A 52905-nucleotide genomic window follows, 5' to 3' on the forward strand; every position below is an offset into this window, starting at 1 on the left:
GGCCTGGCCACGCGCTACGACCGCCGCCCTGACAATTACCTTGCTGCACTGAAACTCGTTGCGACACGAATTTGGATCAATTCAGTTTGCGAGTCCACGTCCTAGTTCAAGGTATCGGTCCTTCAGCTTCGAAATCGATAAGAATACCCACCGGGCGGGCGCCGAGCGATCCGGGCGAAGCCCCTTCGGAACCCTCCGGATCTGCAAAATCGGCCCGCCAGGCGGGCGATCTGATCCGCGCTCAGCAGTCTACTCAATGTGCCAGACAGGCTTCGCAGATCAGGCATCCATCGTAGGTCAAGACCCAATCCTACCCTTCGTCGGAATTCCGCATCTGCTCCGCCTAATTTTCTTCCCGCCATGTTGCATTCTCGCACTCGACTCTTGAGCGAAAGCATTGTTGTGTCTGCCTAGACAGGAGATGCTAATGTACTATGAGTGGAATGAAATACGGTTTCGTCGTCAGTATCTCATCAAGTTTGTGTCAGTGTGGGCTGTCGCTATAACATTGGCTTTCCTACCGGTCTGGTGGCTGGTGCAAGAAGCGACGTTTCCCTGATCGAACCGCTTCCAGCATCGCGTTGATTGCTGACGCCTCGGGATCGGATGTATGCGTCATTTGACGGCATACTTTTTCGCAAAACGCGGCGTCCCGACGTATCGAGCTCGCTTGTTATTCCAGATAAGGTCTGCTTCTAAGCCATTAGACGCCTTACGGTGGTCATTCCATGGACGGCGGATCGAGCACAACGTTTTTCGCCGGCACCTCCTCCGAGTTTGGTCGCCACTGGTAGGGGACCTTGGTCTGACATCAGGAACGAGCCCTTGGTTCGTGCATTTCCTTTTAGGAAGAGCATGAGCGAGGAACTGAAATGACCGACTGCCTATGGGACAAGCCAGTTGAACTCATGATCGGCAATTCCGATCACTTTCGGTGTGTCGGTAGCAGCCGTGAGGCAATGGCTTTTTTGATGACCTCGTGGCCTACGAAAGGCGGCCGGTCCTTTTCCGCAGCCAGACGCGCATGCCTGGCAGCGCTCGAAGGAAAGATTACCGACGCCAAAGCGAAGCACGTTTTCGTACACGCCGCCGATAAGGCAGGCATTCTCAAACGGTGACACGGGAACTTCGGAAGCTCGTTCCAGCTACAAGCCACCGCATACCACCGAAATGTAGTACCAGAGTGCGAACCGTACGATAGCGTACTAACCGAGCCGTCGTCTATCGTCGCCCTATATCTCTGAAACTATGTCATCATATCAAAACCGACTTTTGAATGTGCTGTCGTCCGATGTTCAACAGTCGATACAGCCCTTTTTGATGCGACGTCATTTTCACCGCGGAGAGATGATTGAACGCCCTTCGCACATCGTGCAAAGCGCGCTCTTCGTTGAAGTCGGCGTGATCTCCGTGATCTTCTCGTTGCCCCCCGCGGTCAACGTCGAGGTTGGGATGATTGGACGTGAGGGAATGACCGGTATCAACCTCTTGACGGGCACGTCACCCGGGTTTTTCCTCGCCGAAGCACGAACAGACGGCTGGGGATACGAAATCCAGCCAGATGCGTTGATGGCCCTTGCCCGGCGAGACGAGGAGTTCGGCGCCCGGCTTGAACGCTATCGCGGATGGCGCTCAGTTCAATCTGCCATGATGGCTGCCAGCGGTCGCGCCGGAAACATCGAGCAAAACCTTGCCCGTGAACTGCTGATGCTCCATGATCGGATCGACGGTGACATTATTGTCGCAACGCATGATGAACTCGCTGCCTACATCAATGCAAGACGCGCGAGTATCACCGATTGTCTCCACATATTCGAAGGTGAGCACTGGATCCGATCAAGGCGAGGTTATGTCGAGATCACTGATCGACCTGGACTTGAAGGTGCCGCGGGAGAATTTTATGGAACCGCCGAAAACGCGTGGTTCGATATGTTGGCAAAGCTACCTCCCGATGCTTTGGCAGCGCAGTAGGGTTGCGATAGGAATTGGAGCGTAAAACAATCTTCATTCTTCAAGCGAGCATGCAGCGAAATGGTGGTTTGCAAAGTCGCCCACGTGATTAGTATTTTACGCCCCGCTTTAAACGAAGCAGATAACCGATTGATCAATGTGAGTTGCGGGGCTCGACCGGACGCCACCTCAGAAAACATAAGCTCACTGATTTGCGGCACTTGTGTGCCCGCCGACGCTGAAATGCTAAAGCGTGTCGCATCTATTCAGCCTCATATCCTGCTGCCTTGAAGAAGTTTCGGCATTCGGTGACGGAGAAGAGGGTGATGATGTCGCCGAGCGCTTTGGTGATTGTATCGAAGCTTCGAGCGGCCCGCTTTCGCAGGAGTGACTTGAGTTTCGAGAATGCCATTTCGATGGGGTTCAGGTCCGGCGAATAGGGGGCAGGAAGAGAAGCCTTGCGCCTTTTGTCTTGAGCAACTGTTCTGCCCTTTCGCTTTTGTGGAAGCCAACATTGTCGAGGATGACGACATCGCCGGGCGATAGTGTCGGCACAAGTTGTGTCTCGATCCTGGTTTCGAAGATGCGACTGTTCATTGGAGCATCGACGATCCATGGTGCGGTCAGGCCATGGCAGCGCAGACCGGCAATGAAGGTCTGCGTCTTCCATTTCCCGAAGGGAGCATAGGCGGCAAAGCGACTGCCTTTGGCAGACCACCCGGTGCGTTTTGTCAGGCGCGTGTTGGTCGACGTCTCATCGATAAAGATGAGCCGCGACAAGGCTTTGTTGAAGAACCGCTTTCGGCGGTTGATCCAAAGGTCACGAGCCTTGGCGATCTCCGGCCTGCGCTGCTCGCTTGCCTTAAGGCTTTTTTTTATTGCTTAGCCCGAGCCGGTGCAAAAACCTCCCGACCGTAGCGCGATGGATTTCAATGCCGCGCTCCGCGAGTGCAACGCACAGCTCATCCAAAGTCGTTTCGCCATGCGCGGACATCCGCTCGCGAACCCAATCAGCATGAGCCATAAGCTTCGCGCCACCAAGCGGGTGGCCCTGCTTGGCGGCGGCGAGAGAACCGGATGACCGATGCAGGATCATCATGTTATTGACGAACCGAGGCGAAACCCGGAAATGCCGAGCGGCTTCACGGTTGCTATGCCCTTCATTTACAAACGCAACGACACGCTCACGCAACTCGATCGGATGCGGCTTGCCCATGGTGTGGCTCCTTCCATGGGCAAAAAGAATCACGGATCAACTGATTTGGAAATCCCGAATCTGGTTGGCGCGACATGCTTTAGTACCGGATAGAGCGGAGTTCGCCAGCACCGTAACCGCTCGGATTTTTTGCCAAGCGCTTGTACAGCAATCGTCCGGATCTTCGGATGATAAAAAAAGGTTGCGGTCACTAGGAACCTAGGCTGGGATCGCTCGTTCTTAGTCGGAGCCGCGTCAATGCCTTTCCTTCGTGGCTCTCTTCCCCATTTGCCCCTGGCTTTCGCCGGGGGTTCTTTTTTCACGTGTACCTTTTGAAATCTTGCCCACCACCCGGTCGCGGCGGGTTCTGAGCCGAAAGCAAGCGATGAGCGCGGGAACTCTTGGCAAGTGATGGCTCGCCTCAAGGCAAGGCGCCTGACGCTTCCAACAAGACCCGCGCTGATGGGCAGCCTGAGCTACACGGTGATATCGGTCTCTTGGGCCAGCGAGCGCCACGCCGATGGCCGTGGCACTGAAATCGCCTTTTTGCCACAGCAAGAACCGCGATCACTGTTGTATTTCAATGGACTGCTCAGCTTTCTTAATGCTTCAGGATGTTGCAACTGAGCCACCGGCCGTCCCTAGCTCACAAATCCGTGCTTAGGCGCGATCGGATGTCACCACAGCAGAGTCCTGGATACCCTACGGGAAAACGGCCGCGACTCCGCGGAAGCCTTTGGATCGCTCGCCGTTATAGGCGCGAGCAACAGTTGGCCCCTCCTCGAACGAAAACAATTTCGCTTTTTTGGAACCAAACGCGCAAGGCGGCGTTTAATGCGCACTCTGGATCAGCGCCATTGCCCCGCCCTCGTGCGGGGCACTTTTTTTCATGAGAGAGCGCTAGCGCTCGATCTCCTCAACAATTTAACCCTATAGCTTATCCCCATTTTGGGGGAAGTTCGCCGAAGCTTGTGGCCGGCGGACCCAAGCGTGGTGCGCAACCTCGCGCGAAACCAAAATACTTCTATCTCCGGCAACCATGGAGGAGATGGACGGCTTGTCGCACAAGCTTGAGCAGGAATGCCAGAAAATAGAACATCTAACGCTGACGTTCCACGTAGGAGAACGTCGAGCGTCGCGCTCGATCTGCAACCGCTGGACGCTTGCTCTGCGTCTTGGCTTTGCGGGATGACCGTTCAGTAAGTGTCGCACCGTCAACCTCACTTGTTGTCCATAGTTATCGCCAGGGGATGTTTTCTTCTGGTGCTATCGAATTCTCCGTCGCGGATCGGGATCAATCGAAGCGTCGCCCACGCCGCCTCCCGGCTATACTTCAAGCCCGAAATTTCTGTAAGAGCCTGGGAACAAGGTGACGAAGCCGTTGTTAAGATCCCGTCAACAACACAACATCTTGAGGATCAGAAACAATGCGCATGAAGATCATTGCGACAGCACTCCTTGTAGCCGGTATGTCAACTCCTGCCTTTGCTCAGTCCAACCCAGCCCCGGCCGGTTCCACAATCGACAAAAACCACGGCGATACCGGCGGTGGCGCGAACACCGATATGAAGAAACCTCAGGTCGTTGATACGGAATCTACCGGCAGCACAATGAAGATGGACAAAACGAAGTGCGCGGATCCGGCGAGCAGCGCGGGCACCGGCAAGCTGCAGACCCAGGGCGGAAAGAGCAACGCCACGCCGGAAGACGAAGCGTGCGCAGCCCACAACAACTAAGCCGTTGCGCAACAGAAGGCCGCTCTCGATGAGAACAGGGCGGCCTTCAATCGCCTCGATTATTGTTCCGGGCTCGGAGATCGACCGTTCAAGCAATCTATAGCGCTCATCTCCCCAGGTGTGAGTAATTTTTGACACTTTACCTCTCTGCGGCCTGGCTTGTCCGCCGGGTACTTTGCCACCGGTCTCCGAATGTAGCCTACGATCATTGCGAGGAAACCGAGCAGATAGTCCTGGAGGTGTACGCACCGAACGATCACTGAGGTTCGGTGTATAGATTTCTGGACCGTGAACGAAAGCCGCCGTGGTCAGTAACGGTCGCCTTGCATTTCAGCCCTCGTTGATACAGTAGCCTCAATCTCTACCGACTGTTGCATACCCGCTACAGACTGCTCGATCAGAATACTTTAAGTAGAGTGCAGTGTTCAGTTTAGGGAAGCGTCATGAAGAAGTTCCTTGTTGCAGCAATGATCACTCTCACCTCCAGCCCTGCGGTTTTTGCTGCAGATTTGGTTGAACAGCCCGTTGCGGCAGCCCCGGTCTTCACCTGGAGTGGCCCGTATTTCGGTATCGACGGCGGTGCTGGCTGGCTGAATGGGGATTTCTCCGGCGGCGGCATATCGGATTCGGAGGACTTCAACGGCGGCCTGTTCGGCGGGTTCGTTGGCTACAACTGGCAGCTTGATAACAACATCGTTCTGGGCGTCGAGGGCAACGTCGAATATAACTGGAATGACAAGGACTTCCTTGGCGCCAACGTGGGCTCCGACTGGTCCGGGGCCGTGCGCGCTCGCGTAGGCTACGCGTTCGACAATGCATTGCTTTACGGTGCGGCCGGCTGGACCGCCGCACGCGGGTTCGTGGACGTTCCTGGCCTTGACAAGGAAACCAAGACCTTCAACGGCTACACGGTCGGTGCCGGTGTTGACTACGCTTTCACTAACAACGTCTTTGGTCGCGTCGAGTACCGATTCAATGACTATGGCAGCAAGGATGTGCTCGGTATTGACGTCGATGCCGATCAGCATGTGGTCAAGATAGGCCTTGGCGTGAAGTTCTAGAACTGCCTGTACGAAACGACAAAGTCCCGCTCCTGCGGGGCTTTTTTTGTTTTACGCTCTCCATGACACAAGACCTCAGTTCATTTCGAGGCTGCCAGAGGCGGATATCGTAGGCTGGCTTGCCGTAGAGCTCAACGCGCACTTCGCGAACTGGGCCTGCTAGTCCGCTTGGGGAAGAACAACCTTTTTTCGCTCAGCCATTCGATCAACCAACAGCGAATACGCGACGTAGTACTTGTAGATATTGCTGACGTACTGCACGGTCTCACGCCCGACAATCGCTGCCGCTCCGTTTTCGACATTCCCGAACCAGACGTCGGGATCGAGCCCCATCGTTTTTGCCTTCTGTCGAAACTTTCTTAGATTTCCGGGTCCGGCATTGTACGCCGCGAAGGCAAAAAGCTGCCGGTCCTTCGCCGTGAGCGCCTCATCATCGATGTAGGTCTTTACGAGATGACGAAGGTATTTCGCACCCGCCTTGACGTTTCGGTCGGGATCCTTGTCGATACCGCTGATCCCAACTACTTCGTCCTTGGCGGTGGATGGGAGCATCTGCATGATGCCGACGGCACCTCGAGGAGATCGACGGGATTGGTCGAGTTGAGATTCCTGATACCCCTGCGCCATCAGCATGAGATAGTCGAAGGAATAGCTGTCGCCGTATTTGCGAAAGATTTCGACAAGCTTCTGGAAGCGATCGACGTCTGATGGCGAATAGGCCCGTTTTACGATTTTATCCTGCTTGAAATAGCTGTTGCGGAGAATATTACCGAAAGTGGTGCCAACTTTATGCGTTGCCACGAAGGCGTTAAGCTCCGCCGCTAGCTCCGGACTGCTCTTGCGGATGGCCCAGGCAATCTTCCCCTGAGAAGACAGCACGGCATCATGGAGCACCTTTATGTCGGGAAAGACATGCGACCAGATGTCGGCCTTATAGGCATCGACGATCGTGAAGGGCAGCAGGTTGGCGTTGACCATCTCCATCAAGTCTTCATCCTCCAGGCTCTCGTCCATGGGATCGATGACGATCTGCGGCTTGCCGGAGGCCGCCAGTTCCTTGTTCTTCGTTAGAAGATGCTCGTGATAACTGCTCGATAGCCTGACAGCAACGTGCTTGCCGGCGAGATCGTCGACAGTCTGGACGCCTGGACTGCCCGGTGCTGCGACGACAACTTCCTGCGCGTCGCTGTAGAGCGGATCAGTGAAATCGACATCCTTTGAACGATCATCAGTCACGGTCAGGTTCGCCATGACGATGTCACCGAGGCCTTCGTTGAGCGCGGGCAGTAACCTGTCACGCGGCATGGGTACAAAGACGATCGTAATATGGTCGATCTGCTTCTTGCGATCCTTGTTCAAGACCTTTTCCAGCTCGCGCCCAAACTCCACCGCCGTACCGAACTGGCGGCCCTTGTCGATGAAATAGACCGTCTTGCTGAACGGCACGAGGATGCGAATGATGCGACGTTCCTTCATCGCCTTAAGGTCGATGACGTGCTTTTCGATCAGGGGCGGCTTTGCGGTGGGTATGGGCGTTTCCGCCCTTCCAATCGCAGGAAGGCAGGACGAAACCAGCGCACCGAGCAGAAGCCACCAGCCACGATGTATTTCCATCATTCGCCTCCAGCGCGGATCAGGATTCTCTATCAGAATTTCATTCGAACAATCAGATCGGAGTATGGCAGAGTGTCCGAGCCAGTCCCCTTCCCGCACCTTGGCCGGGTGTCGACTGCTCAGATAAGCAGAAGCTTTTTCAGGACAGAAAACACCTCCTTATAAGGCAGTTTGGATACGCCGGCGATTGCGAATGGGATCAGGGCCGCCGCAGCGACTGGCAGCAGCGTCTTGCGGTTGACGAGCATCGAGGACAGCTTGCAGGTCTGCTCGTACTGCTTGGAAAGATCGACGGGATCCATTGCCTGCTCGGCTTCCTTTGCATCCGGGGCGACAACATTCTCGCCGATCGCTTTGCGTTCGAAAGCTCGCTGTTGCGTTGTCGCCCGCGCCGACATGGTCAACAGGGTTTGGTCCTTCATCTGACTCAGCGGCCTCGAAAACGCCGACAGAGGATAGGCAAAGAATGCGAGCACGATCAACAACCACACGCCCATGATCGTCGTGAGCGTCGCTGCTGATAGATCGGCCTGCATCTGGTGTTTCGCGACGGCCGCTGCCATGCCGCAGCTCACACCGAAAACAAAGAGAACGTAGGCGTTCGGATACTCCCCGACGAAGGCAAGGCCGCCTTTGCCATCCGGGTGCGTGGAAACCAGCCTCAAGTCGAGACGCGCAATGCTTCTGAGCAGATCGGCCCACACCAGATGGCGCCACACACCGCGAGTGAACAGGAAGATGAACAATGGAATGCTGATGAAGACGCACCACCAACCCGCAAACGTGAGATGACGGACGTCACCTGTCACCGTGGCGGCCCAGCTCGTCGACGGCGCCTGCTTGAAGGTCAGAAAGGCCAGAAATGCGGAGATGACGGCAAGCGCAAGACACGCGGCCTCCGCAAGTGCTGAGTTGCGGCGTGCCATAGCCTTACCGAGCGCGATCATAGCCAAGCCCTGTGACGCAGCAGGGATCAACGGCGCACGGAGGAATTGACCTAATTTGCGTCGCAATCCCGCTTCGACGGCTTGCTCGGCAGCCAAAAACGCTGCGATGCCCACGAAGAAGCGGGCCCATGGACCGGGATCTGTGAGGTACGCGTGAAGGGTCGGCGTATCAGAAAACAAAGTTGGAAGTGTGAGAAGCAATGGAACGACCCAGGCGGCGGCCACGAACAGGATGATGCGGCGACCCGTGTGAAGGTTTCGTTCGTGAACAAGATTGAGCCGCCGTTGAAGTACGAAGAACGGCCCGCCGTGCGACGCCAGATATTCCAGCCGGTCCTGCTGCAGGGCAACATCGCTCGCCGATCGTGCCACAAGCTTCGCCTTAACCATCGGTTCAATCCTCGGTTACTGACCAGCGGTCACCCGGATTGAACTGCTTCATGGCGCGCGCGATCTTGTCGGTGTCTACCCCGAGATCGGCCTGGTAGACGATGCCATTACGGTTGACCACGAAGGTGTTGACGCCCGTTTCCCCATACCTCACCGGCCACGCGACCAGGGCGAAACCGGCGATCATGTTGCCGTTGATCACGTAGTCATATGGGCCGCCGGCGATATTGCCGCCCTGTCGGGTCAGGACCTTGTACCGGTAGCCGAAGTATCCATTGTTGTCCTTGGATTTGTCGAACTGGACGTAGTCGAGATAGGGCGCCGCGGGGCTCTCGCCGAGGCCATCGCTTTCCGGCCAATAAAGGCCGTCAGCCCTTCCGGGACTGCTTACGAGCCTCTGCGCGTATTCCAGCACGCCGTCGCCGTCGTGATCGGCGGTCGCATATTGCTGCTGGGCATCGACATAGCCGCGCACGGTCTCGATCGTCTGGATTTCGTTCTCGCCGATACGACGATTGATGATCTCCTCGATGCCGTTGACAGGATCGAAGGCGAACTTGCCACTCTCCGCTCTTACGATCGGGAACGGGAACGGCCACATGATGTCACCGACATCGACGATGCTTTGGCCATTCCTCTCCTCAAGACCAATCCGCTTTCCGATCCCTTCCTTGATTGCCGCCAACGTCTCCGTCACGCCATCGGTCGTCTTCAGATGTGCTGAGTCGACACCGAGAATGGTGGCCAGCTTATCCAGGTCGGAGGCAATAACTGCTTCCTTGAACGCTGCCAGTGCGGCGTCGGCACTATCATATTCGGTCGGCAACTGCTTCGACACGAGATCGACGAGGTCTTTTTCTGCCGCAGACATGCTCGTTGTCGACAACAGGAGAGACACTGCTGCTGCAGCGATCAAACGAAATCCTATGCGAGGGTGATGAACACTCATGATAGTTACTCCGTTCGGTTCGATTAGCGTCGACGTCCGCCATGGGGCATGCGGGCATGGCCGCCGCCACCACGGCCGCCGCCGCTTAAGTGCGCACCGCCGCCTCTGCCCCCACCGCTGAAGTGAGCGCCTCCCCCACCGCCGCGATGTGCCGCAAACTCCGGACGGCCGGCGTGGTGCCCGCCACCCATGGCGCGGCCGCCGAGCTGCGAGTGAAGATTGGCAGCACTCCGCGAACGCACCTCACCCAGTCCCGAAGGGCGCTGCGGACGCGCATCCCGTTTGCCAGCCATGGCGTGGTGTCCGATGTCACGGTTTGCGCGCTCGCCGATCTCGCCGCGATGGTCGCCGGCGGGCCGATTGGCGACACGGTCCCGCAACTCGCCGCCGCCGCCGGCAATCTTGTTCGTCCTGATGTCCTTGATGGCGGACGGCGTTACCCTGGCGTGTTCGGCGTTGGCTGCTCTTGCCTTGACGGACTTGGCCTTCGTGCGAATGTCGTTATTGCCGCCCGCTTCCAGCCGGTTGCGAATGTTGGTCTTGTCGATGTTGGCGAACTGGTTGTGATCGAACTTGATCTTGCTGCGATCGACATTCTTCCAGTCGACATCGTTGAAGTTGACCTTGCCGTTGCGATCGAACCGGTTGAAGCAGTGGTCGCAATCGATGTCGATATCGTTGCCGTCGAACCGGCCGCCCCAGACACCCCATCGGTCCCAGTCGACCACGGCGCCGAAAATCGCGCCGGTCACAAAGCCCGCGAAATAGGTGGCCGTGGGATAATAGTAGTTCGGATAGGGGTCGGGGTAATAGCCGATCGGCGCCGGCGCGTAGGCGTCATCGTAGAGCATTTGCGGCTCGTACTGCGGCACGTAGATCTTCTCGGGATTGGCGGCTTGGATGACCACATTGTCGTTCTGCTGGACAACCTTCACCTTGTCGTCGGTCTTGATGATGCCGTCCGCGACCGCCTTGTCGCGCAGTGTCTGGATGGCGATCAGCATGTCCTTCTGCTGGTCGGCGACCGCATCGCCGAGTTGCTGCGTCCAGTCGAGGTCGTCGCTCATCATCTTGACGATGTCGGGGTAATTGAGAAGCGAGACGACGCTGCCATCCCAATCGTCCTTGGGCTTCAGCGCAGCGTTGTTCTTGACCTCGCCGAGGAACCGGGAGGCCTCGACAATCTGCAGCGGATACAGCGAGGCGGAGGTTACAAGCGCAACAAGCTCGTCAGGATAGAGCGCGATGCGCGCGACAAGCACCTGCATCTCCTCGTCGGTCAACGCGTCGGTCGCCTGGACCGGGGCTGATGCCGGCGTTGGTGCGGCCGACGGCGCCGGGGTTGGCTGCTCCTGAGCGTAAAGAGCGCCCCCACCGACAGCGAGAAACGTCGACGCAAGGACCAGGATCGCCCAACGTCCGGGGGAAGCGAGAGAACACAACGCCATCGACACGTCTCCTTCGAGCATGAAGCCACAACCGCCAAGCGGCGGGCGACGCAACGGGATCGAAGAAGCAGGGGAACAGATAATTCAGCGCGCTGTAAGTACGTTACCGTAAAGCGCAATGTTACAGGGACCTCTGTTACCACCGACGACGTAGAAGAACTGCCGGCCTGGGCGGTCTAAAATCACTTGGGGAAGAGGAATGTAATCCCGGCGCGAACGCCCCAGCCGTTCGGACCACCTTCTGGCGACGTCGCCCAGTAGCGTGCGCGAGCTGGAAGCTCACGGGTTGCTTATCGAAGGTGACGAGCTTGGAGATCGAGAAGTTGATCGGGACGCTCCACTGGTTGCTTTCCTAATCATAGGTGCTCTCGGTGTTCAGCGCGAAAGTCCAGGCGTCGTGCGTGGTGTAGGAGATGAAGGGCTACAGGAAGGTCGAGCTGATATCCGACCGCCCTCCGTCACCCGCCACGGACCAGATGTGGTTGGCGAGCGCGCCGTAGGTCCACGGCCCGTCCTGTTTAAGAACGACGCCTGTCGGGCCAAGACCGAGCTTCTCGCTACCAAGCAAAGGTTCCGTCGCCGTGGGGATCAGGATGGCTGGACCCAGCCCCAAAGAGCGCGGCCGTAGCGAGACAGGAGATCGTTGCTTCCCCTGCCAAGCGGATCGCGGCCAGTCGAGGCGTGATCAACTCGATCGAACTTGATGCCAGTCAGGATTCCATCGGTAACGACTGCGCCGTTCGAGCGGAGTACGCGCTCGAAGTTCGGGGCAGCGTTGAGGCGGCAGCCAATTGCCTCGAACACACGGTGCGGCTCATGCCACACGATCCCGACGCCAACGCAACTCTGGCTCGCATTCTTCTTGCTCCGGCCGGAATAGCGACTCCGTCTGAGGTCGCAGATCGTGCGCTTCGGCATGCTCAGGATGCCGTTGCCAGAGCCCCATTTTCCGACCGGGCGCAGCTTGCTTTGATGGCGGCTCAAGCAGCAGGCGGAAGGTTGCAAGCTGCGATCGAGGCAGGCAACAGGGCCGTCGCGTTGAATCCGAGCAATCCAGATTCGCTCGCGGCCTTGGGTGGTTTACTTTATTCCGCGTGATATCTTTCCGCCGGATTGGCAATGGCGAAAGAGGCAAGCGCAGAAACCGACATAGTGCCACGATGCGCCATAATTGTGCTTGCGCTGGACGCCTTCCGTGACGCCCGTTATTCAGAGGCCCTCCTCTGGACCGAGCGAGTGAACGACCGCAGTTCGCTGACGAGTGTAGTCCGCGCTGCCGCATTGGGGGAGCTTGGATCGGAGCAGGCACCGAGCAGCATTGGGGACGGCGGCATCAATGCGGTCGTATTCAAACGGACCGTTAATGCTGCAGGTCTCCCGCCGGACCTGGTTTCAATGCTCGAGCGCGGGGTGACCAAGGCAGGCGTCGATTTGGACCCAGTGGGCAGCATTCGAGGTAGTTCCGAGCTGGATAAAAATTACGGCTCGCGCGCTTCTGTATTCGAAGACCCGGACGCCAATCAGATCAATGTGGCCAAGTGATAAAAGGCCTTCCAGGGGGCTCGATTAGAGAAAAGGGGATAAGACCGGCACAGATTGAAGACAGATTGAAGAATGTGTGGGCGGCGCTCCTGCAAAGAAGGCCGCGGGAGCGCCAGCGCCATCACTTCATTGCATCGCAGTGCTTCATCATATTGGCCTTCTTCATGCTGTCCTTTTCCATGCCAGCCTTGTGCACGCAGTCAGCCTTCGTGCTGCCCATCTTCATGCTGTCGGCCTTCATGGATCCGGACATCATAGTGTCGGTCTTGGTCATATTCGATTTCATACCGTTGGGTTTGGTCATCGAATCCATGCTCGACTGTGCACTGGCGCCGCCAGCTGCCAACGAGATTCCAATAAACGCGACACTGGCGATTGTGGTGAAAAGACGCGTAATCATGGTGGGTCTCCCAAATGCTGCCCGCCGCATCATGCGACCGGTCACATGCCTTCGTTCGCAGCCTCCAGGTGAAATGTTACAGGAATCACGCTCCTGTGATCGGCGAATGCCGAAACCGGCGGGCTTTCCTGACGAGCCAGATGCAGAGGTGAAGCGCAATGGGCGTGTCCCTCGAGCCTTGAGATCAGAGCCTTCAGGCCTTGCTCCGGCCAATCGGGAATTGCGACCTCCGATGGGAACCCCTTCTGTTTTCGCGCTCCCCTCTCATGTTTTACGCGAACGTTTACCGTTACGTACTTCCGCACGATCCAACAAAGAGCAAGTCTCTCCTTTCTTGGAGGACGAGATGGCAGACAATACGCCCAGGAAGCCTTTTGGGGCGGCCATCATGGTCGCAATCACGCTTTTCTCCTCGACCGCTTCCTGGGCGAGCGAGCATAAAGAACACTTCGACCAACGCTCTCCCAGCCGGCGCAACGCGAGCAATCCAAACGACGTAGGCGCCTGTATTGATAAAGCATCGCCCGGTCGGTCAGCCATTGCGGCTTCAAGACGTAAGCATAGTGGCTTTAGTGGCGTCCGCTTTCTTCGGACCCTCAATCATCCCCGATCCACATTCATTTCTGCGACGGTGTTTCCATGACAGCACGCGACGACATTCTTTCACTGGGAAAGCGCATCGGCCAATCGATTATCGGCCAGGAAGCGATGGTCGAGCGCCTGCTGCTGGGCCTCCTTGCCAATGGCCATCTTCTTGTCGAAGGCCTTCCAGGTCTTGCCAAGACACGCGCGATCAAGAGCCTGGCAAAAAACCTCAACTCCGAGCTTTCCCGCGTGCAGTTCACGCCAGACCTGCTTCCGGCCGACATCACCGGATCCGAGATCTATTTCGCGGAAGGCGGCAAAGGTGAGTTCAAGTTTCAGCAGGGGCCAATATTCGCCAATCTGATCCTCGCCGACGAAATCAACCGCGCGCCGGCCAAGGTGCAATCGGCTCTCTTGGAAGCCATGGAGGAGCGGCAAGTAACCGTGGGCGGCAAGAGCTACCCCCTCCCCGACCTCTTCATGGTGATGGCCACACAGAACCCGATCGAACAGGAAGGTACCTATCCGTTGCCGGAGGCACAGCTCGACCGCTTCTTGATGCACGTCGAGGTCGGCTATCCCGACGAGAAGTCCGAGGCGGCGATCATGCGGCTCAATCGGGACGAGGAAAACACCGAAGGTAGAAACGGTGCGCATACGCCGCCGGACCGGCTCGATCCGAAGGCGGTGTTCGATGCCCGTAAGGAGATCGGCACGGTGACTGTGTCCGATCCTGTCGAAAAATACATGGTCGCTTTGGTCTTTGCGACGCGATATCCGGACCGCTACGACAAAGACCTCGCAAAGCTGCTGCAAGTTGGGGTCAGCCCACGCGGCGTGATTGGCCTCGACAAGGTGTCACGATCCTACGCTTGGCTCAAAGGACGCGACTACGTCACCCCTGATGACGTGAAGGCTGTGGTGAACGACGTGTTCCGCCATCGCCTCATCCTTTCCTATGACGCTCACGCTGCCAACACGACCGCCGACCAAGTGATCCGCAGGATCACGGAACTGGTGGCAGTCTCATGATGACACGCGGCGCAGCGAGCGATGGTGTTCATGTGACGACTGACCAGCTCGTCGCTCTTGAAGCTCGCGCCCGCGACTTGTCTTTCGTCCAGAAGGCAAGGAGCCATCAGCAGCTTGCAGGCCGCATGCAATCGTCACTGCGTGGTCGCGGACTGATCTTCGAGGAGCTGCGCGACTATCTTCCAGGTGACGACATCCGCTCCATCGACTGGCGGGTGACGGCAAGAACCCAAAAGACCGTCGTCCGCGTCTATGACGAGGAAAAAGAAAGACCGGCACTCTTGTTGGTCGATCAGCGCATAAATATGTTTTTTGGCAGCCGCAGAGCCATGAAATCGGTGACGGCCGCAGAGGCCACCATGCTTTGCGCATGGCGCATCCTCGGATCTGGCGACCGCGTGGGCGGCCTGGTGTTTGGTGACGATGGTATCGACGAAGTCCGACCTCATCGAAGCCGAAATGCAGTCATTGCACTTGCCGACCGGGTATCTGCCTGGAATGCCAAGCTGTCGGCCTCATATTCTGGACCAGCGTCGGCGCAGACACTCAACGAGACCCTCAGGCGAGCGAGCGCCCTGGCTCATCACGACCACCTCGTCATTCTGATCACCGATCTAAACGGGCACGACGATGTCACACGCAGCCTTCTTCTTCATCTCGCACAAAGCAACGACGTGATCTGCTTGCTGGTCTACGACCCGTTCCTATTGGAATTGCCGAAAGCTGGCGAAATTGTCGTGAGCGGCGGTGAACTACAGGCCGAACTTGCTCTGGCTCAGCGATCGGTGCGGGAAGCCGTCGACAGCTTCGCAAGGGAAAGGGGCCGCGCGTTGCGCCGTTGGCAGCGCGAGCTGGGATTGCCCATGCTGCCAATATCGTCTGCGGAAGAGACTGCGCCGCAGATAAGACGACTGCTGGAACAGGCCGCTTGGCGACAAAGGAGGCGTTGATGGAAAACGCATCGACACTCGACCCCATGGCGGAGACCGCGCTTCGCTCGATGCGTGACATCGTAACGCCAACGCCGGTCTCCTGGCTGCCCCAAACCTGGGGATGGGGCATGCTCGCGGGCGTTATCCTGGCATTGCTTGCAACCTGGGTGTTCATTGCACTGCGTCGCTATCGACGAAACGCCTACCGCCGGGAGGCTCTGAGGATCCTGGAGACGATACAAACCGACATGGCGGCGCCCGAGCGCCGAAGCGACGGCGTGAGGAGGATTTCGGAGCTTTTGAAGCGGACGGCTCTCGCGGCGTGGCCGCGCCAAAGTGTTGCGCCAATCACCGGGGATCGATGGACAGCGTTTCTACGAGGATCTGTGGACGATGAACAGGAGCAAAACCTAACGTCGGCGCTGGCCCTGGAGTACCGAGCCTCGGGAGAAGCAATGTCGGATGAGACTTGCGATGAAGTTGTCGCGAATGCCCGCCACTGGATCGAGAAGCATCATGTATCAGCTTGATCATCCCTGGCTGCTTTTTTTGTTGCCGCTTCCTCTTCTCGTCTGGTGGCTGCTCCCGCCACGACTGGAAACATCGGCTTCGATCCGACTGCCGTTCTTTGCCGAGGTGGCGCAGGCGGCCGGCGTGAAGCCATCCGAAGGTTCGGTCGTGACCCGCCGATCCTGGCCTCAGCTCGTGGCTGAGGGCATTGCATGGTGTCTGATCGTACTTGCGCTGGCACGACCGCAGTTTGTCGAGCCCCCCATAGAAAAGCACGAGCCGCAGCGCGACATCCTGCTGGCGCTTGATCTGTCGCAATCCATGGAGGTTAAGGATTTTCGTTCACCTGAAGGCGCAAACGAAGCGCGTGTGGACGCCGTAAGAGAGGTCGTGGCCGACTTCGTGGCAAAGCGGACCGGCGACAGGATCGGCCTCATCGCATTCGGAGATGCCCCATACCCTTTGGCGCCGTTCACCATGGATCACAGGCTTGTCCAGACGATGATCAAAGGCCTCCTGCCAGGCATTGCTGGACCGCGCACCTCGCTCGGGGACACGCTCGGGCTCGCTATCCGGATGTTCGACAAGACCAATGTGCCGGAGAAGGTCATGATCGTTCTGACCGACGGCAACGACACGGCGAGCAAGATGCCTCCGCTGAAGGCGGCGGAGATCGCCAAGGACAAGAAGATCGTGATCCACGCTGTCGGCATCGGCGATCCGGCGGCCACTGGAGAGGACAAGCTCGATATATCGACGCTTCAAAAGATCGCTTCCGACACAGGAGGCCGTTATTTCTTCGGCGGTGACCAATCGGAACTAGCGGAAATCTACTCGGTTCTTGATCAGATCACACCAGAAGATCAGAAGGAATTATCCTGGCGGCCTCGCATCGAGCTCTTCCACTGGCCGCTGGCAGCCGCTGTCGTAACTCTGGGCGGTTGGTACGGTGTCGTGGGACTAGTCGGCTTGATCCGCCGTCGGAGGATTGCCGTATGATTGCCGACTTTCATTTCCTCCGGCCCTGGTGGCTTGTCGCACTCGTTTTGCCACCCATTCTCGTCTGGATGGCCTCGCGCGCCGGCGACATCCGCGACCGGTGGAAGGCAATGATCGCGCCACACCTGCTTGACAGCCTGGTGATCGAACCAGACAGGGGGAACCGACTTGCCCCCGCATTTGCGCTTGCTGTCGTCTTGGCGCTATCTGTCGTCGGCGTGGCGGGCCCAACATGGAGGCGCGAGCCTCCGCCGTTCGTCTCCGATACGGCCTCCCTCGTCATCGCCGTCGATCTGTCGCCGACGATGGATGCGAAGGACGTCAGTCCCAGCCGCATCGAGCGCGCGAAACTCAAGATCCATGACATTCTGACGGCCCGCAGCGGCGCCCGCACCGCGGTGATCGCCTATGCAGGCACGGCCCATCTCCTCGTACCGCTCACCGACGACGCCGAACTGATCTTGTCCTACACCGATGCGCTTGCGACACGCCTGATGCCGCTGCCTGGAAAGGACACGGCCGCAGCGCTGCGGCTCGCGGACCAGCTTTTAGAAGAGGATGGCGGTTCTGGAACGGTCCTCCTTTTGACAGACGGGATCGAAAAGGGCGCCACCGACGCCGCCAAGGGGATGGAAGGCGGCTTGGTCGTGCTCGGCGTGGGAACGCCTGAAGGCGGCGCGGTCGAGGGCGGAGCCTTTGCCAAGGTCGATCTGGAGGCGCTGAAAGCGTTCGGTAGCAATGCCGGGGCTTCGGTCGCGACGATCACAGACGATGACGCCGACGTTCGCTGGATCGTTCAGAAGGTCGCCACGAACTTCAAACGTCAGACCGCCTCCACCGGCGACCGATGGCACGATCTCGGCTGGTGGCTCCTGATACCAGTCGTGCTCTTATTCGGGCTGTCGTTCAGGCGTGGCTGGGTCACCCGAACGGCAGCCATCCTGCTCGCGTTCAAACTGTTCGTCCCCCAATCAGCTCAGGCTGGCACCTTCGCGGACATGTGGATGACGGCTGACCAGCAGGGGAGGATCGCCTTTGAGCGGGGCGATTTTGAAGCCGCGGCGACCCACTTCAAGGAGCCGCTTTGGAAAGGCACCGCGCTTTACCGGGCAGGCAAGTTCCAGGAGGCAGTTGATGCGTTTGGGTTGTCCGATACCGCGGAAGCATGGTTCGACAAGGGCAACGCTCTGCTACATCTGGGCAGTTTTGAAGAAGGCGTCACGGCCTACCAAAAAGCGCTCGAGAAGCGGAATGGCTGGGCAGATGCGGAAGCTAATCTTGCTCTCGCCAAGCTTCTTTTGAAGCAGCAGGAGGATAACGCGGAGCCAGACCAGCCCAATGAGAAGCCGGACAGCATTCAATTTGACGACAAGGGAAAGAAAGGCAAGACGGGAACTGTGCAGGCGGCGGCGCAGACGTCGGAGATGTGGATCAAGAACATTCAGGCAAGCCCGGCCGACCTCATGGCCCGCAAGTTTGCCATAGAAGCGGAACAGGAGAAAGGACCTTGAGGACGGTTCTTACATGCCTCTTTGCTCTTTTCGCCCTGCGTGCTTCTGCAGAAGAACCGTTCGTGCGTAGCGCCATCGAGGCCGACGACACCATCGTTGCAGGCGAACAGATACGGCTGACGGTCGATGTATTTGCGCCCGGTTTCTTCACCTCGCCGCCGGATTTTCCGCTCTTCGAGGTTCCCGATGCGCTCGTCACCTTGCCCGAGGAGCGTGCGCAAAACCTCTCACAGACTGTGGCCGGTGTTCAGTACTCGGGCATCAGGAAACAATACGCCATCGTCCCTGAGAAATCGGGAGCGTTCAATGTTCCTCCCATCAGCATAAACTTCAATTACTCCATCGACGGCAAGCCCACCAAGGCGACGGTCGCAACACAAGCCGTAAGCTTCGAGGTTGCGCCGCCCACAAGTTCATCGGTGCTGTTTGCCGCCCATGACGTGGAGATCACGCAGTCTTTCGATGGCGATCCGGCGAAGCTCAAGGTCGGCGACGCCCTCGTCAGGACGATCGTCGTCACGGCCAAGGAGACGCAGGCCATGCTTCTTCCGCCGGTAGACGTGGGCGACGCAATGGGTCTTAGGCAGTATTCCCAGCCGCCAAAGCTGGAAGACGTCTCTGCGGGGCGTGGAGACATTCAAAGCAGACGAACTGAAACCATCTCCTACACAGCCGAGGTTGAAGGCACATTCGCGCTTCCCGCTATACACTACGCATGGTTCGACCTCGATAAATCGGGCCAAGCTTTTGCCGACCTTCCGTCGATCAAGGTTTCTGTCGCCCCAGCTCTATCCCACAGCGCGATAGCGCCCGAACCGGAAAGGCCGGAGCGGAGCGCTTTCGAGTATCGGCGTGAGGTAATGATGTGGATCCTCATCGCACTGCTCGTGATCGGCTCTCTGTGGTCGGCGCGGGGGCTGCCGGGCGCTATAAGGCGACGCCTGGAGCTTGCCCGGGCAGCGATCGAGCAGTCGGAAAAGTACCGCCTGCGACAACTGCGCAGAACAATATTGGAGGCTGATCCGCTGCAGGTGTACGCTGCCTTGCAGCGATGGGCGGCTGCCGATGGCTTCCGCACGCTTGCCGATCGAGTGGCAGGCCTGCCCGACCTAGAGAAAGAGATCCTAAAGCTTGAGCGATTGCTTTTTTCCGGGAGAAGCGACGACTTCGACCGTCGGAGCGTCGCAGACGCGCTCGTGCGCACGTCGTCGCAGTCATCACAAACCGTGGCGACCCTGCCCCCGCTCAATCCCTCCGGATAGACACGCAAACGTCGCCTCGGACGGTGACCACGAGATGCCGCGCCTGTGTCACGGCATGCAAGCGCCAGGTTTCGCGTTGACCTCGCAACGTCCGGACACGCGCCGTGAGTATGAGCAGGACCGCGAAACGTCGTTCGACAGGGTGGTCAAAGCGATGGAGGAGGCAGAGCGCCGGAACGGTTTGCTGGTCTACATGAAACGAATGGAAAACTTCGATCTCAACGAGTAACGACGACCAGGGTGATCTCCCAATACAGAAGCACACTCGATCTGCCAGTTGTGGCGACCCGGGCCTGTAAATGTTACCGTTGCGTACTTGTTTAACGTTAGTTTTTGAGGGCCAATCCCCGCGGAAGTTTCATCCAAAGGAGAAGGCCGATGAACGATATCGAGACTGGAAAACTGGAAGAAGCCCATCACACCGTAAGCCGGCGCAGCGTTCTTCTCGGCGGAAGTTCGCTCGCTTTAACGGCGCTAGCAACTGCCTCGGCCGCAAGCAAGGCGGTTGCCCAAACGCAACAGCCAGCTCAACCGTCGACCGCATCGCCATCTGGCAAAAAGCCGAATATTCTCGTCATTTTTGGCGACGATATCGGCATCCCACAGATAAGTGCGTACACTATGGGCCTCATGGGATATCGCACGCCCAATATCGACCGTATCGCCAAGGAAGGTGCGATCTTCACTGATTCCTACGGCCAGCAGAGCTGCACGGCGGGTCGAGCCTCCTTTATTCTCGGTCAGGAACCGTTCCGTACCGGTCTGCTGACGATCGGAATGCCAGGCGATCCCCATGGTATCCAGGATTGGATGCCAACGATTGCCGACGTCATGAAGACGCAGGGATATGCGACTGGCCAGTTCGGCAAGAACCATTTGGGCGACCAGGACCAGCACCTGCCGACGAAGCACGGCTTCGACGAGTTCTTCGGCAATCTTTATCACCTCAACGCTGAGGAAGAGCCAGAGGGTTACTTCTATCCGAAGGATCCTGCCTTCCGTAGGCAGTTTGGTCCCCGTGGCGTAATCAAAGCAAGCTCTGATGGAAAGATCGAAGACACCGGCGCTCTCACGTCCAAGCGCATGGAAACGGTCGATGACGAGTTTTTGGCCGCGGCCAAGAATTTCATAGATCGCCAGGCAAAGGCGGAAAAACCCTTCTTCTGCTGGTTCAACTCGACCCGCATGCATATCTTCACACACTTGAAGCCGGACTCGGTCGGAAAGTCTGGAAAGGGCATTCATGCAGACGGGATGGTCGAGCACGATGGTCATGTCGGGCAGTTGCTCGATCAACTGGATCAGCTCGGGATCGCTGACAATACTATCGTCCTCTACACCACCGACAACGGCGCCGAGCTTGCGCTGTGGCCCGACGGCGCGCAAACGATGTTCCACGGCGAAAAGGGGACGACGTGGGAGGGCGGCTTCCGGATTCCGATGATGGTTCGCTGGCCCGGCGTCGTAAAACCGGGAACCGAGGTCAATGACATCGTCACGCTTATGGACTGGATGCCGACCTTTGCAGCCGCGGCGGGCATATCCGACGTCAAGGAGCAGATGAAATCAGGCTTCAAATCCGGGACAAAGGAATTCAAGGTTCACCTGGATGGTTACGATCTTTCGCCGCTGCTGAAAGGCGAAGTGGAAACCGGCCCGCGAGATTCCGTCTATTACTTCGACCAGGGCGGGAACCTCAACGCGATCCGGTGGAATGACTGGAAGCTGGCATTCGCGGTGAACAGCGAAGGCAACATCGCCACGGCCACGCGTGAAACCCCAAGTTGGGCCAACATTTTCAACCTTCGCATGGATCCTTACGAGAGGGGCCTCAAGGAAGGCGGAGGCGCAACGGACTTCCTTGCTCGCAACATGTGGCTTCTCGTTCCCGTGCAAGGGAAAATCAAGGACTTCTTCGCAGACTTTGATCAATTCCCCTATCAGGAAGGGAGTACGCTCAACGCCAGCAACATCAATTACGGCCTGCTTCGTCAACAGGCAGCCCTTAAGCGTCTCAATGAGCTGGAGCGTCTTGCGCCACAATAGTATGTCGGAAGCGGCGGCGGGGGGCGAGCTCACTTCCCGCCCAGTGCGATCTCGCAGATGGGTTCGCGCCGGGCGATTGCGTTGCAGTACCGATTACCCTACTCCACGGCGACCATTAAATTGGTCATTGCATTGAATGCCCGTGCGCTCGCCGTGGAGACACACTTAGCGTGAGAGCGGGGTCGACTGTCACACAGGTTTGAGAAGTCCTTGAAAGTCTTCCCCTAGAAGCGACGAGGGCCACGAAAACACTCTCCCTTCAACGATGGCCTCGATCAAACAGCGCTCGACCACCGCATCACCTTCGTGAACGTACGCTCCCCAGCTCCCGCTTGTCGATGATGCCTCGCCTGCGAAGGATCACATACTGTCAGACCTTCCAGTTCCAGGCGGCAATGTTCAGCGGTTAGTCCAGCCCGCCCAAAGGTGCGTATCTGAGCATCAAGAATGCGTCGCCACAGGCGATAATCGAGGCTGCATATCCCGCGGCCCGCCGCAGCAATGCCATTTGGGAAGACCGATGTAGTTATCGATACAAAATACATATATTTCAATCTATTATTGAGTAAATTTAAATTAGAATATTAATTCAAACCAAGCTCGACTTGCTTAACCGAAGCTGAACCGCGACGTTCAGGCCTGCTCGAACCGTGCTCGCCTATTGTCATGGGGTCCTACAAAACGGAGACCCCTAATGTCGATCGAACAAGACCCCGGCCATACACCCGCATCTCCGACGCCTCGGAAAGAAGCGAAAGCCAGATCTGGCACTCATCTGGCCGCGTCTGGCATCGCAGCCTTTGCGGTCCTTGCCATTGGGGCAGTCGGTGGCGCGGCAGCGATGAAATTCACGCTTCCAAGCGTTGAGCTTGCGCCATTAACGGCGACGTCGATTTCCAGCCTGAGAGATGGCCGGAGCACAGTGACGATCAAGGGGAAAGTAGCCGAGATTTTCGGCAACAAGTTCATCGTTCAGGATGAAACAGGACGCGCGCTGATTGAAACGGGACCGGGAGGCGACGATGGCAAGCTCGTTGTCCTTGACGAACCAATTAATATCCAGGGCCGCTTCGACGAAGGGTTCCTGCACGCCAGCTACCTCGTTCACCAAGATGGCAGGCACCAAGATGGCAGGACTGACGCACTGCGTCCACCGCCCGGCCCGCCGCGACACGGCGAAGCTGTCGATGATGTGCTGCGTGACTTGCATCGTTGAATACTGGTCTAAAGGGGTAGCGCGTGCCATTGAAACTAAAATCAATGGCGCGCGTTACCCGGCGACTTTCACGGAGTGGCGGGCATGATAAAACATCTGGTTCAACCGCTTGCCGCGCCGGGCAAGCTCATTTCCACGCTGGTGTCTGCCAGCATCTTTCTCATCCTGCCCGGGCCGTTGATGGCCGACGAAACGCCAGCGATCCCTGTCACGGCCATCGCAGCGCGCACCGCTACGCTCGATCGCGTAATCAACGGGATTGGGACGGTCGCGCCGCTTCAATCCGTCACGGTCAGGCCACGCATTGACGGCCAGGTCGTCCAGGTAGCTTTCGAAGAGGGTCAGGTGGTCAAGAAAGGAAGCGTTCTCCTCAAGCTCGATGACCGCGAGCTGTTGTCATCTCTTGCCTCCGCAAAGGCTAAGAAGGCACAAGATGAAGCGCAGCTCTACAGCGCACGCACGGACGCGCAACGTTATGCGGCGCTTGCCGAAAAGGGCGTTGCGTCTGCCTCGACGCTGGAGCAAAAGACCGCCTCAGCAGAGCAGTCGGCCGCCGCCGTTGAATATGATGAAGCACTCATAAAAAGTGCGGAGACGCAGCTCGGCTTTGCCACCCTTACCGCACCGCTTTCAGGTCGCGCCGGCTTCCGTCAGGTAGACGTCGGCTCCGTGGTAAGTGCGGCGTCGACCGAAGGCGTCGTCACCATTACCCAGATGGATCCCATCGGTGTTTCCTTTGTTGCTCCAGGTGACCGATTTGGCGAAATTCGCAAAGCGCTCAGTGACGGTATCGCTGCCGTCAGACTGACCAGCACGGATGGGAACACGATCCTGGCTGATGGGAGGCTTACAACGCTTGATAACTCCGTCGATGCCTCCAATGGGTCCATTCACCTCAAAGCCACCTTTGATAACGCGACGAGCATTCTGTGGCCCGGCCTGCCGGTCGCAACGAGGCTGACGGTCGAAAGGCGCAAGGGTGTCGTGGTTCCAGACAAAGCGCTCGCTCGTGGTCGCGGGGGTCTTTATGCCTATATTGTCGGAGCGGATGGAAAGGTCGCACGCCGCCCGGTCAAGACGGCATTTGTCACCGACGCCATGGCCCTTGTGAGCGAAGGGATTAGCGACGGCGAGCAGGTCGTGATGGACGGACAATCGCGCATCGGGGATGGCGCGTTGGTCAAGGTAACGCCTTGGAGCGGGTCGCCCGCTGGTGCGCTCGCTGGAGGGCCGACCCCATGAGCATGGACAAGGACGTCGGGGAAAGGCGCGCGGGCAACTTATCCGATTTCTTCATCGTTCATCCGGTCGCGACCGGATTGATCATGAGCGGCATCTTTCTTCTAGGCGCCATCTGCTACCCTTTCATGCCGGTCTCAGCCCTTCCGCAGATCGATTTTCCGACCATACAGATTGAGGCAAATCTTCCTGGCGCTTCGCCTGAGACGATGGCTGCTAGTGTCGCGCAGCCGGCTGAGAATGCCTTGTCGAGGGTTTCGGGCATTAGCGAAATGACTTCCAACAGCTCGCTTGGTACGAGCTCGATCACAGTTCAATTTGGGCTAGACCAAGATATTCAGACAGCGGCAAGCGATGTGCAGACAGCAATTAGCGAAGCGGCCGGACAACTGCCCAAGGACATGACGTCCCTACCGACGGTTCACAAGGCAAATCCCGCTGACGCCCCCGTTCTACAGCTCTCGGCAAGTTCTGACGTACTCACGCTGCCTGAACTCGACGAGTATATCGAGCGCAATGTCGCTTCGAAAATTGGCCAGGTGTCCGGTGTCGCCTTCGTCAATATCGGCGGCAAGCAGAAGCCGGCAATTCGCATTGCGGTTGATCCTGGAAGGCTGGCTCAGGCAGACGTCACCCTTGAAGACGTTCGAACAGCAATCGGTGACCTCAGCCTCAGCGCGCCTAAAGGTAATATCGACGATCCGACGCGAACCTTTCCGATCTACACAAACGACCAGATCGCCACCAGCGCCGAATGGAACGATGCTGTCATTGCCTACAGGAACGGCGGGCCGGTCCGCATTCGTGATATCGGACAGGCCGTCGATGGTGCGGAAGACAATAAGATGGCGCATTGGACAAATGGCGAGCGAGGCATCGCGCTCGATGTCTTTCGCCAGCCAGGCGCCAACGTCATTGCCGTTGTGAACGCCGTCAAGAAACAGTTGCCTTCACTGCAAGCCTCATTGCCGAAGTCGATAAAACTGGAGCTGGTAACCGACCGCACGACAACCATTCGTGCTTCGGTGGACGATGTTCAATTCACCTTGATGCTGACCATTGGTCTCGTCGTTGTCGTCATTTTCCTGTTTCTGAGGAGCATTAGGGCAACGATCATACCTGCAATGACCTTGCCGATTGCGCTTGTCGGCTCCCTGGCGCCGATGTGGGCTTTGGGCTTTAGCCTGGACAACCTGTCGCTAATGGCACTGGTCGTCGCTGTCGGGTTTGTCGTCGACGACGCGATCGTCATGCTGGAAAACATAACGCGTCATATAGAGGACGGCGTCGAGCCGGATGTCGCCGCCAGGCAGGGAGCACGCGAGATCGGCTTCACCATCATTTCGATCAGCCTGTCTTTGATTGCGGTGCTGATCCCGATCCTATTGATGGGTGGCATAGTCGGACGACTGTTTCGCGAATTCGCATTGACGCTGACGATCGCCATCATCATATCCGCGCTTGTTTCGCTTACGCTGACGCCGATGCTGGCTTCGAAATTCATCCGCCCTATCGAGCGATCTCAGCAAGGATGGTTCTATCGCGCGGGGGAGGTGTTTTTTGACAGACTAACCGCAGCCTATATCAGGTCACTAAAGCCCTTCATCCGTCACCGCCTGTTGACGCTTGCTTTGTTCATTGCGACACTTGCTGCGACAGCTTATCTTTTCGTCATCGTTCCCAAGGGCTTCTTCCCAGAGCAGGATACCGGTTTCATCGGTGGATTGTCTCAAGCCTCGCCCGACATCTCCTTTTCCGAAATGGCAAAGCTGCAGGAGCGGGTCAGTGCCATTATCATGAAAGATCCGGCGGTTTACTCGGTTTTCATGGATATCGGCGGCGGCAATGGCGGCAACGCTCTCAACCAAGGCCATGTCAACATAACACTGAAACCGCTTGAAGATCGCGATGCCAGCGCCAAGCAAGTTATTGACCGGCTTGGTACCGCGCTCAACGCTCAGCAGGGCATCAAGCTCTTCATGCAATCTGCCCAGGATATCAATATCGGCGCGCGGCCGGCCAAGACCCAATACCAGTTTACCCTGCAGGACGCCGATATTGCAGAGCTTGGCGAATGGGCAACGAAGGTGACGAGCCGGCTTCAAAGCCTTGAAGAATTGCGCGACGTCGGCAGCGATCAGCAGGCGGAGGCTCCGAACCTCTCGGTCAAGATCGACCGAGCGGCTGCTACCCTTTACGGTGTGCTTCCCTCTTCAATTGACGACACACTGTATGATGCTTTCGGGCAGCGTCAGGTGGCGTCCTATTCGACCCAGACCGACACGTTCCGGGTCATTCTCGAGGTCCTTCCGAACTTACAGCGCGACATCGCAACATTGGATCGGCTCTCGGTACGGGCAAGCAATGGCACACTCGTGCCGCTCTCCGTCGTCGCCAAATGGTCGACAGAAGGCGTTTCCCCTGTCTCCATTTCTCACCAGGGCCAATCCCCCTCCGTGACGATTTCGTTCAACCTTGCTCCCAATGTCGCGCTGGGCGAGGCCACAAAGGCAATCGAAACCGCAGTGGCGGAAATGCATCCGCCGGCATCATTACAGACGAGTTTTTCAGGAAGTGCCAAGGCATTCAAGGATTCTCTTGGAACCGTGCCGCTCTTGATCCTTGCATCCCTCATCGTCGTCTACATCATCCTGGGCGTTCTCTATGAAAGCCTGATCCACCCACTGACGATCCTGTCCACCCTCCCATCTGCTGGTCTTGGCGCGCTGCTTGCTCTTTATCTGGCTGGGTTTGATTTTGGGCTGGTCGCAATGATTGGCGTCATTTTGCTGATCGGGATCGTCAAGAAGAACGGCATCATGCTCGTCGATTTTGCCATACAGGGAGAGCGGGATGGGCTAATGAGCGAGGAAGCAATCGTGCAGGCGGCTCAAATGCGCTTCCGACCGATCCTGATGACGACGATGGCTGCTTTGCTTGGAGGTCTGCCACTTGCCATCGGACATGGAGCAGGGTCTGAACTGAGGCAACCGCTCGGCTACGCAATTGTCGGCGGCCTGCTGGTCAGCCAGTTGCTTACCCTTTATACGACCCCGGTTATTTACCTCTTGCTCGACGGGCTTCGCCGGCCCAGGAGACCTGAACCCGACCAAATGACCGCCCAGCAAGCGGCCTGAGATCCAACCGGACATGAAATGAACCCATCGGTCTATACGTTTGCAATCGCTGCCGCCACGGCAGCTGGTGTCGTCGTGCGCCCATTCCGGCTTCCTGAAGCCGTATGGGCGGTTGCAGGTGCAGCCTTGATCCTGGCACTTGGCATCCTCGAACCTGGCGAGGTCTGGATCGGTGTCACGAAGGGGACCGACGTCTACCTGTTTCTGATAGGCATGATGTTGCTGTCTGAACTTGCGCGCAAGGAGGGCCTGTTCGATTGGGTCGCGGCGATTGCCACGTCCTATGCAAAAGGGTCACCCAAAAAGCTTTTCTTTCTCGTCTATGTGGTCGGCATCGTCGTTACAGCGCTTTTGTCCAATGACGCGACGGCGGTTGTGCTGACGCCCGCCGTATATGCCGCCTGCCGAGCCGCCAAGGTCAACAATCCCCTTCCCTATCTACTGATCTGCGCCTTCATCGCCAATGCCGCAAGCTTTGTCCTGCCGATCTCCAATCCGGCGAACCTCGTCATTTTCGCCGGCGGCGAAATGCCGTCGCTCGGACGCTGGATGACAATCTTCCTCGCGCCTTCGATCGGTGCGATCATCATGACATTCGTGGCACTTTACCTGACGCAGCGTAAGGCGATCTCTGCCGAGACGCTGGCCGTCGATGTTCCCCGCCCCGATCTGTCACTCCCGGCTCGCCTCGCCGGAGCCGGACTGGTCATCACTGCCATCGTTCTTCTTGGGGCGTCGGCGGCTCATCTCGATCTGGGCATGCCTACCTTCATTGCGGGCACAGTCACAACGTTGATTGTTCTTTCCGTTGTCCGGCAAAGTCCGCTCGGTATCGTGCACGAGATCAGTTGGAGCGTTATCCCGCTGGTCGCGGGTCTTTTTGTTGTCGTCGAGGCGATCAATCAGACTGGCGCAACAGCAATGCTCGCAGGGGTACTGCAATCGCTGAGCGCTCATTCCGAAGCACGTGCGATTGCGTCCGCAGGGATCGGGGTGGCGTTCTTGTCGAATGTCGTCAACAACCTTCCCGCCGGACTGTTCGCGGGCAGCGCAGTCGGCCTGGCGCAGGTTTCCGATCGGGTGGCAGGTGCGGTACTGATCGGCGTTGATCTGGGCCCCAACCTTTCGGTGACAGGATCTCTAGCAACGATATTGTGGCTGGCAGCTCTTAGGCGCGAAGGGATCCATGTGAGTGCCCTTTCATTCCTGAAAATCGGGATCGTTGTGATGGTGCCGGCCCTTATCGTTGCGCTGGCTCTACTCTAGAGAAGACGTTTCCGACACGATGCTTGGATCGGGACACATGCACACTGCCGCGCGATCACGGAAGCGAGAAATAAGAATTGAGATGCCTTGAGCGTCATCCGACAACAAACCATGACCTTGATCGGACCGTCCGATGGAGGAAGACCTTCAGCGACAAGCTGTCAATGATTGCCATTTCCTGCACGCGAACTATTTCGTTGGGACTGTCGGCGGCGCTGGCAGGATAAGACGAAATCCTCTTTTCGGTTGGTGGGAGAACAATCTTGCAAAAGCGCAAACTTGGCAGATCCGGTCCAGAGGTCTCGGCGATCGGCTTTGGCTGCATGGGGCTGAACCATCATCGCGGACCTGCCTTGCGCAGCGAGGACGCAATTGCTCTTCTGCGCGCAGCCTTCAACCGCGGCATAACGTTTTTCGACACTGCCGAGATCTATGGGCCGTTCACGAACGAAGCGATCGTTGGAGAAGGTCTTGCACCCATTCGCGACGACGTCGTGATCGCAACGAAGTTTGGCTTTAAGGATGGTCGTCCCAATACCGGTCTCGATAGTCGCCCAGAAAGCATTCGCCGGATGGTCGAGGCATCGCTGTTCAGGCTGAAGACGGACAGGATCGACCTTCTTTATCAGCACCGCATTGATCCCGAAGTGCCAATGGCTGACGTCGCTGGAACGGTTCGTGACCTGATTGGGGAGGGAAAGGTTTTGCACTTTGGCCTTTCGGAGGCCGACGATCAGTCCATTCGGCTCGCGCATGCGGTACAGCCGGTCGCGGCACTTCAAAGTGAATATTCGCTGTGGTGGCGACAGCCGGAGAAAACCGTTCTTTCGACCGTGGAGCAACTGGGGATCGGCTTCGTGTCCTACAGCCCGCTTGGGCGCGGCTTTCTTTCGGGAACGATGGGTGAGAATACGAGCTTCGACGCCGATAACGATCAACGCAAGACCAATCCCTACCTCGCGCCAGAAAATCGCGCGGCAAACCAGCCTATCATCGACGCAATTCAGTCAGTCGCCAAAAAGAAGAACGCGACGGCCGCACAGATCGCAATTGCATGGCTTCTTGCTCGCAGGCCATGGATCGTTCCTATTCCTGGAACAACAAAGATCCACCGCCTTGAGGAAAACATCGCCGCGGCATCTGTCGAATTTTCCGACGAGGAGATGGACAAGATCGACGCGGAGTTCGCGAAAATTACCCCTCACGGCGACCGCTACGCCACTGCACCTCGATCGCAAGTGCAAAAGTAACGGCTGCGAAGACGCGCTATGGGCTTTGATTGGGCCATTGCTTTCGACTGCCCGGCCCAGTCGTAAGCAAAGGCAGTCACAGCTACCGGTTCATCGAAGCGATCGGTCTAGTCAAAGAACTCGGCGTCTTCTTCCGCGAGATATTTCCTTGCCGCTTGCGCATCGATGTCGAGGCCGAGCCCTGGCGCTTCGAGGACGTCGACCATGCTGTCTTTGACGATCTGCTTGGGTAACCCTATAACCAGATCCTCCCACCAGGGATCGGATGCCGATGGGTATTCGAAGGCCACGTAATTTGCGGGCAGCGTGGCACAGACATTGATCAGTGCGCCGAGACCCAGCAGGCCGTTTGCCGTGCCGTGCGGCGCCATCAGGATCGAATGCATGTAGGCGTGTTCGGCGACCCACTTTAGCTCTGCGATACCGCCGATATCGGCGGGATCCGGCCCGATAACGCGGACTGCCTGGGTTTCGATCAACTCTTTGAAGTTGTGGCGCAGATAGATTTGTTCCCCGGTGTGGATGGGGGTGGAGGTGGAGGTCGTCAGTTCGCGGTAGGCCTGGGGGTTGACCCAAGGCACGTAGTCGCCCGTCAACATGTCCTCGAGCCACATCAGATTGTACTTTTCGACCGCACGAGCGAATTTGATCGCGTCGGGCAACATCCATCCCGGTCCGCAATCGAGCGCAAGGCTAACCCTGTCGCCGAGAACCTCCTTCATGGCGATGACGCAGTCGAGCATATGGTTGAAGCCGCGCTCGCTAATCACGCCTTGATCCATGGCGCCGTGGTAGCCTGCCTTTTTCTGCGTAACGCCATAATGAAAGTCGTCGATCGTATCCTTCATGTTCGAGTGAAAGGAAATCCCCTGTTTGACCATGAAGAAGTTCTGTGGCTGCTCCATCATCCACTTGACGTCGGCTGCGTAGTCTTCCGGCCGGTCGCCTGTCCGTTTGCGTCGGATCGAACCGTTATAGACCCGCACCTTATCTCGCACCTTGCCGCCAAGCAGCTTGTAAACCGGCACGCCGGCGGCCTTGCCGGCGATGTCCCATAGCGCGTGCTCGATCGCGCTGACGGCTGCCCCATAGGGCTTGAAGGAGCCACGCTGCCGGATTTTGAGCATGACGCGCTCGACATCGGTCGGATCTTCACCGATGAGCGCATCGCGGAAATGCAGCACCCACGGCTTGAGATAGGACTTGGTGAATTCGACTTCGCCCAGTCCATAGAGACCTTCGTCGGTGACGATGCGCACGATTGGATGTCTGCCGATAACGGCACAGCGTAGATCGGTGATCTTCATGTTTTTTCCCTCCTGCTTCAGCTCCAGGTACGATCCCAGGAATACTCGTCATCCCAACGGTCGGTGGGCTGCCAGATGCCGGAGACACCCGGCTGCAAATGCTGCGATATGACCTCGTCGACGACATCGTCTATTCCGAGGCCCGGCTTGTCTGTCACCGTAATGAAGCCATCCTTCACCAGGGGCTTGGGGAGCCCGGTGACGATATCGTCCCACCAGTCAACGTCGGCGGAGTGGTATTCAAGCGCCATGAAATTCTCGGTCGCTGTCGCAACATGTGCGGCGGCCATCGCGGCGATCGGGCTTTCGGCCATGTGGATTGCCATCGCAACACCTTGATCTTGCGCCATGTCGCCGATTTTCTTGGTCTCAAGTATCCCTCCGCTGGTGAGGAGGTCTGGATGGATCACCGAAACCCCACCACTTTTCAGAAGAGGCTCGAAGCCCTCCTTGAGATAGATGTCCTCGCCCGTGCAGATTGGCACCGTGGTCGCATCCTGCAACTGTCGATATTGCTGGGTAAACTGCCATGGGATGACGTCCTCCAACCAGGCCGGCACGTATTTCTCGATGCGCCGTGCGAGGCGAATGCCATTTTGCATCGAGATGTGGCCGATGTGGTCAATCGCCAGCGGCACGTCCATCCCGATCACCTCGCGCACCTCGGCAATATACTGCTCAAGAAGATCGAGGCCCTTGTCGGTGAAATGAAGCCCGGTGAACGGATGCTGGACATTGTGGAGATCGTAGGATGCATTGCGCATGCGCCGCTCGTCGATCGTTTTCAGCGGACCGCGGGTCGGATCGCTGCGGTATCCTTCAAGCGATCCTGCGGGAAACACCACCGCTCCTGGCACATCTGCGATCTGCATCAGGCCCAGGTCCATTTTCAGGAACGTGAAACCGAGGTCCATGCGCTGCTTCAGACGCCTGCCCGTTTCGGTGCCGCTTGGAACGGTCGCATCCGTATCGCAGTAGACACGTATCTTTTCTCGAAAGCGCCCTCCAAGCATCTGGTAGATCGGTACCCCATAGGCCTTGCCAGCGAGATCCCACAAGGCAATCTCCACGGCCGATACACCGCCTCCCTGACGCCCGTGCCCGCCAAACTGCTTAATACGGCGAAACAGACGGTCGATGTCACAGGGGTTTTCGCCAAGCAATCGGCTCTTCAGCATCAAGGCGTAGGTCGCACTGGCACCGTCTCGTACCTCACCGAGCCCGACAATCCCCTGATTGGTGTAGATCTTGAGAAGTGCTGAGCTGAATGGTGCGCCGACAATTTCGGCGACGCGCATATCGGTAATACGCAGTTCGGATGGCTTGGAATTGGAGTTTACACGATCGAGCGCTGCTTCGGCGCTAACGTCCTCTCGCATGATATCATCCTCGTTCTAATCGATAAACTGGTCGCCTGATGGTCGACACAGCTGGAAACGTCGGTCAGTCCAATGCAATCTCGTGGTCTTGAAGGTAGTCGCGGTTCATCTCGACGCCGAGCCCGGGTTTAGGGCTGAGCCTTAGATGGCCGTTTTTGACATCAAGCGGGCGGTCGATGAGGTGGTCGTATTTACCGAGGTTCCACTCGGATGTTTCGAGTTTGTAGAAATTCGGCACGGTCATCATGACCTGGGCACCGGCGACCACATTGATCGGGCCAGCGGCGTCATGCGGCGAGACGGGAATGTAATAGGCTTCGCAAAGCGCCGAGATCTTCTTGAGTTCAGTGATGCCGCCGGTCCAGGTGACATCGGGCATGATGTAGTCCGCGAGCCTGTTTTCGAGCACTTGAACGAAGTCCCACTTGGTGTGACCACGCTCGCCCCAGGAAATAGGAGCACTCACTTTCTCGCGGACCTGTTTGAGGGCGTTCAGGCTTTCTGGTGGGCAAGGTTCTTCGAACCAGTCAATCTGGCCGGCCTCCTCGAGGCTCCGGCAAAGGCGGATTGCCGTTGGAACATCGAACCGACCGTGAGCATCGATGAGAATGTCGACGTCAGGCCCGGCCGTCTCACGGATGAGTGCTGTGAGTTCGGCGGCTTCCCGCTCATCCTTGCGCGACATGCCGCCATCGAGGTAGCCATCTCGCTGTTCGCGCGCATATCCATCGGTGATGCGGCCCTGCTGGGGAAAGGGATCGAACTTCAGGCCGGTGTGACCGGAATCAACGATGTCTCGGATCTCGCTGATCACGGCCTCTTTGCTGGTGAACTTTGCCTGATTGGGATGGGTATAAAGGGCGATCTCTTCGCGTACTGGGCCCCCGAGCAATTCAAAGACTGGCTTGTCGAGGACCTTGCCGCGGATGTCCCAAAGAGCAATGTCGATCGCACTGACGCACTCGACCGCAGCTCCCCGGCTCCCCATATAGGTGAAGCTGCGAAATATCTTGTGCCACAGATACTCGATGCGTGCGGGGTCCTCGCCTTTCAGGGCCTGGCCGATCTGACGCAGGATCGTGCAGAGAGCACGATTGGCGAGCTTGGTCGTCGTTGTGATTTCTCCCCAACCGCTCAAACCCTCGTCGGTCGTTACCTCGACAAACAGAAACTCTCCCCAATAAGACGCATCAGATTTTATGAGCCACGGCCGTACGCTGGTGATTTTCATCTGAGCTACCTTTGACTATGTCGGATGGGCTTCCGTACGGGATTGGTTATGGTGTGGCGTTGGCTATCCCGCGCGGGCTGCGATACGGGCTCGCATGTGTTCCAGCAGGTGTCGGCCTGAGCCTTCGACATGGCGAGCGACGAGCTCAGCCGCTGCGTCGGCTTCTCCCGATTTTACGTGCGCGATCAGCTCCCGATGCTCGGCCAGAATGGCAGCGCGGCGGGCAAGCGTGAAATTGAAGCGACGACCGACAGCGCGAAGTACCTCACGATGCTTCCACCATAGCTCCGCTGCATGGCGGTTATAATGCTTCTGGTACATCACCGTATGGAAGGCCGTGTCGAGCTCACTGTGTTTGAACGTGTCATCGAAATTGTTCTCTTCGATGAGTGCCTGGATGCGTTCGAGTTCGGCGATGTCTTCCACTGTCGCCATAGTGACGAACCATCGCGTCAGTGCCGGCTCGATCAGGACACCAATCTCGTAGATATCCCGGACGAAATCCTGATCGATCGGTCGCACGCGAGCGCCTCGATTGGGTACGAAGGTGACGAATCCTTCTCCGCGCAACAGCTGAAGTGCCTCGCGAACCGGATTGGTCGAGGTGCCATGGCGTCGGGCAAGGTCGGTGACGACCAGCCGCTCGTTTGCTGCCAGGCGCCCCTCGATGATGTCGTCCCTTATCAGTTTGTAGAGCGAGGCCCCCTCACTTGATGCTCCATCGGCGTCAATGCCTTCGGGCGGCCTGGCTCTGAAATCAGCAGTCTCGGTCAACTCAATCCCCATTCGTACTCTAGCTATTCGACTATCACGCAAATCCGGCCCAAACAATGTACGACTTTGCAGATTGACAGACATACCTTGATCTGAAAACGTGCAATCTGCCCGAGGGGATACACTGACTTGAGGAGGTCAGCCCAGCGGATGAGGACCGCCTGCCATGGGCAGAGCGGCTTGGGAGAACCTGGAGGATACCTATGACGAGGATTTCACTCGGTGGTGCCGTCCTGCGCGCCACTGTCTCGACTGCATTGCTGGTGTCGCTTATGTCTGCGTCGGCAATGGGCGCATCGGTGGACCTGAGCAAGTGGTCACCGGAATACGTCCGCTCGATTGCCGGCACTCAGGACTTCGATACCGCAGCCGACTGCAACAAGATTACGCCGCTCGACTACAAAGGACGTCTGACGTTCTGGTACCAAGGCGTCTTCGAGGGGGATCCAGACTCGCTGCGGGAGTACTACAAGGAGTTCTTTGCGACGTTTCGCAAGACCTATCCAAATATCCAGCTAGAGGAACAGGGTCTCACCTATAACGACCTGCTCGACAAGTTCCGAACTGCACTCCTTGGCAATGCCGCCCCGATGGCCGTTCGCCTGCAGATCCTAGGCGGCGTCGAGTTCGCTTCGAAGGGCTATCTTCAGCCTCTTAAACCCGAAGATATCGGCTATTCCACCCAGGATTTCTGGCCGGGCGCAATGAAAGCTGTGACCTGGGATGGTGTCTCCTACGGCATCCCGACAAACAACGAGACGATGGCGTTTATCTGGAATGCCGACATCTTCAAGCGTGCGGGCCTAGACCCTGACAAGGCGCCTGCGACCTGGGACGACGTTGTCAAGTATTCCAAGCAAATCCATGATAAGCTTGGTGTTTCCGGTTACGGACTGGTTGCCAGAAAGAATGCCGGCAACACGCCCTATCGGTTCATGCCGCAGCTTTGGGCATATGGCGGCAGTGTATTCGACGAGGCCTCTCCAGATCCGACCTATAAAGAGGTTGAGCTTGCGAGCCCACAGAGCAAGGCGGCCTTGCAGGCATCCTATGACATGTATGTCCGCGACAAATCGGTTCCGGTTTCGGCCCTGACCAACCAGCAGGCCGACAATCAGCCGCTCTTCCTGGCTGGCCAGCTCGGCATGATGGTCTCCCATCCTTCCGACTATGACGTCATGCTCGACCTTCAGAAGAAGGCCACTGCGACCGACAAGGAAAAAGCGCAGACAGTCATCGACAACATGCGTTATGGCCTCATCCCGACGGGTCCCGATGGAAAGCGAGCCGTCGTCTTCGGCGGTTCGAACATCCATATCCTGAAGCCCGAATATGTAGAGGGTGGCAAGGTCGACGAGCCTGCTGCCAAGGCGATCGCCTGCATGTGGTCAAGCCCGGAGTGGTCGCTGAAGCTTGCCTATGTGGGGTCGAACCCCGGAAACCTGAACGGCTTCAAGACAAAGTGGATGAAGGACCGCCTGGAAAAGATCAAGTTCCTGGATGTCACCACTTCCATGTTGCCTTACGGCATTCCCTTCCCGGCGCTACCGCAATCGCCCGAGATCATGAACATCATCGTCCCGGACATGCTTCAGAACGCGTTGACTGGCGCCATGACGGTTGACCAGGCAGCTGATGACGCGGCCAAGAAGGTCAAGGAACTGATGGACGGTGGCCTCTAGTTGACGTCCGACAAACTGACCGGCTGCCGACCAGTCTGCAGCCGGTCTCTTTTCCACGGATGAAGGGCTCCGCACAGTGACGATTTTAACTGGAAAGGCCGACGTGTCCCCAATCCAACGGCACCACAAGCCAGGGGTGTTGCGCAGGATCTGGGATCACCGCTTTGACTATGCATACGTGCTCCCGTCTATCGCCGTCATGCTTATCGTCATTGCATACCCGATTTACTACACGATCGAGCTGTCGTTCTTTAACACGCCTCCCGGCCTGCAGCTCCGAGACAAGATCTTCGTCGGGATCGATAACTACACAGCGATCCTGAAAAGCCCGGTCTTCTGGACGGTTACCAAGAACACGCTGATCTGGACGGTCGGATCCACCTTCATTTCGTTTGTCCTTGGATTTGCCTGTGCGCTGGCGCTGCATCGCGACTTCACTGGGCGCGCCATCCTACGCGCCATCCTGATCATCCCATGGGTGATCAGCGCGGTTGCGGCGTCTTACATATGGAAGTGGATCTACCATTCGGACTTCGGCGTGATCGGAGCGGTCCTGGTGGGTCTTGGTCTTGCCGACCGACCACCCAACTTTATCGACAACGTCGATACCGTTCTTCCCTCACTCATCGTTGTGAATATCTGGCGAGAATTTCCGTTCGCTATGATCATGATGATGGCGGGTCTCCAGACGGTTCCCGATCAACTGCTGCGCGCCGCCAAGGTCGACGGGGCAAACGCGTGGCAACGGTTCTGGCATGTCACCTTTCCGCACGTCAGGAACGTCTCGACGGTGACCATTCTTTTGCTTGCGGTCGCCAACTTCAACTCCTTCATCATTCCCTGGATCATGACTGGAGGAGGACCGTCGAATGCGTCGCATATCTGGATCACGCATATCTACGAACTTGCCTTTGGCCGCCAGCGTTGGGGCGTAGCCTCGGCATATTCTGTCCTGCTCTTCATGATCTTGATGTCCTTTGGCTACTTTTACGTCCGCGCGCTCAGCAGCAATGACCAGAAGGGAGAGGCTGAATGAGTACGATCGCAGAACCCGTTCGACCACGCCAGGAGCAACGCCGTAGCCGGATCGATGGATGGCGGTGGGGCGGACGCATCTTCCTGGTCTTCATGCTGCTTTACACAGCACTGCCGATGGTCTGGATGCTGCTCACCTCGATCAAATCGGGTTTTGCCGCGATGCAATTCCCACCGCAGTGGTGGCCTGACCAACCGACACTCGCTAGCTATAAGAAGCTGCTCGACCCGCAAAACAGCGTGGGCCAGGACTTCCTGCGGTTTTTCTGGAACAGCCTTTTTGTCTCGACTGCGACGACGATCCTATCGGTGATTGTCGCTGTCCCTGCGGCCTATGCATTCTCACGCTTCACGTTTCCCGGCAGGAACTTCATGTTTTTTGCCGTGCTGCTGCGTAATATGTTCCCGGCGGTGATCTTCCTCGTGCCGCTCTTCATCCTCATGCGCGCGATCGGACTGGTGAACACCCACGGGTCCCTGGTGTTGACCTATCTCACCTTCGGTTTGCCGTTGGCGATCTGGTTGCTGAAAGGGTTTTACGACAACATTCCGATTCAGCTTGAGCAAGCGGCACGGATCGACGGCGCGACACGCTTCCGGGCCTTCGTGTTGATTGTCGTGCCGCTTTCCACGCCCGGGATCATCGCGACGGCGATCTATTCCTTCATCGGTGCGTGGAACGAGTACATCTACGCCTACACTTTTCTATCGAAGAATGACCAGTTGACGCTACCGGTGGGTATCCAACGCTTCTTCTCGGAAAACACCACCGACTTTCCAGGACTCATGGCGGCGAGCTTCATGATGAGCGTCCCCGTCGTCGTCCTGTTCCTGCTTCTGCAACGATACTTCGTACGCGCGCTTACCGAAGGCGCGGTCAAGCACTAGGGAGTTGCCTGTGGCCCATGTGGTCTTGAAAGATCTGATCAAGAATTACGGCAGCTTCAACGCCGTTAAATGCGTCTCTCTGACGGTCAACGATGGTGAGTTCGTAGCACTTGTCGGCCCATCGGGCTGCGGCAAGACGACAACACTCAACCTGGTGGCGGGGCTAACCACGGTGACATCTGGCGATATCGTCATTGGCGACCGGGTCGTCAACGACCTCGATCCCAAGGACCGCGACATCGCCATGGTGTTTCAGAACTATGCTCTTTATCCTCAAAAGTCGGTCTATAAAAATCTGGCCTTTCCGCTCCAGATGCGCAAATTGCCGAAGGACGAGATCGACAGAAAAGTCAAAGAGGCAGCCCGCGTCCTCGACATGACGCAACTGCTCGAACGCAAGCCACGCGAGCTGTCCGGAGGTCAACAGCAGCGCGTAGCACTCGGCCGCGCACTAGTGCGCGATCCCGCGGTGTTTCTGATGGACGAGCCGCTTTCCAATCTTGACGCCAAGCTACGCGTCCAGATGCGCTCCGAGATCAAGCGGTTCCATCAGGATCTAAAAGCCACGATTATCTATGTGACGCATGATCAGCTTGAGGCAGTGACCATGGCCGACCGAATGGCGGTGATGAACGGCGGCTATCTGCAGCAATACGACACGCCGGCACAGGTTTTTGCCAATCCGGTGAACATGTTCGTGGCAAGTTTCGTCGGCAGTCCGGCGATGAGCCTCGTCCCGCTTGAGGCAGCGACTGCCGGTGGGAACACCGTGTTGACCAGTGCCGAGGGTTGGCGACTTGAACTCTCGCCCCAAAATGCCCGAAAGGTTGCGAAAGCCTCATCCAGGAAGGTCGTTTTGGGAGCACGCCACTCCACCATAAAACTCCACAAGAACGCGGCTCCGGGATGCGTGCCTGCAAAGGCATATACGGTTGAACCAACAGGAGACGTTACCTTCGTACAGGCGTTTTTATCCGGTGCCATCGTGAACATCAGCGTGCCACCTTCAGTCAGCGTTGCGCCTGACGAACAGATTTGGCTCGAATTCGATCAGGAGCGAATGCATCTCTTCGATGGCGAAACCGAGATGGCGCTCAGGGCTGAGTAAATGATGGAAAAGCGCGGTACGAGGCGTCGATGACGGTGAAGCTAAAAATCACGGCAATCAAGCCATATCCAGTATGGGTGGGCATACGCAATCAGATGCTGGTGAAGGTCGAGACCGATGGCGGCATCTTTGGCTGGGGCGAGAGCGGGTTGAGCGGTCGCGAGAAGGCGGTTGCAGCAACTGTCGAACACTATCGCGAGTTCCTGATCGGTCGCGACGCGATGCAGATAGGCCGCATCTGGCAGGAGCTCTACCGAAGCCAGTATTTTGAAGGTGGTCGCGTTCTCCAGGCGGCAATATCTGCGATCGATATTGCGCTTCATGATATCAAGGGCAAGGCACTGGGTGTCCCAGTCTACGAGCTGTTGGGTGGCAAACAGCGCGAGAAGATACCGACCTTTGCATCGACGGGTGACGAGGCGGAAGGAGATGCCGCGATCGAACGTGCGATCGAATTGCGTGACGAGGGTTGGCAGGCGATCCGGTTTTTCCCGGCAGGCCAAAGCAGTCGAGACGTTTTCGAGCCAAGAGAGTCGATTGGAGCGACTGCGGCAATGCTGAATAAGGCCCGCGAGGCTTTGGGAGGTGATGTTGTCCTGGGCATCGACTACCATCATCGGCTGTCGGTGGCTGAAGCGGCAAGCTTCTGCAACAAGCTGGAACGCGGAGTTCTGGACTTCCTAGAAGAGCCGATAAGGGACGAGACGCCAGGTGCATACGGGGCGCTGCGCAAGATGACAGACATTCCATTCGCCATCGGCGAGGAATTTGCCAGCAAGTGGCAGTTCCTGCCTTACATCGAGCAAGACCTCCATCAGCTCAACAGGATCGACGTTTGCAATGTCGGCGGGCTGACCGAGGCGATGAAGGTGGCGGGTTGGAGCGAGGCCCATTATGTGGACCTGATGCCGCACAATCCGCTCGGTCCAGTGTGCACCGCTGCGACTATCCATTTCGGCGCTGCAGTGGCGAACTTTGCCTGGCTGGAGACCAGAGCCCCTGAGGTCAAGCTCGGCTTCGACAACTCCGACTTCTTTCCTGTGCAACCGAGGCTCGACGGAACCGAGTATCCGGTGAGCGACCTTCCCGGCCTCGGCGTCGAGGTCAATGAGGATGCGATTGCAGCTCAGAGCTTTCACTTTTGGGAAGCCCCTCACCTCAGGCGCCGCGACGGTTCTGTCACGAACTGGTAATCACGCAACACTGGAGCTCAGCATGATAAAGACCCAAGACATTCAGCGGCCACCAAAAGAACTGATCGACGCGCTGAAGGAAATCGGTGCAGCAACGATCGCTGGTACTCTCGGCCACATGGGGTTTCGCAATCCACATATGATCGGCCCGGTGTCGCAGACCAAAGGCAAATCGATCGTCGGCCCTGCCTTGACGCTGCAGTTCCTGCCACAGCGACCGGATCTCTTCAGTGAAGGCGAGTATGCGGATCCGGAGACCCAGCTACATCGACATGTGCTCTATCACGTACAGGAGGGCGATGTGGTCGTCGTCGATGCACGTGGCGACATGAGTTCCGGCGTCTTTGGGGATATGATGTCGACCTATTTCAGGGGCCGAGGCGGCGCTGGCATCGTGATTGACGGCTGCATGCGCGACAGGCCGAACGTCGAGAAGCTGGATTTGTCGCTCTGGTTGCGCGGATGGACACCGAACTATCATGTGCAAACCAGCATCTACCCGAACGCCGTCAATGTCCCGATCGCCTGCGGCGGCGTCACCGTGATCCCTGGCGATATCATTGTGGCTGACGATGACGGGGTGGTGGTGTTGCCCGTTGCTATGGCCGAGAAAGTGATCGAAGAGTCAAAGACGCACCACGACTGGGAAGAATTCTCCCGAATGAAGCTCATGCAAGGCGGCTCATTACAACGATATTATCCGCTCCACGAAGACGCTCGGGGAGAATACGAAGAGTGGCGCGGGAAGAACCCGTAACAAGCGTCTGACGCGAGGAAACCTGGCTGTGAGCGGGCAGCCTACCGCAGTCGACCGGGTCTTACCAGGATGGCATGCACCCTCCATTGCCTGGGTGCTGAATACACAGGCATGGACGTTGGCGACGCCCTGGAATTGCCGAGCAGTTTGAGGTGCAGGCCATTGGCCTTTGCAGAAAGTCTGTGGCCCACTCGCGCCGAAATCAGAGATACCCGCTGAGGACAGCTCGTCCATGGCGTTCTGCTTCGTCTTCGCTGAACGTCCAGGTCGGGGATCAAAACGATCGTGGCGTCATTTTCCTTTCCGCTTCTTCAGGAACGCGGCATGGTATTCATCCGCCATCTTGCGAAGCGAACGACCGATTGCTGCATATTCGAACTCGTTCAGGTTCGCGAGAGATGCCCGACCGGAGGGGTGCTGGGTTCCGAACCCTCTGCCCGGCAGAAGAACGATCCCCGTCTCGTCGGCGATACGGAAGAGCAGTTCGTTGGCCGAGAATTCCTTCTTCACCCAGGCCGCGAAGTCCGGACCATACAGCTTCAGTGAGATCTTCTCGAGGTCGAGAAGCGTGTAGTAATCGACCGAATTCTCGTTGTCGGGCATATCGATGCCCAGTTCGGTGTAGAGTGCTGCCTGCCTGCGGCGGATCACGCTCTTGAGCGTGGCCTTGTAACTGTCATGTTCGTCCATGAGCGCAAACAGCGAAAACAGGACCATCTGCACCTGCTGCGGCGTGGAAACGCCCGCAGTATGGTTGAGCGCAACGGTACGGCTGTCGGCAACCAGACGATCGATGAACTTGAGGGCGGAAACGTCCGTGACGATCGACGAATAGCGTTTATCGAGCGCAGCCGTCGTATCGCTCGAAAGTTTTGCTATCGCCTTGTCGATAACGTTGTCGTGGTGGAGCGCGATGGTTCCAAGCCTCCACCCCGTCGCACCGAAGTACTTTGAATAGGAATAGACCAGGATGGTGTTGTTCGGGCATGTGGCGAAGAGTGACTTGAAATCGTCCGCGAACGTCCCGTAGACGTCGTCGGTCAGGATCATCAGGTCAGGGCGGTCGTTCTTTACGATATCAGCAATCTTCTTCAGGCTTTTCTCGTCCAGCTTGACGGAGGGCGGGTTGCTGGGATTGATGCAAAAGAAGATCTTGATCGCCGGATCCTTGAGTTTGTCGAGCTCGGCTTCCGGGTATTGCCAGCCCGCTTCTGGATCGGCGTTGATAGCGACTTCCTCAAGCGCGTAGGCATCAAGCTCTGGGATCTCGATGTATGGCGTGAAGACCGGCATGCCGATCGCGACCTTGTCACCCTTCTTCACAAGGTGGTTTTTCTTCAAGCTGTCGAAGACGTAGGTCATCGCCGCGGTTCCGCCCTCTGTTGCGAAGACGTCCACGTCCTTTGCGGAAACATGCCCGCCAACCATCTCCTTCATCAGGTATTGGCGAACGATGTCCTCGCTGACCCGAAGCATGCGTGGGGGGACCGGATAGTTGCAGCCGAGGATACCCTCCACCATCTCGTGGAGGAAGTCCGATGCGGAAAGGCCGAGCTGATCACGAACGTAGCTGATGGCACGTCGTAGAAAGTCGACGCCCTCCTGTTCGCGATTGTCCGCGATGAAGCGCTCGAACCGCGCTTCGATCCCTTCGATGCGCGGCAGGCCACCTACTCCCTGCTGCATATAGGAAAACGACAGCTCCGATTCTGTCGCGGCGAAGAGCCCGAGCCGAAAGAAGCCCCGCCGTGGTAGCGTTGCGAGGAAGTTCGGATTGCCGCGACCAGCGTTCAACATGACCATCTCGGTCTTCGTTGACGCCAGTTTGATGAGTTCGTCCTTCAGTTCGAACGGGCTGAGCTTCGCGAACTGGCTGTAGTCAGTCATTGCTTTTCTCCGATCTCTTTATACGAACGCGACGATGAGCGGCCCCAGCAATGTCAGGAACACGTTGGCCAGGGCATAGGTGATGGCGAATGAAGTCGTCGGGACGGAATTGCCGGCCTGGTCGAGAATCTCGCCAAATGCTGGATTGGCGCTGCGCGATCCACTGAGCGCGCCGGCAAAGACCGCAACATTCTCATAGCGCAGGAGATAGCGGCCAACGAGCATGGTGATGACGAGAGGCAGGATCGTTACGATCACGCCAGCGAAAAATATCGAAAGCCCACTTTGCATGATGGTCGATACGGCCTGTTGTCCGGACTGTAGCCCAACCACGGCAACGAACCCCGCGAGCCCAAGATCGCGAAGCAAGGTCGACGCAGATGTTGGCATATTGCCGAGCGTCATGTTGCGGCTTCGATACCATCCGAACACCAGGCCGGCCATCAACGCGCCGCCTCCTGATCCGAGCGTCAAGGGAATAGAGCCGACCCGAATGACAGCGAGCCCAACGAGCAGGCCAACCGCGACGCCAAGGCCATGGAATATGAAATCCGTCTTGTCGCTTGGAACGATGGCCGGCCCGACACGGGATGCGAGACGTTGCAGGTCTTCCTGGACGCCGTGAACCGTCACGATATCCCCGGCCTTGATGACGGTGTCGGCGGCAAGCTCAAGCTTGCTGCCGCCGCGCGTTACGCCTAGGACGTAGATGCCATGACGAAGGTCTCGGCTGACATCGAGTATCTGGGCAACCGTCTTGTCCACGAACTCCTTGCCACGCACCGCGATGTCGCGAGTGGTCACGACGAGCTCGAGCCCTTCCGCTCCTGATACCTCGGAGCCAAGACGCCCCTCGAGTCCGACGATGGCGGATCGACGTCCCACGACCAGGATGAGATCGGCCGCTTGCAGTGATGTCCCAGCCTCAATGCCGATAATCTTGCCGCCGCGCTTGATGCGTTCGATGGTGATCGCCCCATTTGTCGCGAGCGCTTCGACCTCGCTGACGCTCATTCCAGCACCCTCGCCGATCCGATACACGCGTCCGACCAACTCAGGCAATGCAGGGGCTTCGCCGACGCCGTAAACATGCGCGCCCTTTAGCATTTCCGCCTCCGCCTTGACGGCATCGTCACGGATGCTTCGTTTCATGAACCACGGCAGTATGTTGACACAGACAATGATCGCTCCGAACGACCCGAAAATGTACGTTACCGCATATCCAATGGCGACGTTGGCTTGCAAACGTTGCGCCTCATCGGCCACCAGCCCCAGCTTGTCGATCGCCGAGCTGGCTGTTCCGATAATCGCCGATTGAGTGAGGCCGCCGGCCGCAATCCCTGCGGCAATCCCCTTATCGAGCCCCATGACCTTCGCAAGCACGACGACGGTGGCCAACCCGCTGATCGCAAGCACAACGGCCATGACGATCTCACGTATCGATTGCCTTCCAAGCGATCGGAAAAACTGGGGGCCGCTTTCAAAACCGACGGCATAGATGAAGAGTGCAAACAGGACAGCTTTGATCCCGTTGTCGATCTGGATGCCGACTTGGCTGAATAGCACTGCGGCCAGCAGGGATCCGGCAACGCCGCCGAGTTGAAACTTGCCGAATTGGAATTTCCCAACCCAGTAGCCAAGGGCCAAGGACAAAAACAGCGCGATCTCAGGTGATTGGTGAAACACATCAGCTAGGAAGGCCATTAGGGTTCCCTTCGACAGGACCGCCAACAGACGCGGTCATTCAACGCGACGCGAAACTACTAAGGCAAACAAAATGCGAGTTGTCTAGCTGAGGTTGTATTATTTTCGCCTTCGGGCTGGGCAGAGTGCTCTGCCCAGCAGCGTTACGGCGGTTGGCGATTGGCAATATTGCCCACCTTCGTGGTCAATTCCCTGCCCATCCATCCACGTTAGGGGATAGCCCATAAGCGTACACGTGATTAACGCTTGTACCGGCAAGTTGGTCTAACGTTTGGTCTGGTGCTGTCAGATGCGAGGGAGCAAATTGCAAAGGAATGTTCGCCGTTGCTCCCGCTACGATGTCCGTCTCGTCTGATAAACAGCTGGGGCCTGCCGGTAAACCTGTTTAGAAAGGAGCGAAAACACATGAGCAAGATCTGTACCCCTGAGGAAGTGTGCGCCTTCTGGTTCGAGAAGTGCGGTCGTGAAGACTGGTTCAACAGCTCGGCAGAACTCGATAGCGAGATCAAGAGCCAGTTTCGCGACACACACCTTGCTCTCGCGGCCGGGCCGACTGAAGAGTGGCGAGCGAGCCCGCATAGCCGCTTGGCGTCGATCGTCGTGCTCGATCAATTTCCACGCAACATCTATCGAGGAACGGCTCTAGCCTTCGCCACCGACGGACTGGCATTGGCGGAAGCTGAACTGGCGCTCGAGACTGGCGACGACAAACGCGTTCCGAAAGAGTTCCGCATCTTCTTTTACCTGCCTTTCGAACACGCCGAGAACATTGGCCTGCAGGACCGATCTGTTGCTCTGTTTACAGAACTTGGAGACGTCGAGTATCTCGACTACGCACAAAGGCACCGGGTGGTGATCGCGTCTTACGGCAGGTTCCCTCATCGCAACCAGGTGTTGGGCAGAACGTCAACCGAAGCCGAGCAGCGCTATCTGGCAGAGCCAGGGGCTGGTTTCTAATTCTTGGGCGCCCACGCGCCCGACCCTCCCAGGTGCACACCGACGCCCGTTAGTAGAGGACAGTACCATCTCCTGAACCGTCGGCGGAGGAAACCAGGCCTCCAAGGCATGCAGGCAGGTCGATATCACCGCGAACTGGATCATCGGGACGTTCTAAGGCTTCGACACTCGCGCGCGTCATTCGAGCGTAAGTATCAGCCGCGGCATCACTAAAGCCCAGTTCCTTGAAACTCGCCTCGATCTGGTCATTTGGGATCTTTTGAAGCAACACCGCGTGTCCAAGTGCGTCCGAAAACGCTGCCGCGACATCAAGGAACGTGTAGCGCTCTGGCCCTTCGATGTAGCGGATGCCGACGTCGGCGGTGGGTGTACGCAATCGGGCCGCTGCCTGCTTCCCAAGATCGATCGGCGAAACCATGGGCATTAGCAGGTCTTCCGGGAAAGGCGTCGTGATCATGCCCTCCCTTGCGGCGTCGAGAAGCGGCGCAAGGTTAGTGAAATAGTAGGCACCCCGGTTCACCGCGGTCGGCACCCCTGCCCGCTCTACGATTTGCTCGAATTCGTGAAGGACGGACAGGTCGCCTATCCTTTCGCCCGGCTGCGCCCCATAGGTGGATGCGACCACCACTTTCTCGAGACCGGAGCCATCCAGCGCGTCGGCGATGCTTCGAGCGGTCGCTCGTTCCATGGTGTCAGTGTCACCTCTCGGATCCGCAGGAGGATTGAGGAGGAAGGCACGCCGGGTACCCCGGAAAATCGATCGCAGTGCTCCTGTCTCCATAACATCAAGGGCTTGCGCTTTTATGCCAGAGGAGATCAATCGATCCGCCGTGGCCTGATCGTGAGTAAGAGCGAGAACTGGGATTTTGGCTCTCTGCAGCTCGGATACCACAACGCTGCCGATGTGACCTGAAGCTCCCAGAACGACGTGGGTGAACTCAGACATCATGCCATCCCTTTCTTGCTGATTTCCTCTTCAGCCGCGGCGGTCTTGCTCAGATTAAGCCCCATGCTTCGGAGTACGCCAGGCGCCTTCGTAAACTGGAGATCGGCATATTCCACCACTTCGATGCGATTGCCCCATGGATCGAGGAAGTCTAAAAATCCCGTATCGAGAACGATGGCACCAGCAGCGGTTGTTAGTTCCCGAACCGCACTGCGATCATCGACAACGAGCCCGAAGTGTCGGTTTTGGTCGGGCGCTTGATGTCGACCACGGCTCAGGGCGAGAAATTGGTCACCCATATCAAGAAATGCCATTTCCAGTGAACCATCGTTAGCCTGATGGGTACCGCGCAGCTCAAAGGCGAAAACAGCGTTGTAAAATTTCAAAGCGTCTTCGACAGACCCAACTTCCAGGGCGACGTGGTTCAAGCCGACGAGTTGAGGCTTCCTCATGTCTTTCTCCTTAGACCGTTTGATTTCTGTCAAACGCACTGTGGCTTGCCGTTGCGCCTGGGGAACCGGAGGTATTCGAGTTGCTGCTCGGACCGGAAATCCGACCATATGGCTCGACGCGTTTTCAACCTGCCGTCCGGCCTGTCGCCGCGTTGTGCAGAAAACGCGGCAGGACGAATCCCCTGCTGCGCTTGCGGTTTTGCCGGCATGACTGTTCTCCTACAGTCAAAGAACTTCGGGAACCCTCGCAGTTCCAGATCGTCACGACCCGACCGGACTGACGCGGAGACGAGAACGGTGCTTGAAACCGAGGTTCTTGACGTCAGAAATAGCCCGGACATTGCCGCCAAGCGGTCTCGTTACTGCGTTTTTGTGGTCAACCATCCTCCGCCCCGCCGCTTAGCAGGGAGCCGGCACAGATAAACACTCGACCCATTTAACAGCAGCGATGCGATAAATCCGCCCACCGACATTCTGCCTGCTCGGATGCGCTTCGGCGGAAGCCCCGGTGCGCTTAGCTTTTTCGCTCGGCAAGCTCGATGATGATCCCGTCAGGATCGCGTATGAAGGCTACCTTTTGCAGGACTTCAGGGTTGTAAGCGAAGCGCGGCCTCTCCTTTATCTCTACCCCAGCCTCCTCCAGCCTGGCGAAGGTCTGGTCGACGCCTTCATAGAGAAAGGTGAGATGGCGCAACCCTGCAGTATCGTCGGGCACATCCACAGCTCGCTTGGCGCCATTGGCGGGAGCGATGATCTCCAGCATTCCGCCGTCAGCGTCCAAGAAAGCCAGATCCGCGCCGTCGTCCGTCTTTTTCCGCAGATGTAGCTTCAGCCCGAGAAGATCGCAATAGAATGTGACTGCACGATCCATATTGCTAACGGTCATGCCCACATGTTCGAAGGATTTCAGCATTGCAATGGGTCTCCGCTCACTATCAGCTTGGTGTCTGGAAACTAGCGGGTCAATGAAATCTCACAAGGCTACTTACAGCAATTTGCCAGGCAAAGTCTCTAACCAACTGTTGAAGCTCGCCAACGCAGCCGGAGACTATCGCGCCGATGCGGGCGCTGCGATGGCAACGCGTCGCCTCGGGCCCGGAGCAAACTTTGAGATCGATCCGGATCGCATAGCTGGACTGCATTCAGAGAACTTCACTTTCTGAGCGACCAGGATTATATCGGCACCACTTGAGGCCGCCTGCCGTATCTTCGGCGTTCGCAGCCTCGGCAACGAACGGGCGCTCCCCAGTTTCTGGGTTGAGCGCCCGGTTTCGTTTTGGAGCAGTACAGAGCCTTTCAGGCTTCTCATCGTGTCTGACCGAGATCTCAGTCGACAAGCCCAAATACGCTCACCGGTTTTTCAAGCCCACGCAGGTCATGCGATCCGAGATCAAAAAACGCTGACGATGAGCTTTTGACCAGTTTCACGAAATCGGACGAGAGCAATACCGGTCGTTTTACCACCTTTGTGAGTTCTTCCAATCGGGAGGCAATATTGACCGCAGGTCCGATCGCCGTGAAATCCAGACGTTTTCTAGACCCGATATTGCCGTACATCACGTCGCCGACGTGGACGCCGATACCATAGCGCAGCGGCGATTTCCCACCTTTGGCAAGTTCCTCATTTAGGGCGCTCATTCGTTGGCGGCCATCCTTTATCGCCCCCAGAAGATCGGCACAGGCATTTGGGTTGCTGAGCGGAAAGATAGCCAGGAGGCCGTCCCCCATGAATTTCAGGATCTCGCCGCCCCGGGTCTCGACTGGTTCGCAGAGCGCGTCGAAGTATCCGTTGAGGATCTCGATGATATCGTCGCGCGGCCAAAGATCGGACAGAGCCGTGAAATCGCGCAGGTCGCAAATCATGATTGCGGCACTCACAGTCTGACCGCTACCCCGGGTCGTCGCACCAGCCAAGATCTCCGCGCTCGCATGGGGACCGACGTAGGTCTCCAATAGCGTCCGGGCCATGGCATTTTTCATGCGGATTTCGCTGGCCAAGGCAAGCGCCGGCAGCAAGTCCTTCAGGTAGCCGATCTCATGATCGGAAAATCCATTGGCATGTTTCGTCGCAAAAGTGACGACGTGGCGCTTGCCCCAGGTGTGCTCGATCGGCCAGGCCACATAGTCAGTGAAACCGTCCCGATGAAGTTCTTCGAACAAAGGATACTCAGCGACTTCGTTATCGCTTGCAATTAGGTGCTTCCGGACCTCCGACGCGCCGTTGTATATTTCCGTCGCCGGCCTGCGCAAAAACAGTTCCGTAGTGTCGACATCGTAGTCGAATGTATCGATATGGGCTTCCTCGGCACCGGGCTGCCACAAGATCCGGGCGCCTTGCCATTGCGGATGCTGGATCCTCAAATGAAGGGACGACCTGGCGACCGATACGCCCTCAGCCGAGAGGCGTTCGCACAGTTCAACCAGCAAATTGTCGAGAAACCGCTGTGATCTCGTTTCGTTCATAAGCCAATCCAGGACCGAACGCCGCTCACGGGGCCATGTTCCAGCCTGCGGATGGGCGGGCAGATGTGTAATTGTACTCATCAGAATCCTCCGAAGACACATTCTATGGCCGTTATGGTGCGTGGGGAAGAAGAGATCGAGTAGCTATGCGACTTTACCGTGATTGAACCGATCTGCAAGCAACCAGAGGATGGCAGCAGGTTTGCCGGCCTGGGTACGTCTTGGTCCAGCACTAGCGGGGACGCCAGCTTCGCCTGGCCTCACGATCGATGGCACGGGTGTAAGCGCCAGGTCATTAACCTTGCCCCCGTTGTGCCGCGGAGCCTGGTAATGTTGTCGCCGAGGCTTTCAAAAACACGTCTGCTTATATACGTTTCCGTCTGCGCACAATGAAGAGGACGTGATCGGCAGCAAGCACAACGCCATCATCGCGAAGAATTTAGACGGGGCTTTTCTCAAAATTTGCTTATAGGTTGCATTAGACCTTGATCGTGTTCGCACGTTCAGGTAGGCAGGCGCTACGAATCGAAATGGCAGCCCAGCATCAACATGAAACTTCTGTACAAGTGCATCGATTTTTTCAGTGCCTCGAAATCAAAATACCGAAATCACCTTGTCCCCTTCCCAACCCAACCAGACAGAGCCTCGCCCCAAGCGGTGGGGGGCGCGATCGTGGCGTTTTACACGAAGAATTCCCTCTATGAGTTCGAAGCGAAACGAATGGTGTCGTCAGCAAGGCGCCTCGGTCTTTCGGTCGAGACGACAGCTTTCGACAGTGCCGGCAGCTGGGTCCGAAACGCATCGTTGAAAGCGGCTTTTCTTCTTGAGGCTCGTAAGCAGCAACGAGGACCGCTGCTCTATGTTGACGTTGACGCCGTCTTCCACCGCAACCCCTGGCCACAGCTGTCGCATTATGAGTGCGATATCGCTCTGTACCGGGAAAACGGGCGTTTGCTTTCAGGGACGATACTGTTGAACGACACTCCCCAGACGCTGCGTCTCCTGGAGGAGTGGAAGAAACGATCCGACGCCAACCCCGACATTTGGGACCAGGTCGTTCTTCAGGAGATCCTCGATCAGGATAGGGCTCTTGAGACCGGCTTCTACAGCGTTGAAGGACTTCCTGCCACTTTCTGTTGGATCTTTGACCGCCTTTCAAACGTTAGGGACGACCACGTCTTTATTGAGCATCTGCAAGCAAGCCGACAAGCAAAGGGTGCGGAGAAACGAGGACGGAACAAGAGCCTGGAGCGCCGAGCGGCGCGGATTGAGGCAATCGAAAAAATACTTGCAGTCGAAGAAGCTGGCTAAGGCACTCGCCTTTCGTCAATATGATTTCAACGTAAAGGAGGCACGCTGAAGCCTCGAACAGTTCGGACAAAATCTTATGTTTGCAAGTTTCACAGCTGAGTATGGCGATGACGCTGTCGCTGTCCGCATCAACCCTGAGCACGTTGCCTCGGTCCTAGAAGTACAGTCTGATCGAACGAAAATCACGCTGTCCGGTGGCACAGATCATATTGTGGCACATCCACTCGAGGTTGTTGTTCGTCGCCTGCAGGAAGCGCTGGGACCGCTAGCAATATAGAAGCACGTTACAAGTTCCTCCGCCCGAAAGGGCGCCCTCATCGTCGCGACAGAGACTGGGGTTGGACCAGCTTTTCGGATCGGTGCGTTCATCGCCGTCGCGTACGGTCTTGGCTTCCCTCGAGGACGCTTCGTCTGCTCCCCCTATCCGTCGCGCTCTAAAATCAGGATCTGTTTGGCTTTTACGCTGCAGCACTCAGCTAAAGGCGTGCCGCATCTATTCAGCTTCATGTCCTGCTGCCTTGAAGAAGTTTCGGCATTCAGTGACGGAGAAGAGGGTGTTTATGTTGCCGAGCGCTTTGGTGATTGCATCGGAGCTTCGAGCGGCCCGCTTTCGCAGGTGTGACTTGAGTTTCGAGAATGCCATTTCGATGGGGTTCAGGTCCGCGAATAGGGTGTCAGGAAGAGTAGCCTTGCGCCTTTTGCCTTGAGCAGCTGTTCTGCCTTTTTGTCACCACCCTTCTTGCAACAAGCTCGCTAGGGTGTTCGCGTCTCTTGGTCGTCTCTACCCTGATTTCGCGCTGCTAGCGACTTCGCTGCGTCGACCGACACCGCTCTAAGGGCGAAACTTCTCTGATGGATCTAATCACTCACGGCGAAGCGGTATGTTGTCGCTCGCCCTTTCCGCAGCCGACACTTCGTCCAAGATGCGACAGGCACGAGTGAAGCGTCTCCCCCGCTTCCGTTGGAGATAATCGCCTCGTCGAGCGCTCCACCAAGACCCACCCGACTTCAGCCTACAGCCTGGTCAAGACCCTGCTCATAGACGACTCGGCATCTTGAGTGACCTCGCGGAACCTGAAATGCTTTGAACATCGGCTATGAACGCAAAAACTACGAGGTCTGCAAGGTGGAGCATTCAATCAGGCTCACATGTTTAAAGCAACGATGTCCATCGCCTGCCGCGGTGTCATCGATGCACAAGTAGAAGAAAGGTCAGAGGATGAGAAACGTCTTCATTGCAATCGGCATAGGTCTTTTGGCAGCAGGCTCGGCCCATGCCTTCGACGTTAAGGGAAAAGGCGGGTACGACAGCTTGCTCGGAGCTGACGCAAACGTATGCCATCGCGAACCGTGGCGCTGTACCAAACACCCTGAGCGCGCCGAACGGCGCTACCACCGCGACCGAGATGTCAGGGAAAGCAACCGCCACTCCGATTAACGCGATCGCGACTGGCGACGTCGCCATGACAGCGGACTGGTACGACTAAGGGTACTTCACGCTCTCTGTTTGCGGTTGATCGTCCGACTTCTTGAAACACGGTGACGGGGCAGGGAACGCTGCCAAAACGGCGAAAACCCGGATCCGATCGAAACTTTGAATTGGAGGTCAATATG

At 57.4% G+C, this 52905-nt stretch carries 44 protein-coding genes and 3 pseudogenes; 28 read left to right on the forward strand and 19 right to left on the reverse strand.

Annotated elements, in window-relative coordinates; genetic code table 11:
- The first annotated feature begins 872 nt into the window (after positions 1-872).
- Together QTL96_RS15065 and QTL96_RS15070 are read left to right on the forward strand one after the other, a co-directional pair.
- A complete protein-coding gene (locus tag QTL96_RS15065) occupies positions 873-1118 on the forward strand; it encodes a DUF982 domain-containing protein (protein WP_289728255.1) in 246 nt (81 codons plus the stop codon).
- 229 nt (positions 1119-1347) lie between these two features.
- A complete protein-coding gene (locus QTL96_RS15070) occupies positions 1348-1971 on the forward strand; it encodes a Crp/Fnr family transcriptional regulator (RefSeq protein WP_289728256.1) in 624 nt (207 codons plus the stop codon).
- 241 nt (positions 1972-2212) lie between these two features.
- Here QTL96_RS15070 and QTL96_RS15075 read toward each other — a convergent pair.
- Positions 2213-3166: pseudogene (locus QTL96_RS15075) on the reverse strand (IS630 family transposase).
- Positions 3167-4572: 1406 nt separating this feature from the next.
- On the opposite strand from QTL96_RS15075, the gene QTL96_RS15080 reads away from it, so the two are divergent.
- On the forward strand, positions 4573-4881 hold the full coding sequence (locus QTL96_RS15080) for a hypothetical protein (RefSeq protein ID WP_289728257.1): 309 nt from the start codon (positions 4573-4575) through the stop codon (positions 4879-4881).
- A gap of 443 nt (positions 4882-5324) precedes the next feature.
- Positions 5325-5942 carry an outer membrane protein gene (locus QTL96_RS15085; protein ID WP_289728258.1) on the forward strand — a complete coding sequence of 206 codons (618 nt, stop codon included), beginning with the start codon at positions 5325-5327 and terminating at the stop codon, positions 5940-5942.
- 159 nt (positions 5943-6101) lie between these two features.
- Here the strand turns inward: QTL96_RS15085 and QTL96_RS15090 are convergent, their stop codons facing one another.
- The 5 genes and pseudogenes from QTL96_RS15090 to QTL96_RS15110 all read right to left on the reverse strand — a co-directional run.
- The gene (locus QTL96_RS15090; protein WP_289728259.1) at positions 6102-7556 is read right to left on the reverse strand and encodes a lytic transglycosylase F; all 1455 of its coding nucleotides are present in this window, start codon (positions 7554-7556) and stop codon (positions 6102-6104) included.
- A gap of 119 nt (positions 7557-7675) precedes the next feature.
- Positions 7676-8893, reverse strand: coding sequence for a hypothetical protein (locus tag QTL96_RS15095; RefSeq protein ID WP_289728260.1), 1218 nt, complete (start codon positions 8891-8893; stop codon positions 7676-7678).
- Between the two features lie 4 nt (positions 8894-8897).
- The gene (locus QTL96_RS15100; RefSeq protein ID WP_289728261.1) at positions 8898-9764 is read right to left on the reverse strand and encodes a DUF2950 family protein; all 867 of its coding nucleotides are present in this window, start codon (positions 9762-9764) and stop codon (positions 8898-8900) included.
- A gap of 101 nt (positions 9765-9865) precedes the next feature.
- On the reverse strand, positions 9866-11290 hold the full coding sequence (locus QTL96_RS15105) for a DUF3300 domain-containing protein (RefSeq protein WP_289728262.1): 1425 nt from the start codon (positions 11288-11290) through the stop codon (positions 9866-9868).
- A gap of 182 nt (positions 11291-11472) precedes the next feature.
- Positions 11473-11900, reverse strand: a pseudogene (locus QTL96_RS15110) (transporter); the annotation flags it as partial.
- 71 nt (positions 11901-11971) lie between these two features.
- On the opposite strand from QTL96_RS15110, the gene QTL96_RS15115 reads away from it, so the two are divergent.
- Both QTL96_RS15115 and QTL96_RS15120 read left to right on the forward strand, forming a co-directional pair.
- Positions 11972-12388, forward strand: a complete 417-nt coding sequence (locus QTL96_RS15115) for a hypothetical protein (RefSeq protein WP_289728263.1) — start codon at positions 11972-11974, stop codon at positions 12386-12388.
- Between the two features lie 21 nt (positions 12389-12409).
- Positions 12410-12832 (forward strand): hypothetical protein, encoded by a 423-nt coding sequence (locus tag QTL96_RS15120; protein WP_289728264.1) that lies wholly within the window; start codon positions 12410-12412, stop codon positions 12830-12832.
- Between the two features lie 121 nt (positions 12833-12953).
- On the opposite strand, the gene QTL96_RS15125 is transcribed toward QTL96_RS15120, so the two are convergent.
- Together QTL96_RS15125 and QTL96_RS15130 are read right to left on the reverse strand one after the other, a co-directional pair.
- Positions 12954-13229 carry a pentapeptide MXKDX repeat protein gene (locus QTL96_RS15125; RefSeq protein WP_289728296.1) on the reverse strand — a complete coding sequence of 92 codons (276 nt, stop codon included), beginning with the start codon at positions 13227-13229 and terminating at the stop codon, positions 12954-12956.
- Between the two features lie 267 nt (positions 13230-13496).
- Positions 13497-13772: a hypothetical protein gene (locus QTL96_RS15130; protein ID WP_289728265.1), complete on the reverse strand. Its 276-nt coding sequence runs from the start codon at positions 13770-13772 to the stop codon at positions 13497-13499.
- Between the two features lie 99 nt (positions 13773-13871).
- Here QTL96_RS15130 and QTL96_RS15135 point away from each other — a divergent pair, with 99 nt between their 5' ends.
- From QTL96_RS15135 to QTL96_RS15195, 13 genes are all read left to right on the forward strand, one after another.
- Positions 13872-14849: a MoxR family ATPase gene (locus QTL96_RS15135; RefSeq protein ID WP_289728266.1), complete on the forward strand. Its 978-nt coding sequence runs from the start codon at positions 13872-13874 to the stop codon at positions 14847-14849.
- Positions 14846-15799: a DUF58 domain-containing protein gene (locus QTL96_RS15140; protein WP_289728267.1), complete on the forward strand. Its 954-nt coding sequence runs from the start codon at positions 14846-14848 to the stop codon at positions 15797-15799. The genes QTL96_RS15135 and QTL96_RS15140 overlap by 4 nt, the downstream gene beginning before the upstream one ends.
- Complete coding sequence (locus QTL96_RS15145) at positions 15799-16311, forward strand: DUF4381 domain-containing protein (RefSeq protein WP_289728268.1); 513 nt, start codon at positions 15799-15801, stop codon at positions 16309-16311. Before QTL96_RS15140 ends, QTL96_RS15145 begins: the two co-directional genes overlap by 1 nt.
- Positions 16298-17290 (forward strand): VWA domain-containing protein, encoded by a 993-nt coding sequence (locus QTL96_RS15150; RefSeq protein ID WP_289728269.1) that lies wholly within the window; start codon positions 16298-16300, stop codon positions 17288-17290. The genes QTL96_RS15145 and QTL96_RS15150 overlap by 14 nt, the downstream gene beginning before the upstream one ends.
- Positions 17287-18801 carry a VWA domain-containing protein gene (locus QTL96_RS15155; protein WP_289728270.1) on the forward strand — a complete coding sequence of 505 codons (1515 nt, stop codon included), beginning with the start codon at positions 17287-17289 and terminating at the stop codon, positions 18799-18801. The genes QTL96_RS15150 and QTL96_RS15155 overlap by 4 nt, the downstream gene beginning before the upstream one ends.
- Complete coding sequence (locus QTL96_RS15160; RefSeq protein ID WP_289728271.1) at positions 18798-20063, forward strand: BatD family protein; 1266 nt, start codon at positions 18798-18800, stop codon at positions 20061-20063. Before QTL96_RS15155 ends, QTL96_RS15160 begins: the two co-directional genes overlap by 4 nt.
- 34 nt (positions 20064-20097) lie before the next feature.
- A complete protein-coding gene (locus QTL96_RS15165) occupies positions 20098-20292 on the forward strand; it encodes a hypothetical protein (protein ID WP_289728272.1) in 195 nt (64 codons plus the stop codon).
- A gap of 149 nt (positions 20293-20441) precedes the next feature.
- Positions 20442-22109 carry an arylsulfatase gene (locus QTL96_RS15170; protein WP_289728273.1) on the forward strand — a complete coding sequence of 556 codons (1668 nt, stop codon included), beginning with the start codon at positions 20442-20444 and terminating at the stop codon, positions 22107-22109.
- A 694-nt stretch (positions 22110-22803) separates the two neighbouring features.
- Positions 22804-23325, forward strand: a complete 522-nt coding sequence (locus QTL96_RS15175; protein ID WP_289728274.1) for a hypothetical protein — start codon at positions 22804-22806, stop codon at positions 23323-23325.
- Between the two features lie 84 nt (positions 23326-23409).
- On the forward strand, positions 23410-24567 hold the full coding sequence (locus QTL96_RS15180) for an efflux RND transporter periplasmic adaptor subunit (protein WP_289728275.1): 1158 nt from the start codon (positions 23410-23412) through the stop codon (positions 24565-24567).
- On the forward strand, positions 24564-27701 hold the full coding sequence (locus QTL96_RS15185; RefSeq protein ID WP_289728276.1) for an efflux RND transporter permease subunit: 3138 nt from the start codon (positions 24564-24566) through the stop codon (positions 27699-27701). Before QTL96_RS15180 ends, QTL96_RS15185 begins: the two co-directional genes overlap by 4 nt.
- 18 nt (positions 27702-27719) lie before the next feature.
- Complete coding sequence (locus tag QTL96_RS15190; protein ID WP_289728277.1) at positions 27720-28967, forward strand: arsenic transporter; 1248 nt, start codon at positions 27720-27722, stop codon at positions 28965-28967.
- A gap of 263 nt (positions 28968-29230) precedes the next feature.
- Complete coding sequence (locus tag QTL96_RS15195; protein WP_289728278.1) at positions 29231-30217, forward strand: aldo/keto reductase; 987 nt, start codon at positions 29231-29233, stop codon at positions 30215-30217.
- A gap of 107 nt (positions 30218-30324) precedes the next feature.
- On the opposite strand, the gene QTL96_RS15200 is transcribed toward QTL96_RS15195, so the two are convergent.
- The 4 genes from QTL96_RS15200 to QTL96_RS15215 form a co-directional block, all read right to left on the reverse strand.
- Positions 30325-31524, reverse strand: a complete 1200-nt coding sequence (locus QTL96_RS15200; RefSeq protein WP_289728279.1) for a mandelate racemase/muconate lactonizing enzyme family protein — start codon at positions 31522-31524, stop codon at positions 30325-30327.
- Between the two features lie 17 nt (positions 31525-31541).
- Positions 31542-32903, reverse strand: a complete 1362-nt coding sequence (locus tag QTL96_RS15205; RefSeq protein WP_289728280.1) for a mandelate racemase/muconate lactonizing enzyme family protein — start codon at positions 32901-32903, stop codon at positions 31542-31544.
- Between the two features lie 64 nt (positions 32904-32967).
- Complete coding sequence (locus tag QTL96_RS15210) at positions 32968-34134, reverse strand: mandelate racemase/muconate lactonizing enzyme family protein (RefSeq protein ID WP_289728281.1); 1167 nt, start codon at positions 34132-34134, stop codon at positions 32968-32970.
- Positions 34135-34197: 63 nt separating this feature from the next.
- Complete coding sequence (locus QTL96_RS15215) at positions 34198-34908, reverse strand: GntR family transcriptional regulator (RefSeq protein WP_113199880.1); 711 nt, start codon at positions 34906-34908, stop codon at positions 34198-34200.
- Between the two features lie 203 nt (positions 34909-35111).
- Here QTL96_RS15215 and QTL96_RS15220 point away from each other — a divergent pair, with 203 nt between their 5' ends.
- The 6 genes from QTL96_RS15220 to QTL96_RS15245 all read left to right on the forward strand — a co-directional run bounded on the left by QTL96_RS15220 (position 35112) and on the right by QTL96_RS15245 (position 41571).
- Complete coding sequence (locus tag QTL96_RS15220; protein ID WP_113199861.1) at positions 35112-36590, forward strand: sugar ABC transporter substrate-binding protein; 1479 nt, start codon at positions 35112-35114, stop codon at positions 36588-36590.
- Between the two features lie 76 nt (positions 36591-36666).
- Positions 36667-37626 (forward strand): sugar ABC transporter permease, encoded by a 960-nt coding sequence (locus QTL96_RS15225; RefSeq protein WP_289728282.1) that lies wholly within the window; start codon positions 36667-36669, stop codon positions 37624-37626.
- Positions 37623-38513: a carbohydrate ABC transporter permease gene (locus QTL96_RS15230; RefSeq protein ID WP_289728283.1), complete on the forward strand. Its 891-nt coding sequence runs from the start codon at positions 37623-37625 to the stop codon at positions 38511-38513. The genes QTL96_RS15225 and QTL96_RS15230 overlap by 4 nt, the downstream gene beginning before the upstream one ends.
- Positions 38514-38523: 10 nt before the next feature.
- Positions 38524-39621: an ABC transporter ATP-binding protein gene (locus QTL96_RS15235; protein ID WP_289728284.1), complete on the forward strand. Its 1098-nt coding sequence runs from the start codon at positions 38524-38526 to the stop codon at positions 39619-39621.
- A 29-nt stretch (positions 39622-39650) separates the two neighbouring features.
- Positions 39651-40814, forward strand: a complete 1164-nt coding sequence (locus tag QTL96_RS15240; protein ID WP_289728285.1) for a mandelate racemase/muconate lactonizing enzyme family protein — start codon at positions 39651-39653, stop codon at positions 40812-40814.
- A gap of 22 nt (positions 40815-40836) precedes the next feature.
- Positions 40837-41571: a ribonuclease activity regulator RraA gene (locus QTL96_RS15245; RefSeq protein ID WP_289728286.1), complete on the forward strand. Its 735-nt coding sequence runs from the start codon at positions 40837-40839 to the stop codon at positions 41569-41571.
- A 291-nt stretch (positions 41572-41862) separates the two neighbouring features.
- On the opposite strand, the gene QTL96_RS15250 is transcribed toward QTL96_RS15245, so the two are convergent.
- On the reverse strand, positions 41863-43458 hold the full coding sequence (locus QTL96_RS15250; RefSeq protein ID WP_289728287.1) for a bifunctional aspartate transaminase/aspartate 4-decarboxylase: 1596 nt from the start codon (positions 43456-43458) through the stop codon (positions 41863-41865).
- A gap of 18 nt (positions 43459-43476) precedes the next feature.
- Positions 43477-45162 (reverse strand): aspartate-alanine antiporter, encoded by a 1686-nt coding sequence (gene aspT / locus QTL96_RS15255; protein WP_289728288.1) that lies wholly within the window; start codon positions 45160-45162, stop codon positions 43477-43479.
- A 405-nt stretch (positions 45163-45567) separates the two neighbouring features.
- On the opposite strand from aspT, the gene QTL96_RS15260 reads away from it, so the two are divergent.
- Positions 45568-46119 (forward strand): DUF924 family protein, encoded by a 552-nt coding sequence (locus QTL96_RS15260; RefSeq protein ID WP_289728289.1) that lies wholly within the window; start codon positions 45568-45570, stop codon positions 46117-46119.
- A 49-nt stretch (positions 46120-46168) separates the two neighbouring features.
- Here QTL96_RS15260 and QTL96_RS15265 read toward each other — a convergent pair whose 3' ends face one another.
- The 3 genes from QTL96_RS15265 to QTL96_RS15275 form a co-directional block, all read right to left on the reverse strand.
- Positions 46169-47065: an NmrA family NAD(P)-binding protein gene (locus QTL96_RS15265; protein WP_289728290.1), complete on the reverse strand. Its 897-nt coding sequence runs from the start codon at positions 47063-47065 to the stop codon at positions 46169-46171.
- Complete coding sequence (locus QTL96_RS15270) at positions 47065-47517, reverse strand: VOC family protein (protein WP_289728291.1); 453 nt, start codon at positions 47515-47517, stop codon at positions 47065-47067. The genes QTL96_RS15265 and QTL96_RS15270 overlap by 1 nt, the downstream gene beginning before the upstream one ends.
- A gap of 514 nt (positions 47518-48031) precedes the next feature.
- Positions 48032-48430 carry a VOC family protein gene (locus QTL96_RS15275; protein WP_289728292.1) on the reverse strand — a complete coding sequence of 133 codons (399 nt, stop codon included), beginning with the start codon at positions 48428-48430 and terminating at the stop codon, positions 48032-48034.
- A 52-nt stretch (positions 48431-48482) separates the two neighbouring features.
- Between QTL96_RS15275 and QTL96_RS15280 the strand changes: the two genes are divergently transcribed.
- Positions 48483-48680, forward strand: a complete 198-nt coding sequence (locus tag QTL96_RS15280; RefSeq protein ID WP_289728293.1) for a hypothetical protein — start codon at positions 48483-48485, stop codon at positions 48678-48680.
- Positions 48681-48843: 163 nt separating this feature from the next.
- Here the strand turns inward: QTL96_RS15280 and QTL96_RS15285 are convergent, their stop codons facing one another.
- Positions 48844-50061 (reverse strand): adenylate/guanylate cyclase domain-containing protein, encoded by a 1218-nt coding sequence (locus QTL96_RS15285; protein WP_289728294.1) that lies wholly within the window; start codon positions 50059-50061, stop codon positions 48844-48846.
- Positions 50062-50529: 468 nt separating this feature from the next.
- Here QTL96_RS15285 and QTL96_RS15290 point away from each other — a divergent pair, with 468 nt between their 5' ends.
- A complete protein-coding gene (locus QTL96_RS15290) occupies positions 50530-51291 on the forward strand; it encodes a putative nucleotide-diphospho-sugar transferase (protein WP_289728295.1) in 762 nt (253 codons plus the stop codon).
- Between the two features lie 493 nt (positions 51292-51784).
- Here QTL96_RS15290 and QTL96_RS15295 read toward each other — a convergent pair.
- Positions 51785-51978, reverse strand: a pseudogene (locus QTL96_RS15295) (IS630 family transposase); the annotation flags it as partial.
- Between the last annotated feature and the right edge of the window lie 927 nt (positions 51979-52905).

The organism is Rhizobium sp. S163 (assembly GCF_030380805.1).
In the GTDB taxonomy this organism is placed as follows: Bacteria; Pseudomonadota; Alphaproteobacteria; order Rhizobiales; family Rhizobiaceae; genus Rhizobium.

Excerpts from the sequence above, each read along its gene's own strand:
- QTL96_RS15065 (WP_289728255.1), top strand. The coding sequence starts at position 873 with ATGACCGACTGCCTATGGGACAAGCCAGTTGAACTCATGATCGGCAAT.
- QTL96_RS15070 (WP_289728256.1), top strand. The coding sequence starts at position 1,348 with ATGATTGAACGCCCTTCGCACATCGTGCAAAGCGCGCTCTTCGTTGAA.
- QTL96_RS15080 (WP_289728257.1), top strand. The coding sequence starts at position 4,573 with ATGCGCATGAAGATCATTGCGACAGCACTCCTTGTAGCCGGTATGTCA.
- QTL96_RS15085 (WP_289728258.1), top strand. The coding sequence starts at position 5,325 with ATGAAGAAGTTCCTTGTTGCAGCAATGATCACTCTCACCTCCAGCCCT.
- QTL96_RS15090 (WP_289728259.1), bottom strand. The coding sequence starts at position 7,556 with ATGGAAATACATCGTGGCTGGTGGCTTCTGCTCGGTGCGCTGGTTTCG.
- QTL96_RS15095 (WP_289728260.1), bottom strand. The coding sequence starts at position 8,893 with ATGGTTAAGGCGAAGCTTGTGGCACGATCGGCGAGCGATGTTGCCCTG.
- QTL96_RS15100 (WP_289728261.1), bottom strand. The coding sequence starts at position 9,764 with ATGTCTGCGGCAGAAAAAGACCTCGTCGATCTCGTGTCGAAGCAGTTG.
- QTL96_RS15105 (WP_289728262.1), bottom strand. The coding sequence starts at position 11,290 with ATGGCGTTGTGTTCTCTCGCTTCCCCCGGACGTTGGGCGATCCTGGTC.
- QTL96_RS15120 (WP_289728264.1), top strand. The coding sequence starts at position 12,410 with ATGGCGAAAGAGGCAAGCGCAGAAACCGACATAGTGCCACGATGCGCC.
- QTL96_RS15130 (WP_289728265.1), bottom strand. The coding sequence starts at position 13,772 with ATGGCTGACCGACCGGGCGATGCTTTATCAATACAGGCGCCTACGTCG.
- QTL96_RS15135 (WP_289728266.1), top strand. The coding sequence starts at position 13,872 with ATGACAGCACGCGACGACATTCTTTCACTGGGAAAGCGCATCGGCCAA.
- QTL96_RS15140 (WP_289728267.1), top strand. The coding sequence starts at position 14,846 with ATGATGACACGCGGCGCAGCGAGCGATGGTGTTCATGTGACGACTGAC.
- QTL96_RS15145 (WP_289728268.1), top strand. The coding sequence starts at position 15,799 with ATGGAAAACGCATCGACACTCGACCCCATGGCGGAGACCGCGCTTCGC.
- QTL96_RS15150 (WP_289728269.1), top strand. The coding sequence starts at position 16,298 with ATGTATCAGCTTGATCATCCCTGGCTGCTTTTTTTGTTGCCGCTTCCT.
- QTL96_RS15155 (WP_289728270.1), top strand. The coding sequence starts at position 17,287 with ATGATTGCCGACTTTCATTTCCTCCGGCCCTGGTGGCTTGTCGCACTC.
- QTL96_RS15165 (WP_289728272.1), top strand. The coding sequence starts at position 20,098 with ATGCCGCGCCTGTGTCACGGCATGCAAGCGCCAGGTTTCGCGTTGACC.
- QTL96_RS15170 (WP_289728273.1), top strand. The coding sequence starts at position 20,442 with ATGAACGATATCGAGACTGGAAAACTGGAAGAAGCCCATCACACCGTA.
- QTL96_RS15175 (WP_289728274.1), top strand. The coding sequence starts at position 22,804 with ATGTCGATCGAACAAGACCCCGGCCATACACCCGCATCTCCGACGCCT.
- QTL96_RS15180 (WP_289728275.1), top strand. The coding sequence starts at position 23,410 with ATGATAAAACATCTGGTTCAACCGCTTGCCGCGCCGGGCAAGCTCATT.
- QTL96_RS15185 (WP_289728276.1), top strand. The coding sequence starts at position 24,564 with ATGAGCATGGACAAGGACGTCGGGGAAAGGCGCGCGGGCAACTTATCC.
- QTL96_RS15190 (WP_289728277.1), top strand. The coding sequence starts at position 27,720 with ATGAACCCATCGGTCTATACGTTTGCAATCGCTGCCGCCACGGCAGCT.
- QTL96_RS15200 (WP_289728279.1), bottom strand. The coding sequence starts at position 31,524 with ATGAAGATCACCGATCTACGCTGTGCCGTTATCGGCAGACATCCAATC.
- QTL96_RS15205 (WP_289728280.1), bottom strand. The coding sequence starts at position 32,903 with ATGCGAGAGGACGTTAGCGCCGAAGCAGCGCTCGATCGTGTAAACTCC.
- QTL96_RS15210 (WP_289728281.1), bottom strand. The coding sequence starts at position 34,134 with ATGAAAATCACCAGCGTACGGCCGTGGCTCATAAAATCTGATGCGTCT.
- QTL96_RS15220 (WP_113199861.1), top strand. The coding sequence starts at position 35,112 with ATGACGAGGATTTCACTCGGTGGTGCCGTCCTGCGCGCCACTGTCTCG.
- QTL96_RS15230 (WP_289728283.1), top strand. The coding sequence starts at position 37,623 with ATGAGTACGATCGCAGAACCCGTTCGACCACGCCAGGAGCAACGCCGT.
- QTL96_RS15240 (WP_289728285.1), top strand. The coding sequence starts at position 39,651 with ATGACGGTGAAGCTAAAAATCACGGCAATCAAGCCATATCCAGTATGG.
- QTL96_RS15245 (WP_289728286.1), top strand. The coding sequence starts at position 40,837 with ATGATAAAGACCCAAGACATTCAGCGGCCACCAAAAGAACTGATCGAC.
- QTL96_RS15250 (WP_289728287.1), bottom strand. The coding sequence starts at position 43,458 with ATGACTGACTACAGCCAGTTCGCGAAGCTCAGCCCGTTCGAACTGAAG.
- aspT (WP_289728288.1), bottom strand. The coding sequence starts at position 45,162 with ATGGCCTTCCTAGCTGATGTGTTTCACCAATCACCTGAGATCGCGCTG.
- QTL96_RS15260 (WP_289728289.1), top strand. The coding sequence starts at position 45,568 with ATGAGCAAGATCTGTACCCCTGAGGAAGTGTGCGCCTTCTGGTTCGAG.
- QTL96_RS15265 (WP_289728290.1), bottom strand. The coding sequence starts at position 47,065 with ATGTCTGAGTTCACCCACGTCGTTCTGGGAGCTTCAGGTCACATCGGC.
- QTL96_RS15270 (WP_289728291.1), bottom strand. The coding sequence starts at position 47,517 with ATGAGGAAGCCTCAACTCGTCGGCTTGAACCACGTCGCCCTGGAAGTT.
- QTL96_RS15275 (WP_289728292.1), bottom strand. The coding sequence starts at position 48,430 with ATGCTGAAATCCTTCGAACATGTGGGCATGACCGTTAGCAATATGGAT.
- QTL96_RS15280 (WP_289728293.1), top strand. The coding sequence starts at position 48,483 with ATGAAATCTCACAAGGCTACTTACAGCAATTTGCCAGGCAAAGTCTCT.
- QTL96_RS15285 (WP_289728294.1), bottom strand. The coding sequence starts at position 50,061 with ATGAGTACAATTACACATCTGCCCGCCCATCCGCAGGCTGGAACATGG.
- QTL96_RS15290 (WP_289728295.1), top strand. The coding sequence starts at position 50,530 with ATGAAACTTCTGTACAAGTGCATCGATTTTTTCAGTGCCTCGAAATCA.